Raw genomic sequence first — 55149 nt, 5'->3', positions numbered from 1 at the left:
ATGGCGGAAACCTTGGCTGCAGCCCTTGCAGAGGCTGGCTGGCAAGTGTCTATTCGGCATCGGGAACTGGATCGCCGCAAACGCGAAGAGGCATCAGCTTGATCGGGATAGTGATTGTCGCACATGGCGGGCTCGCTGGTGAGTATCTGCGAGCGATAGAACATGTCGTCGGCAAACAGGCCGGTGTCCGTGCCATCGCAATCGAAGCTGACCATGACCGCAAGGCGAAGGAAGACGAAATCTGCGTGGCTGCAGATGAGGTCGATGCCGGCGATGGTGTGGTTGTTGTAACCGATCTGTTTGGGGGCTCCCCCTCGAATCTCAGCTTACTAGCCTGCAAGCCGCAAAACCGCCGCATCCTTTACGGCGCAAACTTGCCCATGCTGATCAAACTTGCGAAAAGCCGTAAGATGCACGTAACGGATGCCGTGCAGGCCGCCCTGAGTGCCGGCAAGAAGTATATCGACAGCCAGAATATAGGCGCAGATACCTGAAGATGACTCACCGCAAGCTGGAAATTGTGAATATAAAGGGTTTGCACGCTCGCGCGTCTGCTAAACTTGTTGAAGTGGTTGAGGCATTCGACGCCCGCGCAACGGTGACCCAGGATGGCATGTCTGCATCAGGCGATAGCATTATGGGTCTTTTGATGTTGGCAGCGCCAATGGGAAGTTTTATTGACGTTGAAACGTCCGGACCGGATGCTGAGCCGTTGGCGGATGCCGTGAGTGCGCTGATTGCTGACAAGTTCGGAGAAGAGGCCTGAGCCGATGAAGGCTCGAGAGGTCCATACGTCGATAGAAGGTGACGATCGTTTGGTCGATAGCACACATAACATGACGAAGGTCACAAAACCTGACGCCGAGAAGGTTAGCTTCAATACATACGACCGCCGTAGCCTGTCGTATGCTTCGACTTTCGATGATCCGTGGAAAGCCAGCTTCATCCGAGTGATGGAAGCCTTTACTGGCAAGCTGACAATCCTGCGCCTGATCCGAAAGTTCGAACGGCAAGGTGCCCCATCTGGCCAAGCCTTTTGGCGCGCCTGCCTTGATGTGATGGGCATCGATCTTACAACCCCGCAAGACCAGTTGGACCGTATCCCGAAAGAAGGGCCGGTGATTGTTGTCTCCAACCACCCGCACGGGATGGTGGATGGTATGATTTTTGCCGACCTGATCGGACGCGTGCGTCCCGACTATCGCATTCTCACCAGATCCCTGCTGACCGTCATTGATGAAGTTGCGGGCAGCTACATGATACCAGTGCCTTTCCCACATGACCCTGATGCGCAACGCAAGGGGGTTGAGATGCGGGCCAAGGCGATGGCCCATCTGAAGGACGGTGGCGTTGTTGCCCTATTTCCGTCTGGCGTTGTTGCTACATCGGAAACGTGGTGGGGTCCGGCCATCGAAGCGGAATGGAACGTGTTTACCGCACAGCTCATTCGCCGGTCCGGGGCGACAGTGGTTCCAATGCGCTTTCCGGGTGCGAACAGCCGCGCCTACCATATCGCAGATAAAGTATCGCCAATGCTGCGGCAGGGCTTGCTGCTGCACGAGATCGTTCGTTCCTGCAACAAACCGCAGGGTCCGGTTGTTGGGCATCCGCTGGACCCAGAGACTGTTACCGGCTTCAAGGATGACCCGCGTGGGTTCATGGCTTGGCTGCGCGAGCACACGATGGCTCTAAAGGATTGACGTCGCCGGAATTTTGGAAAATGCCGTTTCGTTTTACATGCAAGAAAATGTTACCGCGTCGGAACAGGCGTCTCTCCGCGATAATCATAAAAACCGCGCTGTGACTTGCGACCCAGCCATCCGGCTTCCACGTATTTGGTCAAAAGCGGGCAGGGGCGGTACTTGGTGTCCGCAAGCCCGTCATGCAGGACGTTCATGATGGCCAGACACGTGTCGAGCCCGATAAAATCCGCCAGTTCCAAGGGTCCCATGGGGTGATTTGCCCCCAACTTCATCGACGAGTCGATGGATTTGACGGACCCGACCCCTTCATACAAGGTGTAGACTGCTTCGTTGATCATCGGCATCAGGATGCGATTGACGATAAAGGCGGGGAAATCCTCTGCCGTGGCCGCTGTCTTGCCAAGCTTGTCCACAACGGCGGCACAGGCTTCGAATGTCTCGGCGTCCGTTGCGATTCCCCGGATCAGTTCGACCAACTGCATCACAGGAACAGGGTTCATGAAGTGGAAACCCATGAACTTTTCGGGCCGGTCCGTGCGGCTGGCCAGCCGCGTGATGGAAATGGAAGAGGTGTTCGACGTGAGGATGGTATGCGGTTGCAGATGCGGTACCAAGTCCTCGAAGATGGCCTGTTTGACCGTTTCGCGTTCGGTCGCGGCCTCGATCACCAGGTCGGTCTGACCCAGATCAGTCAGGGTTTGCGTCGTTTGAATGCGGGCTATCGCTGCTAACTTGTGGTCTGCACTGATTTTCTCGCGGCTCACCTGCCGTTCGAGGTTCCGATCGATGGTCGCCATGGCCGCAGCCAATGCGTCGCCCGAAATATCGTTCAGCATGACATTGTACCCGGCGAGAGACATCACATGCGCGATGCCGTTCCCCATCTGCCCCGCGCCAACAATTCCAACCGTCTTGATGTCCATTTATCGACCTCATGCCACGTTCCCGCACCATATGGTCACGCACCTGTTGGGGGCAAGGGGACGCGATGCATCAATGATGACCATCCTCGTTAGGGGTTCTTAAACAAACTGCTGTCACAGTTGCCATGGGTAAATAGTGAGAGTGGGTCTCATGAGTATTGAATCGTTGGGTCCGGGTGGGCTCGATTACTTGCCGTGTAGATACGGCAATTCCAAAGTATTGTTTCGCGGGCCAAGGCGGTCTCTGGATGGGCCATTTATTGCCTTTTTTGGGGGGTCGATCACATACGGTAAATTCGTGCCTACGCCGTTTCCGGATCTGGTCGAACAGTCCATGGGCACGACATGCGTGAATTTTGGATCACTGAACGGTGGGGTCGATGTTTTTGCGACCGATCCCTATCTGCGTAAGGTGTCTGGCTTGGCGCAAACGACAGTGATTCAGATCACCAGTCCACGGAATATGTCGAACCGGTTTTATCGGGTGCATCCCCGTCGCAACGATCGGTTTGTCGAAGCATCCTCGCTGCTGCGTGCGATCTACCGTGAGGTTGATTTCGCTGAGTTCAATTTCACCAACCACATGTTGAACCGATTGTATCTTCTGTCCCCAGAACGTTTCGAGGCGGTGGTGGAAGAGTTGCAGACCGCGTGGGTCGCGCGGATGCGACTGGTACTCAGCCAGATACCGGGCAGGACTGTGTTGCTGTGGGCCGGACGTCAAACGCCCGAGGGGTCTGCAAATGATCTTGATGCAGATCTTGCCTTGGTTTCCCGAGAGATGATTGAAAAAGTGTCCGAACTAGCGACCAAATATGTGGAAACAGTTATTTCGGACGAAGCGGTGCAAGCAGGAACCGAAGGTATGGTGTTCAGTGAAATGGACGCGCCAGCGGCGCGTAGCATGCCAGGGCCAGTGGCACATCATGAAATCGCCCAAGCCCTTGTGCCGGTACTGAAGTGAAAGGAAAAGCCCGCCGCAGGCGTGCGGCGGGCTTTGTTCTTCCTGGAAAAAGCTGCTTAAAGCTTTTCGATCATCTCTGGCACGGCATCGAACAGGTCGGCGACCAGACCGTAATCTGCAACCTGGAAGATTGGGGCTTCTTCGTCCTTGTTGATGGCTACGATGACCTTGGAGTCTTTCATGCCAGCCAAGTGCTGGATCGCACCTGAGATGCCAACGGCAACATAAAGGTCAGGGGCCACGACTTTACCGGTTTGACCGACCTGCCAGTCGTTCGGTGCGTAGCCCGAGTCGACAGCAGCCCGCGATGCGCCAACGGCGGCGCCCAGCTTGTCGGCCAATTTCTCGATCAGTGCGAAATCGTCTTCGGAGCCTACGCCACGGCCACCGGATACAACCACTCCAGCGGATGTCAGCTCGGGACGGTCGCTTGCGGCAACTTTGTCCTCGACCCAGCTCGACAGTGCGGGATCAGCTGCCGCACCGATGTTTTCAACCGAGGCTGAACCACCTGTGCCCGCTGCATCAAAGGTCGATGTACGGAAGGTGATAACTTTCTTACCGCCTCCCGCTTTCACGGTCTGGATCGCGTTGCCTGCGTAGATCGGGCGCTCGAACGTGCTCCCGTCTACCACAGCTGTTGCGTCCGAGATCACCATGGCGTCTAGCAGCGCCGCGACGCGGGGCATGATGTTCTTTGCATCCGTGGTGGCCGGGGCAACGATGTGCTCATAGTCACCGGAAAGCGACACGATCAGGTCCGACACAGGCTCGGCCAGACGTTTGCCGTACAGCGCATCCTCGGCGCAAAGCACCTTGGCCACACCGTCGATGGTCGCCGCGGTGGCAGCAGCGTCGGCACAAGTTGCACCAGTCGCCAGAACAGTCACGTCACCCAATGCCTTGGCGGCGGTCACGGCCTTGGCCGTGGCGTCCATCGCCAGTTCACCATCATTGATCTCTGCGAGAAGAAGAACAGCCATTACACAGCCCCCGCTTCTTTGAGTTTCGCCACAAGCTCTTCTACCGAGCTCACCTTGATGCCTGCAGCGCGCGTTTCGGGCTCTGCCGTCTTCACGATCTCGAGCCGCGGTGCGGTGTCGACGCCATAGTCAGCGGCTGTTTTCTCGTCCAGCGGCTTCTTCTTGGCTTTCATGATGTTGGGCAGCGACGCATAGCGCGGCTCGTTCAGGCGCAGGTCGACCGAGATGACGGTCGGCATGTTCACTTCGATGGTTTGCAGACCACCGTCGACTTCGCGCGTGACCTTGGCCTTGTCGCCTGCAATCTCGACCTCGGATGCGAATGTGGCCTGGCTCCAGCCCATCAGGGCCGACAGCATCTGGCCAGTTGCGTTCATGTCATTGTCGATGGCTTGCTTGCCGCACAACACCAGACCGGGTTGCTCTTCCTCGACCACTTTGGCGAGGATTTTGGCAACCGTCAGCGGCTCGATGTCCGTGTGGACGTCATCAGCTGCAATGACGAGGATTGCGCGATCCGCGCCCATCGCCAGCGCTGTACGCAGTGTTTCCTGAGCTTGCTTGACGCCGATGGAGACGGCAACGACTTCCTCGGCCTGGCCCGCTTCTTTCAGGCGGATGGCCTGTTCGACGGCAATCTCGTCAAACGGGTTCATCGACATTTTCACATTGGCGAGATCCACACCCGATCCGTCCGCTTTCACGCGTACCTTCACGTTGTAGTCGATCACGCGCTTGACGGGCACAAGCACCTTCATGAGCGTTCCTCTCCTTAAAATAACGACTCAGCTTTGACAGCGGAGATAGTCAATCTCGTGTGGTTTACCCAAGACGCCGCCACGGAAACAGGACAAAATCGTCACGTCACGGCAAATGAACGCCGCGTTTTCAGTGTGATGCCGTTGAACGGAAACTTTGATACACTGTGGGAAAGGGGGATTGCCATGGAACGTGTTCAAGGGTTCGGCGGTTTTTTCTTTCGGTCCAAAGACCCGGAAGGACTGGCGACGTGGTATCGTGACATGTTGGGTATTGATTTGGTGCCGACGGCGGCGGATCAAAAACCGTGGGTGGCAGAGGGGGCACGACGGTGTTTGCGCCCTTTGCTGCGGACACGGACTACTTTGCCGCTGACAAGACCTTCATGTTGAATTTTAGGGTCGGCAGTCTGGATGCTATGGTAGCCCAGCTTGAGGATGCAGGCATCCCCGTGAAGATGGTGGGCGATATGCCTGGGATCGGACGTTTTGCGCATCTGTCCGATCCTGAAGGAACACCGATTGAGTTGTGGGAACCCGAGGAAAGCTGATCGCAAGTGGATGGCCCGGCACTCCGCCCGCCCGTGTGCGAAACTCTCTAAGAGAGGTTTGCCACTAGTCGCGGTTCGCCCCCGGAACCCACAACACATCGTCCTTGCCGCCGTTGTTCGCAATACGTGCCGCGACAAAGAACCAGTCACTGAGGCGGTTTAGGTATTTTACGGCGGCAGGGTTCACTGATTCCATCGTTGCCAGTTCCACAGCCAACCGTTCAGCTCGGCGCGCCACGGTGCGGCAGACGTGCAAATGCGCCGACAAGGTCGATCCCCCCGGAAGGATGAAGCTGCGCAACGGCTCAAGGTCTCCGTTCATCGCGTCAATCTCTTCTTCAAGACGTGTCACCTGCGCGTCGGTCATGCGCAAGGGTGGATACTCAGAGTCGGCATCCATTTCCATGTCAGGGCGGCACAGGTCTGCCCCCAGATCGAAAAGATCATTCTGGATGCGGCTCAGGGCTATATCGACGTCGCCGCGCGCTTCCAGTCGGGCGACGCCCAGGAACGCGCTCAATTCGTCGGCTGTGCCATAGGCGGTGACACGCATCGCGTGTTTGGCCACCCGCGCACCATTGCCAAGGGCCGTTTCGCCCGCATCACCCGTTTTTGTGTAAATCTTGTTCAGAACAACCATGCTCAGTTCCCCGTTCCACGCAGTGCCACATAGGCAAGAATCAAAAGGACAGCCACGAATTGCGCGCCGATCCTGTAGCGCATCAGGCGGTTCGAGTTGTTCTTGGCCCAGCCCGATCCCTTGGCAAAGCCGCCAAGGCCAAGCATCAGCACGACAACAACAGCCAGACAAGCCAGCACGATCAAGATAAATAACGGATCGAAGCCCATTTCTTTTGTCCCTTTCCCTTACGCTTGGATCATGTAGGCGACGCAGGCACAAAAGCGAACGCGTCGTTCGGTCACCCGATGGACAAAATCCGATCCAACGCGCGGGTTGGCAGGAAACGGCGGCACGCCGCCATCAGGAAGGTGGGTGTCGTGACCATGTAGACGGCGCGCGGCTTGCGCGCTTCCAGCGCATGCTTGAGTTTTCTGACCACCGCATCAGCAGGCAGTTCAAATGTGTCCAGTCCGCTATCTTTGTACAACCTTTTGCGCAGTTTCTCCTGATACTGCGTAGCACGCGGCGAGTTCTCCCAGTCGATCCACTTTTCGAAATGCGGGATGGAATTGGCGCGGATCTTGCTGGTGATGGGACCCGGTTCGATTAGCACCACGTCGATGGGCGTGTCCCGCATCTCGATCCGCAGCGTGTGAGTTAGCCCCTCAAGTGCAAACTTCGTCGCGTTATAGGCACCGCGCCAGGGCATCGTGACAAACCCGAGCACCGACGAACACTGTATGATCCGCCCATGGCCTTGTTTGCGCATGCTGGGGATCACCTGGCGTGTCAGCTCATGCCAGCCAAAAAAGTTGGTCTCAAAAATGGCGCGCAGCGCATCCGTAGGCAAGTCTTCGACGGCGCCGGGGGTGCCGAACGCGCCGTTGTTGAATACCGCATCAAGGGTGCCGCCAGTAGCCTTCAACACCTCACTCAAACCATTGGCGATGGTAGCCGTGTCGGCATAATCGATCAGCGGGCTTTGGAACCCTTCGTCTTGTAGGCGGGCACAGTCTTCGGGCTTGCGGCAAGATGCAAACACCTGCCAGCCTGCATCACGCATGCCATGTGCGGATGCATAACCGATGCCGGATGAACAGCCGGTAATGAGAATTGATTTCTGTGCCATGTATTGTCCTGCTCAAGCTCGGGCGGGACAATAGAGCGATCTGCTTGGCGCGCAATCAGCCTTCGCTTAAAAGGTAGTCAGCCATCCACCCAATGGTTCCGCCGCTCAATGGGCGTAGCTTGACCCAGCCATTTCCCGGGTCCTGCAGAATCTCGACCTCGTCACCCCGCGTCAGGCGGTTGACGACGGAATAGTCTGTGCTCGGGCCACCGCGCACGTTTACACTACGAGCCGATACAGCGCGCACATCATTCAATGATTCCTCGGCAACGTCGGGCGCGTTGAAATCCACGGGGGTGATGATGGCGTTGTCGACAATCAGGCTCGGGAGAATGATTGTCGGCTCTTCTTCATTCAGGGCGATATCTGTTTCAGTCTCGGCCTCGACAGCGCGGTGACGGGCTGCTGTTGTCCGCACCGTGCGCTGCGGGCGCAGCACATCGCCCACGCTATTCAGGTTCAGGGACACGCGCGTCACGTTCTCGGGAATGATGGGGTCCGTAGGAGCTGCCGCAGCCTGCGTTAGCGTTTCCTCTTCGACCTCTGCAGGCGACTCGATACGCGACAGGCGGGTCTGTTCAGCGTCGAAATTTGCACCTCCGCTAATCTCGTAGAAGGCGAATGCCAGGAACCCGAATGTAATAATAATGAACCGCACCATACTATGCGTCTCCCCCAACGTACTGTGTGTGTCCGATCAGCAGCTTGATGACACACGACAAACATTAACAAACCGAATGATTCCAAACACTGGTAAAAACCGGTCAGTTTTCCCCGCAGCATGCGTTGTGGTGTCCAAGCAACGGAGTGTCCGCGCCAAAGCTTCCCGAACGGAAGATCGTCCATCTGACCGCTTGTTCCCGGCAAGGCGGGCCGCTACACATCATCTATGTCCGATCAGACCGATACCCCCAACATGGACCTGTCCGAACCGCTGCGCCGCGCGCTGGGTGAGCGGTACTTGACCTATGCGCTGTCCACCATCATGCACCGTGCGCTTCCGGATGCGCGCGACGGTCTGAAACCTGTGCATCGTCGGATTCTGTTCGCCATGCGGGAATTGCGGCTGTCATCCTCGGGTGGATTCCGCAAGTCAGCCAAGATTTCGGGCGACGTGATGGGCAACTATCACCCCCACGGGGATGCCGCGATTTACGATGCGATGGCCCGCCTCGCGCAGGATTTCAACGTACGCTACCCGCTCGTGGACGGTCAGGGGAACTTCGGCAACATTGACGGCGACAACCCGGCCGCGTCGCGTTACACCGAGGCGCGCATGACTGCCGTCGCCGAGGCGCTGCTTGAGGGTCTCAACGAAAACGCGGTTGATTTCCGTGAGAATTACGATGGCACCCTGACCGAACCGGTCGTGCTGCCCGCACAATTCCCGAACCTACTGGCCAACGGTTCATCCGGCATTGCGGTGGGCATGGCCACCAATATCCCGCCGCACAACATCGCTGAACTGTGTGACGCCTGCCTGCATCTGATCAAAATACCGGACGCGCGCGACGACACGCTTCTGAACTATGTGCCTGGCCCCGACTTCCCCACCGGCGGCATCATTGTCGAACCGCCCGAAGCCATCGCCCAGGCTTACCGCTCCGGCAAGGGCGGCTTCCGCCTACGTTGTCGGTACGACGTTGAGGATCTGGGCCGTGGCCAGTGGCAGATCGTCGTGACCGAGATTCCGTATCAGGTCCAGAAATCTAAGCTGATTGAGAAACTGGCCGAAGTCATCCAGACCAAGAAAGTCCCAATCCTCGCTGATGTGCGGGACGAAAGCGCAGATGACATCCGCCTGATCCTTGAGCCTCGATCGAAGAATGTCGACCCGGATGTGCTGATGGGCATGGTGTATCGGAATTCGGACCTTGAGGTGCGGTTCAGTCTCAACATGAACGTGTTGATCGACGGGGTTACGCCCAAGGTCTGCTCGATGAAGGAAGTGCTGCGCGCCTTCCTTGATTTCCGGCGCGAGGTGCTGATCCGTCGTAGCCAGCACCGTATGGAAAAGATCGACCATCGGCTCGAGGTGCTCGAGGGGCTGATCGTTGCCTTCCTCAACCTCGACCGTGTGATCGACATCATCCGCTATGATGACGATCCCAAGGCCGCGCTGATGCGCGAGGACTGGGGCAAGGATCATCCTCGCGCCATGACCGAGGCCGACTATGTCTCGCCGCCCGCGGGTGATGGTGAACTGAGCGAAGTTCAGGTCGAAGCGATCCTGAACATGCGGCTGCGCTCCCTGCGCCGTCTCGAAGAGATGGAACTGCTGCGCGAGCAATCCGAACTGATGGAAGAGCGTGCCGGACTCGAAGACCTGCTCGAAAGCGAAGATCTGCAATGGCAGGCCATCTCCGACCAGATGCGCGAGACCAGGAAGAAATTCGGCAAGGACTATGAGGGTGGCGCGCGCCGCACCACGTTCGCAGAAGCAGGTCAGATCGAGGATGTGCCGCTTGAGGCGATGATCGACCGCGAACCGATCACCGTCGTGTGCAGTCAAATGGGCTGGATCCGCGCCATGACGGGCCATATCGATCTGAGCCGCGAGCTGAAATTCAAGGACGGTGATGGTCCGCGCTTTATCTTCCACGCGGAAACCACGGATCGTCTGGTTGTGGTCGGGTCAAACGGGCGTTTCTACACGCTGTCAGCGTCGAACCTGCCGGGCGGGCGTGGCATGGGCGAGCCGTTGCGCCTGATGGTCGACCTGCCGAACGAGGTGCAGATTCATTCGCTGCTGACCCATAAACCGGGCCGTAATCTTTTGGTCGCATCCTCGGCGGGGGACGGCTTTATCGTGCTAGAGGACGAAGTGATCGCACAGACCCGGACGGGCAAACAGGTGCTGAATGTGCGCGGCGACGTCACTTTGGCAGTTTGCAAGCCCGCCGAAGGCGACTGCGTTGCTGTTGTCGGTGAGAACCGCAAGGTTCTGGTCTTTGGACTTGAAGAGCTGCCAGAGATGGCGCGTGGCAAAGGCGTGCGCCTGCAAAAGTACAAGGACGGGGGCCTCAGCGATGCAACCACCTTCACCCTGGCAGACGGGCTCAGCTGGCTCGACCCCGCAGGACGGACAAGAACGGAAACCAACCTTGCCGAGTGGCGCGGAAAACGCGCAGGGGCAGGGCGGATGGCCCCCCGCGGCTTCCCAAGAGACAACAAGTTCACCTGACGGCGCGCTCACGGTCGGCTTTGTCGGTCGTCGTGGTGCGGTCTTTTGGCTCGCTCTGACCACAGGATTCTGGTCCATTCTGACGTTGGGCTTTTACCGTTTCTGGATGAAGACACGGCTGCGTCGTTACTTCTGGGGATCGATCCGGCCCGGTGGTCATCCGATGGAATATGTCGGCGACCCGTGGGAAAAGCTGCTGGGCTTCTTCATCGCGGTCGTGATCCTTACCTTCTATATCGGCGTGGTGAACTTGCTGTTGATGTTCGCCAGCTTCACCCTGTTTGACGGCAATGTCGCGGGTTACTTCCTCAGCTTTCTGGGCGTGATCCCCCTGTGGTTCTACGCTAGGTATCGCGCGCGCCGCTATGTCCTTGGGCGCACGCGCTGGCGCGGCGTGCGCTTCGGGTTGGAGCCCGGTGCGTGGGGTTATGCGTGGCGGGCCTGTGTTCACTGGCTTGTCACGATTTGTACGCTCGGCATCCTCTGGCCGCGCATGACGTTCTATCTCGAGAAATACCGCACCGACCGCACCTTTTTCGGCTCATCCAAGCTGACCCAAGGTGGGCGCTGGACGATGCTTTACCAGGCAGCCTTACCGTTGATCGGGGCGATTGTTGCATGGGTTCTATGGGTGGTCTGGATTACCTTCATCGACCCGATCGGAGAGATTTGGGCAGCCTTCCTCGATGAGCTGTTGATCGAACTATTAGGGTATGAGGCGTTCTTGTCCAAAGGGACAGCCAAGCCAAAGAACGTATGGCGGTTATGGCTTTTGATCCCGCTAGCTGTCGCTCTCTACACGGGTGTTGTGCACTACATGTTCGGTGCGCGGCGCATCATGGCCAACCACAAGTCGGCACCGGGCATTGCGGTCCGGTCAAACCTGCGCACAGGGCGGATCGCGTGGATTTATGCCGGTGGTACCTTTTTGGCTTATCTGGTGCTGACCCTTGGGATCATACTGTTATCGCTGATTGTTCTGCCGATCTTCGGGTTCGAGGTTCTTGCGCAGATCACAGGCACCGACGCCGACCTTACTTTCGATGCGCCGCGCTGGGTTGCCATCACGGCATCGGTCATCGTCTATTTCGGCATCTTTCTTCTTTGGTCCGTGGTCTACAATACTTTCGTGACATTCCCGCTGATGCGGCACATGGCAACAACCACCGTGTTGCCAGAACATCATGGTTTGCAATCCGTCAGCCAGGCCGCGCGCGATGAATTCGCCGAAGCCGAAGGCTTTGCCGAGGCTCTTGATTTGGGGGCCGCGATATGACCCACGCCTCTTACTTCAATGGCGACACGCCAAATCCGGTTCCGGTCTATGTCACGCCCAGTGACGACGGCGCGCACATAATTCTTTCACGCCCGAATGCCGACGACGTGATATGGCCCGCATCTGATATTCGAACGGTATCGGACCTGCCCACTGGGATTGATGCGGTCTTGCGGTTGATCAGCGACCCGGTTGCGCGGCTTTACGTTCCCGACGCCGGAACGCTGCCAAGATTGCCTCACCTCAATCGGCGCGCACCGCCCAAAGGCCGCGGACGCCTTGCTATGTGGGCCGCGGGTGCGGTGGCTGCGGTCGCCTTACAGATCGGCATCCTGATCCCGCTCATGGCTGACCAGTTGGCCAACTTCATTCCGCCCCGCGCTGAACGCGCGCTGGGCGAGGCAACGTTCGAACAGATTCGAGGTGCGCTGGGCAGCGACACACTGGGTCCACTTCGGGTTTGCGAAAACCCGGAGGGACGCGCTGCACTCAACGAAATGGCGGCAACCTTTGCCCCGTCGATGCCTGACAACGGCGAAGTATCTGTGTTCGTTTTGAACCACCCGATGATCAACGCCTTTGCCTTGCCGGGTGGATACGTCGTGTTCTTCCGCGGCTTGATCGACGCAGCCGAAACGCCCGAGGAAGTGGCTGCCGTCTTCGCCCATGAACTCGGCCACGTCGTTAGCCGCGACCCCACGCGGCACGCCCTGCGGTCAGCTGGCAGCATCGGCGTTCTGGGTCTGCTCTTTGGTGACTTTGCAGGCGGTGCTGTTGTGCTGTTCCTGACGGAACGGCTCATTGATGCAAACTACACCCAAGCCGCCGAAGAGGCTGCGGACACCTTTGCGCACATGGTGCTTGAGGACGCCGAGATTTCTCCCGCTGCCCTCGGGGACATGTTCGAACGGTTGCGTAAGAAGCATGGAGACAGTGATGGTACTCTTTCGCATTTCCTGTCCCACCCGACCTTGTCCGATCGCATCGAAAAAGCGCGTGATGCGGCCCCGGAAGATGGAGACTGGTCCCCGATCCTGACCGAACAGCAATGGGCAGACCTTCAGGGAATTTGTGGCTAGGCCAGCTCGGCGGTTAGCCACACACCGCCATGTGGTCGCAGGGTCAGGATCATAACAGGGTCGGGGTTCTTGCCCGCAACAGGTACAAATTTGAAACGGCTCAGCACCGTTGCCAGGATGATCACAGCTTCTTGCAGGGCGAAGGAAGCGCCAATGCAGATGCGAGGGCCGTCTCCAAAGGGCAGGTAGGCATAGCGATCCACCAACTTGCGGTCGGCAAACCGCTCCGGTTGGAACGCATCCGGGTTGTCCCACAAAAGCTTGGACCGGTGCACGGCATAAATCGGAATGATGCAGGTGTCGCCTTTCCGGATTTCGCGCCCGCACAGAACGTCATTTGCCATGGCCGTGCGCGACACCATCCCTGCAGGCGGGTACAGACGTAGTGCCTCATCGATGATCTGGCGGATAAAGGGTAGATGCTGGATGTCGTTGCCGCGAGCGGGGCGCCCTTGCAGGACCGATTGCGCTTCGGCCCGCGCGCGATCCTGCACGGCAGGGTCGAACGCAACAAGGTACATGGACCACGCCAGGGTCAGAGCCGTGGTTTCGTGTCCTGCGACAATGAAAGTCAGCAGGTTGTCCCGCAACTCCGCCGTGGTCATCTTGCGCCCGGACTCCGGATCTTCGCCGGCCATCAACAGGTCCAACAGATCCGGCACGCCATTATGGGGCCGCGCGGCTCGGGCTTCGATTGCCCGGTCGGCAATGGCTTTGGTGTCGCGCATTGCTGTGCCCTGCACCATGCGCCCGGGGCGAGGCACCCAATCCGGTGCGCCCATGATATCGAAGAGTGAAATTTTGCCGGCATTCGAGATGTAGTCCTCGATCGCGCGGTGGATGGATGATCGGTCGAATGTCCCATCGCCCGAAAAGGTGACGTCAGCAATAACGTCAAATGTTGTGGTCACCATTTCGTCCAGCAGGTTCACGGCTCTGGGCCCGGCTGCTGCAATCCGGTCTGCGCAACGTTCGGCGGCGGCGGTCATGATCGGGGCAAGGTTCATCATGTTGCGGTGGGTGAACACTGGGGCTGCCGTGCGACGTTGCCACCGCCAGTTCGCGCCTTCCGCGATGAACAAGGACTCGCCGATGGCGGGCTGCAACAGGTTCTTGGTGACGACGGACTTGGGGTATGTGTCCAAGCGGTCCAGCAGCATCTGGCGAATACCGCCGGGGTCCATGACCATATGCCAACGCTTGCCGGTCTTGCCGGACACGATGGGCAGGCGCGTCGTGACTTCGGGGATGATGCCCAGCACGTTCTTGCGCGCCATCTGAAGGCTTTTCCAGATGCCGGTCTCCTCTCTCACCAGCGGCACGCGCACTGGCAGCGCATGAGGCAGAGCTGTGTCGGACATGTCACCCTCCGTTGATACGTAACGATATATGTGGCTCGCGGCACCGGACAATTGCGCCAACGTCGCCGCTACGCTATCCGATACGCAATAAAAACGGGGAGAATACAGGAATGATGCGTTGGGTTTTGGGCCTTTTGATGCTGGTGACGGTTTCGGCATGCGCCAGCAATCGCGACCTTGGAGACGCGCCGGTCCCACTGGGTGACTTCCGGCTCGAACATAACATCGTCATCGCGGAAAATGCGCAGCGCGGACCTCTGAGCCGCCTGGCCAGCGAGGAACAGCTAACGGCCGCGGTCAAGGACGCGATGGCCGAACGGTTTGGGCGCTACTCGGGCGCCAGCCGCTACCACTTCGGTATTTCCGTCGAAGGTTACGTTCTGGCCCAACCTGGGATCCCGCTTGTGCTTGCGCCCAAATCGGCCCTGATCCTGAACGTCACGGTCTGGGATGACGCCGCAGGGGGTAAACTAAATAACGAACCCGAGCAGATTACGGTTCTGGAAACATTTGGAACCGCACCAATCATCGGGACAGGCTACACGATGACAGCCGAGGAACAGCTCAAGGAGTTGAGCCAGAATGCTGCCAAGGCAGTTGAGCGTTTTCTTGTGAAGCAAAGGAACGAGCAGGGTTGGTTCACGCCGGATTCAGCAGCGTCAGACGCTTCTGAGGCACAGCCATCGTCATTGGAGACCGAGGCGGCAGCAGCAGGGTGAAACCCTGTACACAGGAGTAAGGCAGCTGCCGCGTCACGGGCCGCTGTCCTATCCGCCTGCAGCACGACAATAAATCGGTCCGCATACCACTGCGAACCTGACTTGATTTTCCCGCCCAATCACAATAAATGCCGCGCGGAGTGAACAACGGGGTTCCGACCCACAACTGAACAAAGGGCGTCTGACAAGATGGCAAAGGAAAAGTTTGAACGTACGAAGCCGCACGTTAACATTGGCACGATTGGCCACGTTGACCATGGCAAGACGACGCTGACGGCGGCGATCACGAAGTATTTTGGTGACTTCCAGGCGTACGACCAGATTGACGGCGCGCCGGAAGAGAAAGCGCGCGGGATCACGATCTCGACCGCGCACGTGGAATACGAGACCGACGCGCGCCACTACGCCCACGTCGACTGCCCCGGCCACGCCGACTACGTCAAGAACATGATCACCGGTGCGGCGCAAATGGATGGCGCGATCCTGGTTGTGAACGCGGCTGACGGCCCGATGCCCCAGACCCGCGAGCACATTCTGCTGGGCCGCCAGGTTGGCATCCCGAAGATCGTCGTGTTCATGAACAAAGTGGACCAGGTCGACGACGAAGAGCTGCTGGAACTGGTTGAAATGGAAGTCCGCGAACTGCTGGACACCTATGAATACCCCGGCGACGACACGCCCATCATCGCGGGTTCCGCGCTGGCGGCGATGGAAGGCCGTGACGCCAACATCGGCGAAGACAAGATCCGTGAGCTGATGGCGGCTGTGGATGAATACATCCCGACGCCTGAACGTGCGATTGACCAGCCCTTCCTGATGCCGGTTGAAGACGTGTTCTCGATCTCTGGCCGTGGTACGGTTGTGACCGGTCGTGTTGAGCGTGGCGTGATCAATGTTGGCGACGAGATCGAAATCGTCGGCATCAAGGACACCCAGAAAACGACCTGCACAGGCGTGGAAATGTTCCGCAAGCTGCTGGACCGTGGTGAAGCGGGCGACAACATTGGTGCGCTGCTGCGCGGGATCGACCGTGAAGCGGTTGAGCGCGGCCAGGTGCTGTGTAAGCCCGGTTCGGTGAACCCGCACACGAAGTTCGAGGCCGAAGCCTACATCCTGACCAAGGAAGAGGGTGGCCGTCACACGCCGTTCTTCGCCAACTACCGTCCGCAGTTCTACTTCCGTACAACGGACGTGACGGGCACGGTTCAGCTGGCTGAGGGCACCGAGATGGTGATGCCTGGCGACAACGTATCGTTTGGTGTTGAGCTGATCGCGCCAATCGCGATGGAGCAGGGCCTGCGCTTCGCGATCCGCGAAGGCGGCCGCACCGTCGGCGCCGGCGTCGTGTCCAAAATCACTGACTAATCGTGCGGTAGGGCGAATACTGCATTCGCCACGCTGTTCGAGACATGGAAAGGCCGCGCATTCAGCGCGGCCTTTTTCGTTGTCTGGATTGTTTAGTTTGCTACCGTATTCGAAACCGGAGCTTTTTGTATGAGATTAATGATTTTGGCCGTTTTCGCGTGCCTGTATTTGCCAGGCGCGGTCGCGGCGCGGCCCATCTTGAAAGATAGTCAGAAAAGCTACGCTTTGGTCTGCCTTGAGGATACGGAAACCCCGCAACGTCTCGTTGGAATCTGCGAAACCGCTCTTGCCGAGTTAACGCAGCTCAATCGTGACTACAGAAACATGCAAGTTGTGCTCGCTGGCGCCTATGCCGATCTTGGGCAGTCTGATGTGGCGATCAATATCCTGGAAAAGGTGCTATCGGATGATAAAACGCACAACGGCGCATTGAACACGCTTGGTTGGGTGTATTGGGACACTTCTGATTACGATGCGTCGATTGACGCCTTTCAAAGTGCGCTCGACGTAGGCGCGTTGGCCGAGTCCTTTGCCGGTCTTGCCTCATCAAGTCGCTACAAGGGCGAGATCGAGGAAAAAGATTATCTGACATTGATCGATACAGCCATTGCCATGTCGCCAGAATACGTGTGGGCCTATCGCGACAAAGCGTGGTACTTCATTGAAACGGGGCGCCCTAAAAGAGCAGAAAAAATTCTAAAAGCCGCGTTGCAACACGACAAAGAGGACCCTTGGACCCTCTATGCACTTGGTGTGGCCTTCTACGATCAAAACGCGTCCGCCGCTGCAGCTGCCCGGCTGAACAAGGCTATTGAGACGCAGCAGGCGCCGACCAACGCCTATCTCTATCGAGCCAAGGCGAACTTCGATCTTGAGAATTATCGCCGTGCCCTGCTTGACGCCGAACATGTCGTGCAGGATTGGCCGACCTCGCCCGAAGGATATGTCTGGAAAGCGCGTTCACTATCTGCATTGGGCATGCGCCCCGCCGGGCAAACTGTTTTGCGTGACTATCTTGAAGAATCCTATGACAGCTACGCAGTCTACTGGCTCGCCGAACTCCTCTATTATGGAGGAGAAGAGATCGAAGCGATCCGCGTTCTGCAGTCGAACTTTGACCAAGGCGATGCCGATTACTACGACCATGAATTCATGGCCATGATGATGCTTGAAGTGCAGGATTTCGATGTGGCCAGAACACATATTGATGCTGCACTAAAGCTAGACGCGGGTGCGCAGTTCCCACGCTTCTATACATCTCTGATCCATGTCGCCGAGGGCAGGTTTGACGAAGCCGAGGCTCTTTTTCTTGATGCGTTGAGGGGGGTTACCACGCCATAGAATTGGGTACTTCATCGGCGCGCTGACGGAAGAAGGCGAGCTACAAAGAGCCGTCGAGTTTCGTACAAAAACCAATTTAGTGTCTGCCGAAGCCGACTGAGCCATCACTTAACACGGGCTTGGGGATGAAAGGCGGTCAGCATGTCCGTTGCTCTTTGGACTGAGGCGATTGACCATGGCTTCAAGTCGAAGAATCGTTCCGGGTTTATTGACACTGACGGGCGTATCTCGGCCACCCACAGGCGTGACACAGGCGTGACACAGGCGTGACATAGGCGGACATAAAGTTTCAATTTTCCCGCCTGGGGAGAAATTTTTTGAATGCCGCCTTTGAGTTTCTGCGCCAGCAAAATGGGCTGCAAACTCATTGAAATTGCTCACTCCTCCGAATGCTGCACATGCAAAGGCCGTGCCGCGGTATACGACAGTATTCCGCTAAGTTATTAAAATATATTGATTTTTTTCCGGGACCTCCTCACCATAAGGAGGCGGGAACGGAGGGCATCATGGATCAGGTGAACGTAGAGGCGTGGATCGGACGAAGCCTGTCGGACGTCGGTGAGATCGACCTGACGATGGCGGCAAAACTGCATGCGACACTTGGTCGAGCAGAAGCGTCGCCACCTCGCACAGGTGATCTGCTTCCTCCGCTCTGGCATTGGAGTGCGTTTGTTCCAATGGCGCATACCGAGCATCTTGGTCCAGACGGCCATCCGGGACCGGGCGCGTTATTGCCCCCGCTTGGCCTGCCTCGCAGGATGTGGGCCGGTGGTGCTCTGCGCTTCCACGCGCCGATCCGCGTCGGAGACATTTTGCATCGTCACACGGCTGTCCGGTCGATCGACACAAAGACAACGGCGTCCGGCCCCATGGCGCTTGTGACCTTAGATCACAGGATTGTCGGTCCCAGGGGCCTCGCCATCGAAGAGCGCCAGGACATCGTGTATCTGCCGATGCCAGACAGCTTCACACCGCCCAAAAAACGGTCAATGCCCGCGGAACCGGTCGAGCGTCTGGATATGTCGCCGACCTTGCTGTTCCGGTTCTCTGCCGTCACCTTCAACGCGCATCGCATCCACTACGATCAGGACTATGCACAGTCCGTCGAAAAGTACCCTGGCCTTGTCGTGCACGGGCCCTTGCAAGCTGCACTCTTGATGCGTCACGCTGTCGAAACGCGACAGCGCCCGCCCAGTTACTTCGACTTCCGGGCCGTGCATCCCCTGTTTGCGGGCACAGCCCTCGACATTTGTGCGACAGAAGAGGACCGTGTTCTGTCACTCTTTACAGGCCAGAACGGACATCAGGGCATGCGGGCCTCAGCGATGTGGGAGGATACGCAATGACCATCTTGTCCGGAATGCGCGTTGTCGAACACTCCGCCTTTGTGGCGATGCCACTCGCAGGTATGACGTTGGCTCAAATGGGGGCCGAGGTAATCCGCGTAGACAGGATCGGGGGCGGGCTCGATGCGGGCCGCTGGCCGCTTGCGCCTTCAGGACAAAGCCTTTTTTGGGCTGGTTTGAACAAGGGTAAGAAATCTGTCGCGGTCGATACCCGGCATCCTAGCGGCCGCGAGTTGGTTCAGCACCTCGCGACTGCACCGGGCGATGATGCAGGTCTGTTTCTAACCAATCTGCCGGCACGCGGTTGGCTGGACCATGACACGTTGCGCGCGCTGCGGGGCGATATCATAACGGTCACCTTGGCGGGGGATAGGCATGGCAAACCTCAGGTTGACTACACGGTGAACCCTGCGCTTGGCATACCACACATGACTGGACCGGAAGGATCACAAGACCCCGTAGCGCATGCCTTGCCCGCGTGGGACTTGATTGCCGGCAACATGTGTGTGTCGTCCCTGCTGGCCGCGGAACGGCGCCGCTTGCGCGGCGGGGGCGGACAGGAGGTGAAGCTTGCGCTCAAAGACGTGGCTGCGGCGACTATCGGCCACCTCGGCATGATCGCTGACGCCGCACTGAACCCATGCGACCGGGCCAAGGCGGGCAATGCCCTCTACGGGGCCTACGGTCAGGACTTTCTCTGTGCAGATGGTCGGCGGATCATGGTCATTGGGTTGACGGACCGGCAATGGTCAGGTTTGATCAAGGCCACCGGCACGCAATACGCCATGTCTGCTATGGAACTGCGCTATGGCGTTTCTCTGCAGGACGAGGGCGAGCGCTGGCGCCGTCGGACCGAGATCACGGATATCCTGCGACCATGGTTTGCCGCGCGCCGAGTGTCTGACTTCCGCGCTGACTTTGACCGTGCGGGGCTGACATGGTCCGAGTTCCGTACGGTGCGGGAAGCTCTTGCACATGATCCCGACCTCGGGCCGGATAATCCGATGTTCGACATGCTGACTCAACCGGGCCTGGGCCGCTTTCCCGTGCCCAAACATCCCGCCAGCTTTGGAACGGCGGAACGACCTACGGCAGGGCAGGCACCTGCGCTGGGCGCACATACCGAGGAAGTGCTGGGGGATGTCGCTGGCCTCTCCGATACTGAAATTGCCGATCTCTTCGATACGGGCATTGTTCAATCCAGCACCTATCACACTTCACGTACGGCGGCCTGAATTCATCCTTGCAAACCGGGGACGCGCCGCGTAATTCAGTCCGGCGCGAAGGGGTATAGCTCAGCTGGTAGAGCGACGGTCTCCAAAACCGTAGGTCGCGGGTTCGAACCCTGCTGCCCCTGCCAAAACCAAACTGACATGAACATGCTGATGTTTGCCGCGCAGGAGATGCCAGCTTGAGTATTATTGTTGCACAACACTGCCCTTGGCATGTGCGTCGATTTTTTGAGTCGGGATGATCCACAGCCGCTTTCGAAAAGTTTCTGCCGCCGCACGTGCTGAACGTGAAGCTTATCCATCGGCTCCATGGGCGCACTAAGCGTTCGCTACAACCGAGCCTGTGATACGCTGACCGCAATAGCCAGCCAGACGCATGAAAGTACGGGCGTCTTGATGCTCAAGAGGATTTGAACGTCTTGAGATAGTCTTGCTTCTTTTTCTCGCCCTGCCGTTCGAGATAGCCGACAACGGGTTTGAGCAGTTTGGGGAACATCATCATCAACGAAGCCATGAAGCCATCGGATTTCGGCAGCCAGGTTTCGAGCTTGCCCTTGTTCATTGCCTTGACCACGTGGTCTGCAATCTGATCCGGCGTCAGTGGCTTGACGTTGCCGATGAAATTCAGCGGCGATCCATCCGGGCTTGCCATCTCGGCTGCGAGCATCGGGGTGTCGATGGAACTGGGGAACAGGCCGCCAACCCCGACTCCATGGGGCTCGAGTTCAAGCGCTAGCGCAGCCTTGAAGCCGCGCAAACCGAATTTCGATCCACAATAGGATGCGCTGTTCTTCATCGGCCCGATGGCGGCCAGCGACATGATGGAGAAGATATATCCTTTCTTCCGTGCGATCATTGCCCGTGCGGCAGCAGCACACAGTACCATTGGCGCCGTCAGGTTGATGTCGACATGCGCCCGCATCAGGTCATTGGGCAGTGATCCGACTGGCCCTGGTACAATGATTCCGGCGTTGTTGATCAGCAGATCAATCGGCGACTTGGGGTTTTCGAGACGGTCACAAAGTTGCTTGAGACCCACTTCGCTGCGCAGGTCTGCGACAAGAAGCTCGGCTGGCTGGGGCAGGGCGTCTGACACCTTTTCAAGGGCGTCCCCATCACGGTCGGTCAGCACCAGGGTGTAGCCTTCGCGCGACAGCCGTTTCGCCAGCGCCTCGCCCACACCGCCCGCGGCACCGGTGATCAATGCGCGTCCCATCATGCGGCCTCCAGCGTCATTCGCGTGTCGGATGATTGCTTGGCCTTGTTAAAGTAACCCGCTTCAGGTTCATGCCAGCCCATGTGTTTGCGCAGGTTCCTGAACTCCCGCTTCAATGCATCGATGTTTGCATATGTGGCATGGCGATCGCTTTCGACGTAGCGGATACCGCCGCTCAGATCCGGGACGTGGGACTGCATCCGCGCGCGCAGCTTGGCCCATGTAACCGCATCGTCCCGCTGCGCTAAAATCGTGCGCCCGATCAGATCTGCCATCCCGTCAAAGAGCTTGTAGATGCCGCCATTCGTTTCCGTGAATCCAAGCCCAAAAAGCTGGCTGTTGGCGCGTGAGAACATGTGCAGGTAATTGTCGGGCCGGTTGCCTTTCCAGCTGAACAGGCTGGGATCGACATAAGGCACTTTCCATTCGTAGCCGGTGGCACAGATGACCACGTCGACCTCTTCTGGGGATCCGTCCTTGAACACCACATGCTTGCCCTCAAGCCGCTCGACATCGCTCTTGGCAAGAATGTCCCCGTGCCCAAGATAGTGGAGCAGTTGCGAGTTCACGATGGGATGGCTTTCAAGCACGCGGTGGTCGGGCTTGGGTAGCCCAAGCCGAGTGAGATCCCCGTTCAGGACTTTCAGGATGCCGCTGAAGATGCGCTGGGACAGCCAAAGTGGCAGGTTTGGTCCTGAATCGGCAAAAACATCCGCCGGCTTGCCCATGATGTGTTTCGGCACAAAGTGGTATCCACGTCGGACAGAGATGAACGTCTTGTTGCCGCTCACGGCTGCATCGCAGGCGATGTCGCAGCCCGAATTGCCTGCCCCCACGATCAGCACGTTCTTGTCGCGAAATTCGTCCATGTGGCGGAAGGAATTGGCGTGGCGGACTTCCCCGTCGAATTGCCCGACCTCGAGTGCCCAGTCCGGGAGCTGGGGATGCCAGGTCGTGCCTGAGACACAGATCAGCCAACGATACGTGCGGCTTTCTCCGGTGGACAGGGTCACGGTCCAGGCATCGTCATCGAACGACGTCTCGGTCACTTCGGTGTTGAAGCTGATGTGAGGGTAGAGATCATACTCACGCGCAAACGACTTCATGTAGTCAAAGATCTGACGGTTCGACGGATAGTCCGGGTAGTGATCCGGCATCGGGAAATCCGAGAAGTACGAGTGCGTCTTGGACGAGATGAAATGCGCAGAATCGTACATCGGCGTGCCCGGGTTCTCCAGATCCCAGACGCCGCCGACCTCACTGTGTCGTTCAAATACGTCAAACGCGATACCCAGATTTTTGAAAGCCCGCGCCAGCGCAAGGCCCCCTGGGCCAGCTCCGACAATGCATGCACGGTTGACAGTGTCTGTCATGATCTTTCCTCCTAAATATGAGTATCTGTCATATTTGTAATATGTGAGACTTTCTCATATTAGTCAATCATTGGGATTTTTGGCAGGATGCTCATCGTCATGGAAACGTCGATCAAAATACGGAAAACGCCCGTGCAGGCCCGCAGCAAAGCGCGGGTCGAACAGATCCTCAAAGCAGCCGAAGAGATGATCTCGGATCACGGAAGCGATGGTTTGAAAATGAGTGCCGTAGCGAAGCGCGCGGATGTACCAATCGGAACCGTCTACCAGTTTTTTCCGAACAAAAGCGCGCTGATACAGACTTTGGCGACTTCGGTCATGTCTGACATCAGGGACAATATCGATGCCGAATTTACCGGTGTTTCAAGCCTTGCGGATGCGGCGGACCGGATCGAAAAAACCTTGCGTGGTTACCAACAGTTTCTCAAATCCAATCCAACTGTGCGGGACATACTTTGTTCGACGCAGGGGGACAAAAAACTGCAGCAGCTTGATCTGGATGACAGCCGGAAAAACGGTGAAAAGCTGCTTCGTCACCTCAAACCCTTGGTCGACGATTCTGCAGCACGACCGGCTTGCAACGATGTGTTTCATGAATATGCATTTGACCGGTGCACTGGTTCGGATGACGGTCGAATTGGACGATGGCGAGGCTGAAAGCCTGATGAATATGTTTATCACCAACTTGCGGACCGAGATCACAAATTTCACAAGCCGCGCCGGGCCATGAACACGTGCACGTCGTCACCTAGATCGAACCGTATCGAACGTGCGGCTACTCAACCATCGATCAGAGATGGTTCTAGTTTCGTCGACGCGTCGTCCAACAGATAACACGCTGCTTCATGTCCTTTACGCTGCACCATTGGCGGCCGTGCCTTTATGCACTTCGCCATGGCATGCGGGCAGCGCGAAGCGAACAGGCAGCCGGGTGGCAAATCCATCGGGCTGGGCAAGTCACCTTCCAGCATCTGTGGTGCAATGCGGATATTTGGATCGGGCACCGGCACCGCCGACAGCAAGGCCTTGGCATAGGGGTGCTGTGGTGCACGGACGAGGTCAGCGGCAGGGGCGCGCTCCATCTGGGCACCCATGTACATGACCAGCACCTCGTCCGAGATGTGGCGGACGACGCCAAGGTCATGGGCTACGAACACAAGGGCCAGCCCCATCTCGCGCTGCAATTCCTTGAGCAGGTTCACCACCTGCGCCTGGATGGATACGTCCAGCGCTGACACCGGCTCATCACACAACAACACCTTGGGCTCGGCCACCAGCGCGCGCGCGATCCCGATCCGCTGGCATTGTCCACCCGAGAATTCGTGCGGAAAGCGGTTCGCCTGTGCGGGCGGAATGCCCACCCGTTCAAGCATCGCCAGCGCGGCGGTCTTGCGGTCTGCGGCACCCATCTCGGGCCGGAAGAAAGTCAGCGGTTCAGTGACAATCTCGCGGATCGTCATGCGCGGGTTCAACGAGGCGATGGGATCCTGAAAGATCATCTGCATCGTTGCGCGCAATCGCTGCATCGAAGCGCGATTGCCATACTCCACCTGTTCGCCATCAAGGGTCACAGTGCCGGACACCAAGGGTGCAAGCCCCGCAACAGACCGGATCAGCGTGGATTTCCCACAGCCTGACTCACCGACGACCCCAATCGTCCTGCCCGCCTCCAGTTCAAAGGAAACACCGTTGACCGCGTGGACGATGCCCGCAGGCGACCAGGGCCATTTCTTGGTTTGGGCAACGCGGAATTCGACATATGCGTTCTGGACCGAGAGCATCAGGTCAGCTCCTCGATGGGGCGCAGGCAGGCACGGCCGTCGCGCAGTTGGGGCAAGGTTTCGCGGCACGTGTCCACGACATCCGCGCAGCGGGGTGCGAAGGGGCACGCCACTGGAAAGCGGTGTTGGTTCGGTGGACTGCCGGGGATGGCCGTCAATGCATCCGACGGATCCTCGATATTCGGTACGGCGCGCAACAGGCCGCGGGTGTAGGGGTGACCGGGCTGATCGAACAGCGCCATGGTCTTGGCCGTCTCCATGACGCGCCCGCCATACAGGACAAGCACGTCTTCGCAGAACCCCGCAACCACGCCGAGGTCGTGAGTGATCAACACAACCGATGTCCCAAGGTCGCTCTGCACGTCCTGCAACAACTGCATGATCTGGGCTTGCACGGTGACGTCGAGCGCGGTTGTGGGTTCGTCGGCCAGGATCAGTTTGGGCTGGCACATCAGCGCCATGGCAATGACGATCCGCTGGCGCATCCCGCCCGAAAACTCGTGCGGATAGGCGCGCAGGCGGGCCTTGGCATCCGGAATGCGGACGGCGTCCATCACCTCAAGCGCGCGGGCACGGGCCGCACGGCGCGACATCCCCTCGTGATGCTCGACGATCTCGGTCAATTGCCGCTCGATCGTCATGTAGGGGTTCAGCGATGACATCGGGTCCTGAAAGATGATCCCGATCTCGCGCGCGCGGATGCGGTTCATCTCGCGGTTGGAGGTGGCCAGCAGGTCCTGACCGTCCCACATGATGCGCCCCTCGACCTCGGCATTCTTGGCGAGCAGGCCCATGATGGCGAGCGCAATCTGCGACTTGCCGGACCCGCTTTCGCCCACGACAGCCAGACGGCTGCCCGCATCAACGGAAAAGGAAACATCATTAACCGCGTGGACCAGCCCGTCGCCGGTGCGGAAGCGGATGTGCAGGTTCTCGACACTCAGCATGGTCTGCCTCGGGTTTTTGTGGTGTTCAATTGGCTCATCTCAACGCTCCTTCGGGTCGAGCGCGTCTCGTAGGCCGTCGCCGATATAGAACAGCGAGACCTGGGCCAGCACGAAGATCGCCGCCGGGAAGCCCAACTGCCACAGGGTGCCAAAGGTCATGGTGCTGGCCCCTTCAGACAGAAGGGCCCCCAGCGACGTATTGGGTTCCTGAATACCAACGCCAAGGAAGGACACGAGGCTTTCCATCATGATGACCTCGGGGATGACCAGCGAGGTGTAGATCACCACCACCCACAGCACGTTGGGGGCCAAGTGGCGGAAGATGATGGCAAGGTCCGACATGCCCAGCATCCGTGCGGCGTCAACAAACTCGCGGTTCTTCAGCATCATCACCTGTCCCCGCACGATCAGCAGGCCAGCCGTCCAGTTCACAAGGATGATGACCAGGATCATTTGGCTCATTGAACGGCCAAAGAAGGCCTGCCAGACCACAAAGAAGATGATGTAGGGGATCGCCAGCCAGATCGTGTAAGCGCTCAGCACCGTGCGGTCGAAACGCCCACCGTAGTAGCCAGACAGTGCCCCCAACGTGGCGCCCAGGATCACAGAGACCGGGCCCGCGATGAAGCCCACCAGCAGCGACGTGCGTGTGCCCTGCACAACGCGGGCATATAGGTCGCGGCCCAGCTCATCCACGCCGAACCAGTGACCGTTTTCCAGAGACGGGCCACCGTCTTGCTTGATGCGGCCCAGCACGTTCCAGTCGATCTCTTCAAAGGACCAGCGTGAGAACAGGTTGCCGAAGATGGCGAACAGAACCAGTACGCTGAGCATCCCCACCGAAAACACGGCCATACGATTGCGCAGGAACCGCCGTCCCGCATCCGCCCAGAACGAACGAGAGGCGACCATCTCTCCGGCGCGGTCATCAGCGAAGGCGGCGGAATTCAAGCGACGTTTGACAGCCCCGATCATGACAGGCCCGCCCGCACCTTGGGGTCGATCCACGCATAAAGCAGGTCAACCGCCAGTGTCAGCGCAAAGGTCAGAACAGCGTACAGGATCGCAAGACCCAGCAGGATCGAATAGTCGCGGCTATAGGCCCCGTCGATAAAGTCTTGCCCGATGCCACCGGTGGAAAAGAACACGTCAACGAAGACCGATCCGGTGATCATGTAGACAAAGACCGGGCCCATATAGGTCAGCGTTGGCAGCAGCGCCGGTTTCAGCGCATGGCGCAGGATGATTGTCCGCTCGGGCAGGCCCTTGGCGCGGGCCGTGCGAATATAGGGTGAGCCAAGGACTTCCAGCATCGATCCCCGTGTCAGGCGCGCGACAGACGCCATGTAGGACGTACCAAGCGCGATAGCGGGCATGATAATGTACTGCCATTGCCCCCCGTTCCAGCCGCCGCCCGGCAAAAGGCCCCACGAGAGTGTAAAGAGCAGCACCAGCAGCGGCGCCAAAACGAAGTTCGGGAAAATCTGGGAGAAGATGGCCAATCCGGTCATCGTGTAGTCCCAGAACCCGTTGTGCCGAAGCGCCGCGATGATCCCCAGCGGCACACCCAGCGCCAGCACGAAGACAGCCGACCAGAACCCGTAGGTCAGTGTCACGGGAAAGCCCTGCGCGATGACGTCGTTCACCGTCCGGTCCTTTTGCGCAAAGGAGGGGCCGAAATCAAAGCAGCAGATGATGTTCTTGATGTAGGTCCACAGCTGGACATAGAGCGGCTCGTCCATGCCATAGCGTTCAAGAACGTTGGCCATAACGGCGGGCGGCAAGGGGCGTTCCGAGGTGAAAGGTCCACCCGGCGCAAGGCGCATCAGGTAGAACGCGAAGATCACGAGGATCAACAGCGTCGGGATCACCATCAATAGACGGCGAAGGGTGTAATTGAGCATTGTGGGCTCCGAGGTTCCGGTGGGGGATATGCCCCACTGTTACGCCCCGGCGCGGAACCGGGGCGTAAGGGTTACGGTCGCGTCAGTCGGCGACGCGGTAGAGGTCCTTGGCGTACCAGTTCTGCTCTACGTTGTTGATCGGCCACCCTTGGATACTGTCGGACAGCATGATGTTGGTTGAGTAGTGGTAGATCGGTATGACCGGCATCTCGGCGGCCACAATCTGCTCTACCTCGGTATAGAGCGGCTGCGGATCCTTAGACGATTTGGCCTCGGCCATCAGTTCGTCCACGCGGGCGTTGGAGAACTTGGCATCGTTGTAACCTGACCTCGGTGGTCAGAAGGTCAAGGAAGGTCGACGCCTCGTTGTAGTCACCACACCATGCACCCCGCGCCATGTCGTAGTTCTGGGCACCGCGCGTTTCGAGGAAGACCTTCCATTCCTGGTTCTCCAGTGTCACATCCACGCCCAGCTTCTGTTTCCACATCTGCGTGGCGACGATGGCGACCTGCTGGTGTGCTTCGGAGGTGTTGTAGAGGTATGTGAAGCTCAGTTCTTCACCGCCTTCGCCATATCCCGCCTCGGTCATCAATTCCTTGGCTTTTTCGTCACGCTCGGCCTGCGTCATGCCTGCCATGTCTACGTCCGGTGTCTCGAACCCGGCCGTCGCAGCTGGGGTGAACGAGAAGGCTGGGAACTGACCACCCTGCAACACGCGGTCTACAATCACCTCACGGTCTACAGCCATTGCCAACGCCTGACGGACGCGGACGTCCTTAAAGGCTTCGGGACCGGAGGTGAGGTTGAAGTTAAAGTAGTAGTTGCACAGGCGCGGAAGAGCAAAAGCTTCGTCCGGGAACTCCTCGGCCAATGCGGGATACTGGCCTGCGGGAATGTCGGTCATATCCACTTCGCCAGCACGCCATCGGGTCAAACCCTGCGCCTCGTCGCCTATGACAAACGTCGTGACTGTATCCAAAACCGTGTTTTCATTGTCCCAGTACATCTCGTTTCGCGACCGGACCGAACGTTCTTTTGGCACGTGCGCTGTCAGGACATAAGCGCCGTTGCTTACCATGTTCTCGGGGCGGGTCCATTGTGCCCCGTGTTCCTCGATCGCCCATTTGGGGGCGGGGAATGTGGTGGCATGCGTGACCATCTTGGTGAAATAGGGCAGCGGCTGCGACAGTTGCACGACCAGAGTTGTGTCGTCAGGGGCCGAGACACCAAGCGCGGTTGGTTCCATGTCGCCTGCAATGATGGACGCGCCATTCTCAATGGACATCAATTCCATGTACCAAGCGTACGGCGAGGCCAGTTCAGGATCGACCGCGCGCTGCCAAGCATAAACAAAGTCGTTCGCTGTAACAGGTGTGCCGTCGGACCATTTGGCGTTGTCACGCAGGGTGAACGTATAGGTCAGGTTGTCGTCTGATGCCTCGTGATTTAGCGCGACGCCAGGGACGAGGTTGCCATCTGCATCCTGATTATAAAGCCCTTCGAACAGATCACGTACGACGTTGGAGCCATCCACATCCTCTACAACCTGCGGATCAAAGGACGAAAACTCGTCAAGCGTGCGATAGGTAAAGGTCTGCTTCTCTGCCAAGGTCACACCATCGGGGATGTCAGCAGCAATAGCAGGGGTTGTAAGACAAGTTGTTGCAAGGGCGGCGGCAAGAAACGGACGACGTTTCATAGGGGGGCTCCTCCATTGGTTTTTAATTTATGCTGTCCTGGTACTGTGGCTTAGGTGCGACAAAGACCAAAGCCGTGTCGAGTGGAATTAACGCCACGGCACTTGATGGTCGGCGAACTTTCGCCATTGACCAAAGTTTGCTCGTAAAACAATCGCTTACGCCTCACCCAAGGCAGAAGGTGATGCACACTGGATCATCTGGGATGATGCCAGACAATGATACAAGAAATTCGGCTGACCGTCGATATGTGACCGCCTCAGTCTTCTTATTTCCCGTTCTCGACCTGGCCGACACATCTGTCACTCAAGCTCTTTGCGTTCGCCTTTGACGGGAAATTGCGTTGTTGCGCTGGACGGAGAATTCTCGCCCAACCAAAACGTTGTACACAGCGTCTCACGTTATTTGGGTGTCGCCATGTCTGGTTGCAAATCATTGGTGCCCACATCGAATTTAGGTTCCGAACTGGGTACAGCTCTTTCCCGTAGCGCAGGCTTGATATGCTCTATTCGGGCAAGCTGCAGGCTCCTCAACCAGAACGCCCGGAACTAATCAGGGCGAGGTAAGCGAAGGCGCCAGTACTTACTACTAATAACCTGGTCATCAAAAAATACGCCTTCGCCCACTGCCGCAGCGGGGACATCAGCGGTGACACCAGCGTAGTAGGTGAAGGTTCGAGCTTCGCTTACTAGGCGGTTTTCCATTCGCTATGTCTTCCCTTTCGCAACTTACATGGGGCGCCTCACGAAACGCTTCCATGCACAAACTAATTATGCCCAGAGGCGACATTTAGTTCCTGAAATCTTTCCGAAATTAATCCGAAACGTGGTTTGCGCGGTTACGGTCAACTGTTTCTTGTTGAAATACGACGCGTGGCGCACGCGTGCTCTGTGTTTGCGCGACCGCCGTTCCATTCGGCCCGCGCGCGTACACATCCAAATCGAACCGTATTGGTGGATGCCCTGGGTTTCTGAAATGCAGCGGAAGCATTTCAGATCGTGAGCATCAGCTTTTTGCAATGATTTCATAAGGGTTTCAGGCAGAAAACTACTTCTACGGGAATTTGGTTTCCGTGGAGCAACCCCCACACACACTCTCAAACTTCAGCGGATCATGCGCTGAAAATACTGACCACAAGGAGACTTGAAATGGCCACCGTAAACGTTCTGATCGCCGTAGACGTCGAGGGCGCCCTGAGCAGCGGCAACCTCGGTTCGAACACCTACATGGTTGATACCAACAAATACATGGGGTCCGGGAGGGAAGGCACAGATGAGCTGCAGACCAAGCTTGCCATCGGCGATACAATCGTCTGGAGCGTCGCACCCATCGACCCTGGCACCTCGGTCGAAATCAACAGCTTTTCAGGCACCGCCGTCAGCGACAAATACATCAGTCCGGTGCAAGACCCGCTGACGCCAACGTCGTGGGAATCAAAGTTCCAACCTCCCGGCGGCACACCTTCCGGTACGTCCTACCAATACACGATGACCCTATCGTTTGAGGGCAAGAATATGACGTTCGATCCGTTCTTGATCGTTGCATGACCAACGACAACTCGTTCGACCGGTCCACACGCGGTCGAGCAAAATCAACAATCGCACACCACAGGAGAAAACACATGTCCACAGTAGACGTACTTATGATGGTTGACATCGAAGGCGCCCTTGCCAGCGGCAACCTCAGCCAAAACATTTATCTCGCCGATACGAACGGATACCTCGGTTCGTACAACGAAGGGCAGGACGAACTCAGCACCAAGCTTCACAATGGAGACACCATTGTCTGGTCTGTTGCGCCTATCGATCCCGGCACCAACGCTACTATTGCAAGCTTCTCGGGCACTGCCGTGGCCGACAAGTACATCAATCCGGTGCCAGACCCGCTGTCTGCAGGTGTTTGGGAGTCAAAATTCCAACCACCGGGCGGATCGGCGGGTAAGTCGTTTCAGTACAACGCAACGCTCAAGTTCAATGACTCCAAAGGACTGACGTTCGATCCGTTCCTGATCTCAGTCAACTAAATGACGTTGGTGTAAGCTCGGATGAAAGCCGGGGCTTACATCCGTCCGTGATGATTGGCGTGTCAGTTGCTGCGGTTGAAGATCACCCGTTCAATTCCCACTACTCGTCAACATGGCCACGCAATGCCCAGTACAACGTTTTCAGCTTTGGGGGGCTTGTCCCTTTGGGAAGCTATCCTCAAACGCCTCATTAAGGATTGAGGGTTGAAAGAATACCTGCCGGTTCAGTATCTCGAAGAATGTCGCAATGAACCGGGTCTTTTCGGGTGACGTCCGATATGTGTTTCCAAGGAGGACATATCGCTCCTCCGAGAACATGCGGTCGGAAATAGCGTAGTCACATATTGGGTCGGTCTTGCGATACGCTTGCAGCGTCAGGGCTACAATTTCGTAGTCACCGACATAGTACTTGATCTCACTCGAGCAAAACGCTTTGGCAAGCTCCAGATGGCCATCATATTGCCGGATCGGGGCAGCTGGCGGGTCATCGCAATCGGCGTACGCCTCTTGCCAGCTGTCATCCTTCACTCGGAATCTCTCAAGAATGATACCGTCGTCGCGGAAGCTGCCCGACTGTGCGATTGTCGCGATCAGCGCCAACCCGGACGTCGATCCGCCAAGCGACCCCACCAAGGCCGAACATGTGGCAGCTTCGCCCACTGGTTTTCGTTGCGCATAGGTGACGCCGGACAAGAAAACCGGCGGCGAGGAAATGTAATTCGACAGACGTTTTTTCGTGGCCGTCGTCGGGCTGCATATAATGTCAATCTCGCCACTCCGCAGCGCGGGAAACACCTCGGCCGCCAGAAGTGGAACAACTTCAATGCTCAATTCCGCGCCAAAAACTGTCTGCATTTCAACAAGAGCACTGTCGCAGATGAAGGCGACATAGCCTTCAAAACCGTCTTCTTCCAGCGGGCCGGAAAACACCAAAAACGTTATATCGACAAGCGCTTCTGATGTGTGGGCCATGCCGGTTGCGTTTGATCGTACACCAACCATCAGAGCCTCTTGCGCATGCAACGCCGGTGCCATCGTGCAGAACAGGGCCGCGCTTAACGCAACTGCCTTCACGCCTGCTCCTCCAACTTTGCGAGCGAGCACAATAATACTGCCGCGAGGCCGGGAAATAGCGCATGGATAAAAAAGTGCAGGAAAGGAATGTGGTTCAGCGGCCACCTCTGCCAGCGTCCATATTCCAGCGACGCCTCGCGACTTAAAAGTGCTGTGCCCGCGCACAAGCCGAACATCAACAGGCTTTGGATGAGCGACACCAGAGTTTCGTTGCGGACGAAATCAACAAGGTCCTGAGGTAGGCCATCTGTTGCGCCCACAACCTGCCACCACGACGCCAAGTAAACGAGCGGGTAAACAACCAATACAGATATAGCCATGATGAAAACCACTCCGGCCAAGGCGTTTTGCGTTGGTTCCCGGTCATTCTGCGAATGCTCGATCAACCGGACGGTGTTGGGCTGGGCCTAGTAGTGTCCTCAATCTTGTCATTCCGGATGAACAACAAGGCAAACAGGGCTTGAATATTGTTCCTCAGACGCCCTGCTTTCATGTGAACGGCTTCAATGTTTCCTTCGTTCAACCCGTCACCGACCAAAGCGCTGCGGACTTGTTCGTATTCGCCCTCCATCTTTTCGATAAGCGTCTCGATAGGGCGGTGCTTATGCACCGCAAAAATCTGGCCTCGGCTGCTTCCAACGACGGATGCAGTGGAGCACGTCGACCGTCTTCAGGCTCTCCCGGATTTCACGAAGAATGCCCGCGTTTGGTTCAGGAGCCTGTTCCTCTGCCAGGCTTTCGTTCAAAGCCATTTCCAGAGGTCCCTTGGTGCGGGGTCTGATCGCTGCATAGTTTGTGCGTTTCAGGTTTCCGATGACGCGATACACACCACGCGGTATCGCGGCGATCCAATGCGCATAGAACCGCATGACCCTTTCGATCGGGGAAAAGAGGCCGATAGATAGCGCGGAAACGATGGTGGCCGACACAAGAATTGGCTTGCTCAGATCGAAGCCTGATGTCTGCCCGGCAAGATCGGCGTCGTCACCGGTGCCTTCCCGCGCGCCGACGATCGTGAGTGTTGAAGAGTCGGAAGAGCTCGCCGCTTCCGACGCGGCGACGATAGAATAGAGTTCCGTCGACGTGAGGATCGCGGCATATGCGCAAAGATAAGTGCGGCATACATCAGGAAGCCGCGCAGCAGCTCCCCCTTGGTGCACAGCGCATCCAGATCAACCTTTCTAAGGATCGGATGCCGATCATGAGGTTCGACGTCGAGTGGCGTTTAAAACTAGCGATACGCCTCAATGACTAGCGTGACAGCCCCCACAGCTCCCACCGCCCAATATGCTACAAACATTGGACTGGATCAGTAGCAGGTCTGGATTTGGGGATTACACGGTCCAGTCGCCTTGACCGTTGTCGGAGCGAGCGAACCCGCCGCTGCAACGGTTATGGCGAATGCTGTGAACTTAAAATAAAGCACCTCAAAATTCTCCCGGTTAAATGGCAAACAATCAATCAATGCGCGAATATTGGCTCAAATTTGACCAAAACTCAAATTCTTGGACAACCAAGCGCGTGGCGACCTCTCCCTTGCGGTGTGTGATTTGCGGTCCGGTGAAGGAAAATCCCTGAGAATAATCATTCCTTGTCAGAGATTTAGAATCCGCGCTGATCTGTCCTGTCTCAGAACCGAAATCCGCTTTCCGTAGCCATCGAATACAATGCGACTGGGCGGATCACTGTATACTGCTTGGTGCCGGAAAAAGCGCGTAGGCCCGCATCAGTTACGGCTGTCATAAAACATTCACAAACCTGATGGGCCGTCGTTCATCGCCCTGTAAGTCCCGGCGATGGCTTTTGTCGTTACCCCTTTGATCAGCAACCCGCGAAAGCGCTGATCGACGAAAGGGACAGACGATGACGATGACTGCGGACCATGGCACGTTTGGCAAGGCAAACCCGGTTCTGGCCGAAGGGCTGAAAACGGTTTTGCTTCCAGCGGTGTCGGCTACAGTTCTCGGCGCGGTGATCTGGTTCAAAGCCACCACTCTCCTCCCGGATGCCCGGATCGTTCTTATCGTCATCGTCTGTGCGTTGATCGGTTGGGTTGCCACCCGGTTGCCGGACAGTCTGGTTGCCTTGATCGCGGCGCTGACCCTTGTGATCATGGGCGCCCAACCGCCCGAGGCTTTGACCGACACGCTCGGGTCACAGATTGTCTGGCTCTTGCTAGCGGCCTTTGTCATCGCCGCTGTGGTCAAGGAGGCTGGCCTTGTGGAGCGCCTCGTCGCGCCATTGACGCGAAGCGCCCCGCGAGTGCTGCCGTTTTTCCTCGTGACTGGTCTGGCCATTTCAGCCACCGCCTTCCTCCTGCCCAGCACGTCGGGGCGTGCCGCGCTCCTGCTGCCGGTCTTTCTTGGGTTGCTGGCTGCTTTGCCGGATCGCAGGCTTATCAAACCCTTGGCCCTGCTGTTTCCAACGGCCATTCTGCTGTCTGCTGGCGGGTCGCTTATCGGAGCAGGAGCGCATGTGGTCGCCGTCGAGGCAATTAACGCGACCGGCGGACCACGGATCGGCTATCTGGATTGGTTGCGCATTGGTGCACCACTTGCCGGCGCTTCGGTCGTTTTGGCCACCGTTTTGATCTTTGCAATCTTCGTCCCTCGGGATTTGCAGCACGCCCGCATCGTGCCGTCGGCCACAGGCGGTTCACTTTCGTCAGTACAACGCCGCATCCTTTTTGTGTTGGCAGGTCTGGTCGCCCTTTGGATCGCCAAGCCAATGCACGGTCTGGATGAATCCATGGTCGCGCTGGGCGGTGCGGTCTTGCTTCTGTTGCCACCGTTCAGCGCGCGCAAGCCTAAGGAGGTTTTTCGTTCGGTCGACATGGAGCTGGTGCTGTACATGGCGGCGACCTTGATGTTGTCGGTCGCTGTGGTGGACACGGGTGCCGACCGATGGTTGGCCGCAGGCGCCATGAGCCTTCTGCCAACAAAACTGGCAACCCATACCGGCGCTGTCGTGATTTTCATGTCCATCGTTGCCGTGATCTCGCATCTGGCCATCACCTCGCGCTCGGCCCGCGCTGCAATCCTGGTGCCCGCGCTGGCGTTGCCGGTGGCTGGTCTGGGGCATGACGCAACGCTGACCATTCTGATTGCGGTCATGGGTACAGGCTTTTGCCAAACTCTGATGGCAAGTGCGAAGCCGGTGGCCATCTTCGGGATGCACGAGTCCGCCGGGTTCAGTCAAAGAGACCTGTTCAAACTCGCTGTCCCACTTGCCCCGGTCAAGATCACGCTGCTTGTTGCGTTTGCACTGTGGGTCTGGCCGGACCAGCTGGCCAAACTCGGCCCTGTGCATCAGCAACAGTCATTTCTTTCTGCAACCTACCAAACCCCGCCCCGCCATCAGGCTTCCACGGCAATTGAAGAGCCCACTGGCCCGTCGACCAGTCAGCGTCCTGTGCTGCGCCCGGAACGTACAACGGCCGTTGGTCCGGGCACACTAAGTGTCACGCGCACAGCGTCCAGTAGGGGCGACCAAAAACCGCCGATCATCGCACAGGCCCGCAGCGATCTGCGCTTCGCGGGCAGGCAGATCAAAAGCGATCTTTCCCGTCTGTTCCGATGACGCGCATCAGACAAGCATTTCCGACCCTCCCTTCCATCTCGCAGACAAAAGGAACCTGCCCCATGACCATGACTGTTCTTGTTGCCCCGTCCGGCTTTAAAGAGTCTCTCTCTGTCAACGCCGTTACCAAATCCATTTCCAAGGGGATCCTGCGCGCCATGCCGGATGCCCGCATTCTCCAGGCCCCCATGGTCGATGGTGGCGAAGGCACAACCGAAGCGCTGGCACGTGCCACGGGCGGCGCGATTATCCCGGCTTGCGTCACGGGGCCGGTCGGTGAACCGGTAGATAGCTTTTATGGCATTCTTGGCGGACCCGGGCCACGCACCGCAGTGATCGAGATGGCCGCTGCTGCGGGCCTGTCGCTGGTGCCGCAGGATTGCCGCAACCCGATGCTGACCACGTCCTATGGTGTCGGCGAACTGATCCTGCACGCACTTGATACCGGGGTGGAGAAAATCTTGATCGGCTGTGGTGACAGTGGGATCAACGATGGCGGTGCGGGCCTCGCCCAAGCCCTCGGTGCGCGACTTCTCGACGAAGAAGGTGCCGAGATCGGTCGCGGCGGCGCCGAGCTGATGTGGCTTCACCGGATCGATATGTCGGGTCTGGACCGACGCCTCAGGTCGGTGCGTATCGACGTCGCGGTGAACTGGCACAACATGTTGCTGGGGCCGAAAGGCGTCGCGCGGGTCTTTGGCCCGCAAAAGGGCGCGACGCCGACTCAGGTGGATTACCTGGATTCCGCGTTGCAACGCTGGGCAACCGTTATCCGGGCCGAAACAGGTCTGGATGTCGGGACCGCTCAGGGGGCAGGGGCATCTGGTGGTCTGGGCGCAGGTCTGATGGCGTTTGCAGGTGCCACGTTGCACCCACGCTTTGACATCATGATGCAGTATCTCGATTTTGACCGCCTGCTGGATCAGGCCGATCTGGTTATTACAGCCGAAGGCAGCCTCGACGGTCAAAGCCCTTACGGAAAAGTACCTTGCGAAGTGGCAAGACGCGCCGCCGACCGGGACATTCAGACCGTGGCCCTCGCCGGTACCATCGGTAAGGGTGTCGACCAGACATTCTCCCACGGGATTTCGGCCTTTGCGTCCATTCTGAAACGACCCTGCACCCTCGAAGAAGCGATCCGCGATGGTGATCAACTTCTGCGCCGCGCGGCAGAAGATGCGATGCGCATGATGTGCGTTGGGTTGCGCATGTCGCAGAAAAAACAGGTCGCATATGCATGAACGTGATGCTGGCGGGTTTCTGGCTCGCCAGCTCTGTCACTCCCATCAGGCGCGCGCAATTCTGTTTGATGGCGTCAGGCGGATAGAAATCAGGCACAAATAAGGCATAATTTTAGACTGAGTTTTTCTGACTGTGGCCGATCCGCACTAGGCAAATCAGAACCCGCTGGGCTAACCGTTGTCGGGCCTGGGGGGGCACGCTTGTCGAGGCATCTTAATGCTCAAAATTTTGACCGCCGCACTCTGTGCGACGCTCTGTTTCTCCGGTTTGGCAGAAGCACAAGACAGGAAACGGCTGGGTTACGGTCGCCTGATCACCAATGACTTCTTTGGCGATGGAGAGGATCGCTGGCGTACCGGTGGCTTCCAGTCCTCGCGTGTTTGGGGACCTACGTGGGACGGCGCGGCGTCGACCGGGTTCGGCCAGTTGCTGGAACTCAGACTATCTGCCGAAATCCTCGCGCCTGATGACATCCGCACACCTGATCCAGGGGATCGTCCCTATGCCGGTGCGCTGTCAGCGGGTCTACACACGCATTTCTCGCGGGGACCAATGGAGTATTCCGTCGGTGGGGACATCGTCTTTCTTGGCCCGCAGACCCGCCTCGACGAACTTCAGGACGCATTCCATGACACGTTCAACATTTCCACACCGTCGGATGCGGTGCGGGATGCGCAGGTCGGCAACGATGTTTTGCTAAATGTGGTGGCTGAAGCCGGGCGCAGCTTTGCTATAGGACAATCCACGTCCCTTCGCCCCTTTGTTGAGGCGCGGGCTGGTGTTGAGACGCTTGTTCGGGTTGGTGTAGATTTTACGTATGGCGCCTTTGGACAAGGCGAGCTTCTGGTGCGCGATGGTGTCAGCGGACAGCGCTACGACGTTGTTCAGTCGGACTGGACCGGGTTTAGCTTCGTGATGGGTGCGGACATTGCGCGGGTGGCGGACAGTGAGTTCTTGCCTGCCAGCAGTGGTGTCAGTCCGGAGGACACGCGAGAACGGCTGCGCGCCGGTGTGATGTGGCGCAGCGAAACGGGGGTGTCCGGGTTCTACGGCGTGACCTATCTGGGCGAAGAGTTCGAGGGTCAGGACGAGGGCCAGATCGTCGGTGCAATCCGTTGGCGCGTGCCTTTCTAGCATGCGTTGAGATAGCGTGCTGAAGGCCAGTCAGTGACCCCACGTTATCTTCCGCGTGCAACACTCTGGAATCTTGTGGAAATCCATACTTCACAGAAGCGAATCACTTTGCTAACGTGCCCGCAATAAAAAAAGTAAGGCAGGCATACAGGCAATGGAAACGGGCTTTCGTGGCACGTTTGTCATCTCCTGGTCGCAAACGGAAGTGGACGGTCTCGAGGCCGCGCCTTTGCCATCTTTGGCGGTGGGCGCAGCATGGGCATGGCGTGGGGACGCCGTGCGTGTGGATGGTCCGCAGGATGTATTGCGTCTGGACAGGGCGAACGGAGAAGACGTAATCCGCCGCAGGGCGGCGCGGATGGTGCATCGACTTGTTGGGGCAGCCATCGAAAATACCCCTCTGACACCCGAACCGGACGAGTCGGAGCCGCTGATGACAGACAGCAGCTTTGTCGTTACGGACGGTGCCAAGAGTTACACTGTGACAGTGATCGAAGTGGGGCGCGGTGCGCCGCCATTGCTCATGTTCCTGGACGATATTCCACCGCGAAAAACCGACCTGTGGGTTGTGCATCACACGATCAACACCGCCTACGGTGATCCAACCCCGGATGGAGCGGGTGGCGTTATTTGCTTTACGCCCGGGACATGGATCGACACACCCGATGGACCGCGCCTGATCGAAGATCTGCGCGAAGGGGACAAGGTTCAGACACAAGACAATGGTCCTCAGGAGATCTTGTGGACCGGAAGCCGTCATATGACCGGCGCACGGCTCTTTGCCATTCCACGGTTGCGTCCGATCCGGATTGCGGCTGGCGCTCTGGGGGTGGAGCGCCCCGATCAGGAACTGCTGGTGTCACCGGAACATCGGATGCTGATCAAGGGAGACGTGGCCAAGGATCTGTTCAATACACCCGAGGTGCTGGTTGCGGCCAAAGATCTTGTCAATGGGTCCACCATCACCGTCGATCTCAAGGCACGCAAAGTGACCTATGTTCATCTGCTTCTTCCCAAACACGAGGTGTTGCGTGCCAACGGTGTGGAGACCGAAAGCTTCCATCCGGCCAATACTGCGCTGTCGATGCTGAACGAAGATGATCGCGCGCGGTTGGTGGGAGGCATGCCGAACCTGGAACGTGACCCGCATACCTATGGTAGCTACGCGCGTCGCAACCTGAGCGCCAGCGAAGCTGCAATCCTAAACCACGTCGCTTGATCTGTCGGACGCTGCGCGATGACATGATTTTGAGGCCTTGCCCTCGCCTTGCGGGCGGCCCCATCGTGTTTCCGGTCAAGATAAACGGTTTAGTTGAACCCTGGCGTGCCCTTGTCCTGAGGCGCGCGTGCCAGATGCTTGGCCTTGATCTTTGCTGAAGTATCGCGGGAGCCATCGTGGCTCCATCCCGGTGGGGCAACTGCGTAGAGCAGGCGATCTTTGAGCGTCAGCCCACGTTGGGTGACATCCTTCCAGATGCCGACCCATTCGTGAAACGCGACCCGGATCGGGTTGAAGGTGCCGATGTTCTGGACCAGCCCGTAGTCCGGCTTTTCACTGTCCAGCTCTGGAACAAAGGTGCCGAACATCTTGTCCCAGATGATGAAGACACCAGCGTAATTGGCATCGAGATACCTAGCGTTGCGTCCGTGATGGACGCGGTGGTGACTGGGTGTGTTCATCACGGCCTCGACCCAGCGGGGCAGTTTTCTGATGGCTTCGGTATGAATCCAGAATTGGTAGATCAGGTTGAGGCCGCCGACGAATAGCACCATGGCCGGGTGAAAGCCGAGCAGGATCAAGGGTGCACGGACAACCATCATGAAGGTGAAGGTGCCGGTCCACGTCTGCCGCAGGGCTGTTGTCAGGTTGTAGTGTTGGCTGGAGTGGTGGTTGACGTGGCTGGCCCAGACCCAGCGGATGCGGTGCCCGAAACGGTGCACCCAGTAGTACCGCAGGTCATCCAGTACGAAGCAGATCAGCACAACCCAGATGCCGGTTCCGAGATCAAATGGGGTGATCGCCCAGAGCCACATGAAAAACCCCCAGGCGATGAAGCCCAAGATGATGCCCGACGCGACACTGCCAGCCCCCATGATCAGCGATGTGACGGCGTCACGTGTTTCGTAGCGCCCGCCGCGATGTTTGATGACGATCCATGCCAGTTCGATGGCAATCGCGACGATGAAGAAGGGGACAGCAAGTTGTACGACGTCGGGGTAGGTCAGGTCGCTCATCATTTTTGGGTGATCCACGTTTGCCAGTCGGTGTATTCGTCGGGGGTGAGATGCAGCCGCACTTTCGGAGCGGCATAGTCATCAAGGTAAAGCGTTGTCGATTTTGCGTTGATGCGGAGCGTTTCGTTACCTGTCAGCAGTCGGGCGCATGTGTCTGCCCCCATCTGCCACAGGATACCAGGACCGCGCTCTGTCGTGATCCGTGCGGCACGTCCATCGGCGGTAATCATTGTCTTTTCGATCACATCATCCGGGTGCGTGCGCATCCATGCGGCACGGGCGGTTTCAGGCGTGAAAGGCAGGACCTTGGACAAACCAAGCCAATGCAACACGAGCGCAATGCCCGCGATGCCACCGACCACTAAAATGAGCAGGATGTGCAATGGCACGGCCTGATCCTCCCTGTTACCACTTCAGCGGAGCAGGCGCGCAATCGTCAAGCTTGGCGTCGCGTCAGGTTTGCTTGTGGGACGCAAGTTCGGTTGCCAATGATTAACCTCAAGACACTGTTAATAAAAATTAAAAGTGAGTATCGTGTGCGAGCTGCGGCTGATCGCATCAAAGGCCAGTGGGGCTTGAAGGCGATAGTACGTTATCCGCGTGACATGTATCGCGTTTTGTTTCTCTGCGGAAAAACCCGGATGCTTAGCCCCATGGCCGCTGATGTTGTCGCGGCCTGGCCAGAGTTCGAAGCAGACTTTGCCGGGTTGAGCAGAGATGCCGACGAACAGGTGTCTAAGGAACACCTTAATGGGCCGACATGGTGATCGTCATGCAACAGCGGCAGAAGCGGTTTTTGCAACAGAGGTTTGGTGCCAATTTACGCGATGTGCCTGTGCGTCTCTTGAATGTCCCCGACCGCTTTGGGTTTATGGACCCGGAGCTGGTCGAACTCATCACACCCCGGTTACGCCGCATTCAGCCAATGAATGGCAGTTAGCTGTCTTCGCGCTCGATCAATGTTGCGATGATTGCCTTGGCGCTGTCCGATGACCAGTCGGCATCGCCGCGCAGGCGGGCGATCTCGCGCCCTTCGGGGTCGATCAGAACGGTGATTGGCAGGCCAAAGATGCCCATTTGCGCGGCCAGCTTCTGTTTCGGGTCTTGATGACGGGGCAGGTTGGTTGCGTTGATTTCTTCAAGGAACTTCACGATGGCAGCCGGGTTGTTGCGGCCTGTCGCGATGGTCACGACCTCGAAGTCGTCGCCACCGAATTCGGCTTGCAATTCTGATAGCATGGGCATTTCGTGCCGACAGGGCGCGCACCATGTGGCCCAGAAGTTCACCAGGATGTGCTTGCCTTCATAGTCGGCGAGCGAACCCTCACCTTCGCCATCGGCCAGATCGAAGGATTGCATCGAAACCGCTTCGGGTGTGCCGTGGAAGATCAGTTTTTTCATGTCGCCGTCCCGCAGGGCTGCGGCGGCATCCGTGTCGGCGAGCGCGGGAATTGCACCAAGGCTCAGGGCCATGTAGAGGGCTGCGACAACAGTTTTTTTCATGTCTCTTCCTTAGGTGGGCGACCAGATGACCGACAAATCCGCGAATGCAATGTGGGGAGGCCGTTTTGCGGCAGGGCCAGATGCGATCATGGAGGCAATCAATGCCTCGATCGGATTTGACCAGCGCATGGCGTCCCAGGACATCGCGGGTTCGCGCGCCCATGCCGCCATGTTGGGCGTCACCGGCATCCTGAGTGATAAGGATGTGGAGGCGATCCGGGAAGGGCTGCTCACGGTCTTGTCAGAAATTGACGCAGGCACGTTTCAGTTTTCGACAGCTCTGGAAGACATTCACATGAATGTTGAGGCGCGGCTGAAAGAGGTGATCGGCGAGCCTGCGGGGCGTTTGCACACGGGGCGCAGCCGGAATGATCAGGTTGCCACCGATTTCAAATTGTGGGTGCGGGAACAGTTTGACGCGGCGGAGGGTGCGTTGTTGTCGCTGATCGCTGCCCTTCTGGATCAGGCAGAGGCGGGCGCCGACTGGGTTATGCCCGGTTTCACCCATTTGCAAACAGCGCAGCCGGTCACATGGGGCCATCACATGATGGCCTATGTCGAGATGTTTGGCCGTGACCTGTCCCGCGTGCGCGATGCGCGCGACCGGATGAACGAAAGCCCCTTGGGGGCGGCGGCGCTTGCGGGGACGTCTTTCCCGATTGATCGACAGATGACGGCGGAGGCGCTGGGTTTTGACCGGCCTGCCGCAAACTCTTTGGATGCCGTGAGTGATCGTGATTTTGCGCTGGAGTTCCTAGGTGCGGCCAGCATCTGTGCCGTACACCTGTCCCGTTTTGCGGAAGAATTGGTGATCTGGTCTTCGGCTCAATTCCGGTTTGTCACCTTGTCCGACAGATTTTCGACCGGATCGTCGATCATGCCGCAGAAGAAGAACCCCGATGCTGCCGAACTGATCCGGGCCAAGGTGGGCCGTATCTATGGCGCGCACACAGCGCTGATGATGGTGATGAAGGGCCTGCCGCTGACTTATTCCAAAGATATGCAAGAGGACAAGGAGCAGGTGTTTGACGCGGCCGACAACTGGATGTTGGCGCTGGCCGCTATGGACGGGATGGTGCGTGACATGACCGCAGATCGCGACAGTCTGGCTGCTGCGGCGGGTTCCGGTTTCTCGACCGCGACCGACCTGGCCGACTGGCTGGTGCGCGTTCTGGGTCTGCCTTTCCGCGATGCGCATCACATCACCGGCAGCCTTGTGGCGCTGGCCGAGGCCGAGGGGTGTGACCTGCCTGATCTGACCCTGAAGCAGATGAAAACCGCGCATGAAAGCATCACTGACGATGTTTTCACTGTTTTGACCGTGGAAAACTCCGTTGCTTCGCGTACAAGTTACGGAGGCACTGCGCCCACTCAAGTCCGTGCGCAGGTCGCCCGATGGAGAGAGGTGATTGCATGATCCGCGTTCTTTGTGTCCTGTCCCTGCTGGCCCTTGCAGCCTGCGGTGCTGATGGTGAGCCGGTGCAACCGCATGCGGGCGTAAACATCGGTGTGGGATCCGGCGGCGTGCACGCAGGTGGCACTGTGGGCGTCAGCAGAGGACCCCTGTCCGTCGGCGTGAGTCTTTTCTGATCCATGGCCCCCATTCGCATGATCTACCTTGGCCTTGCCATTTGGGGGGCCATCCATCCGATGTACTATTTCGTTAGCTGGTTTCAGGCTAACAGCTGGGATTTGATGGCGATGGTCGATGCGTGGCATGTGAACGCTGCCACCAGCGGTCTGGTCTGGGACCTGACCATTGCGGCTCTTGCCCTAACCATTTGGATCATCTCGGAAGTGGCGGTGCGCCGGAACTGGATCGCGCTCGTCGCCATTCCTGCAACATTTTGCATCGGTGTCAGTTGTGGCCTGCCTTTGTACCTGTTTTTGCGGTCCCGCCCCGTCACCTGATTGATCCCGGCCAGCTTGCCCGATAAAGGCGCGTGTCATGGATCATTTTCTGTATCGCGATGGCGTGTTGCACGCTGAAGATGTCCCGGTGGCCGACATAGCCGCCTCCGTGGGCACGCCGTTCTATGTCTACTCTACGGCCACCTTGCTGCGTCACTTCAAACTTTTTGATGATGCGCTGGAGGGGATGGACCATCTTGTCTGCTATGCAATGAAGGCGGCCAGCAATCAGGCGATCCTCAAGACCCTTGCGCAGGCGGGTGCTGGCATGGACGTGGTGTCGGGCGGTGAATATGCACGGGCCAGGGCCGCAGGTGTGCCGGGCGACAAGATCGTGTTTTCTGGCGTGGGAAAGACGGCCGACGAGATTCGCATGGCCCTGATCGGCGGCATTCGCCAGTTCAACGTGGAGTCTGAACCCGAGATGGAGGTGCTGAACCGCGTCGCGGGTGAGGTCGGTGTCATCGCCCCCATCACCATCCGGGTGAACCCGGACGTCGATGCCAAGACCCACGCCAAGATCGCAACGGGCAAGTCCGAGAACAAGTTCGGCATCCCAATTGCCCGCGCACGCGAGGTTTATGCCATGGCGGGCGCGATGGACCACCTCGACGTTATAGGTATCGACGTGCATATCGGCAGTCAGCTGACTGATCTGACTCCGTTCGAGCTGGCCTATCAGAAGGTGGCCGAGTTGACTGTGCAGCTGCGCGAGGATGGGCATGACATTCGCCGCCTCGATCTGGGTGGCGGTCTGGGCATTCCCTACGCCCGTTCGAACGAAGCACCGCCGCTGCCCACCGATTATGGCGCGCTGATCAAGCGAACTGTTGGGCATCTGGGCTGCGAGGTCGAGATCGAACCCGGGCGCCTGATCGCGGGCAACGCGGGGTTGATGGTATCCGAAGTCATCTATGTCAAATCGGGCGAGGGGCGGGACTTCTTGATCCTGGATGGAGCAATGAACGACCTGATCCGTCCGGCGATGTACGAGGCCCATCACGACATCGTTCCCGTGATCGAGCCTGCTCCGGGTACTGAACAGGCCCCCTATGACATCGTGGGGCCGGTTTGCGAATCCGGGGATACGTTCGCCAAACAGCGTATGATGCCGCCCCTTGCGGCCGGAGACCTTGTCGCTTTTCGGTCGGCCGGCGCCTATGGCGCGGTTATGAGCAGTGAATACAATACGCGACCGCTGATCCCCGAAGTTTTGGTCAATGGTGATCAATACGCGGTGATCCGCGCACGCCCGACCTTTGACGAAATGATAAATCGCGATACCATCCCTGAGTGGCTCTGACGTGTTCAGGGCCTCTTGAGGCTTTGGGCGCTATGGTGCGCCGCGACACCGGCAAGGGACGCGATGAATGGCGAGTTTTTCCAGGCATGACGTTCGGCATGGGCTGAAGGCGTTGCGCTGGCCGCTTGCGCTAACGCGGGCGGGTATGTTTGCCGAGGCGTTCTGGCAAGCCACGTGGCCGCTGGCAACCGTGGTGCTGGGGTGCTTGGCGATGCTTATGCTGGGCCTCCACGACACTGTCATGGTCGAACTGGTCTGGTTCCTTGGTGTCGTCGCGGCGTTGGCAAGCATCGGTGCATTGATCTACGCCCTGCGCCGGTTCCGTATCCCGACGCGCGAGGCGGCACTGGTCAGATTGGACGAAACGCTGCCAGGCCGCCCCATTCAGGCGCTGATGGATGAACAGGCCATTGGGGACGACGATGCCGCGTCGACGGCCGTGTGGCGCGCGCACCAGGCACGCATGGCCGAGCGTGCTGCCGCTGCGCAACCCGTCCCTGCCGATCTGCGCATCGCCCGCCGCGATCCCTATGCCCTGCGCTATGTTGCGGTGCTAATCTTTGCCGTGGCGCTGATCTTTGGCTCTATCTGGCGGGTTGGATCGGTGACCGACATGACACCGGGCGCAGGCAACGGGTTGGCAACGGGCCCGGTGTGGGAAGGTTGGGCTGAAAGCCCGCGCTACACCGGACGCCCCACCATCTATCTGAATGACATTGCAGAGGGGCCGCTTGAAGTCCCTGCGGGGTCGCTGATCACCTTGCGCCTGTACGGCGAGGTCGGCGCGCTGACCATTGCGGAAACCGTGTCCGGCCGCATTGGCGAAGTGCCTCCGGCATCGGACCCCGAACAGGACTTTACTGTTGTCCAGTCGGGCGAGATTGCGATCAACGGACCAGGTGGGCGGACGTGGGGGGTGACCGTTTTGCCGGATATCCCTCCTGCTATCGCTGTTTTGGAAGCCCCAGAAGCGACTGCGCTGGGTGAGATGACACTCCCCTTTGGCGCATCTGACGACTATGGGGTCGAGGCAGGCGAGGCCCGTTTTTTCCTGGATCTGGATGAGGTGGATCGCCGCCACGGCCTGAGCATCGCGCCCGAACAGCGTCCTGAGATTACAGCTTCATTGCCAATGCCGTTCACGGGCGAGCGGACCGAGTTTGAGGAAGCGTTGGTCGAGGATTTCTCGGAACATCCATGGGCGAACCTGCCTGTGACGGTCGTTATGACTGCACTTGATGCCGCGGAACAGCAGTCGGAAACCGAACCGTTCCAGATGATCCTGCCTGGACGGCGGTTCTTTGACCCGATGGCTGCCTCCATCATTGAGCAACGCCGCGATCTGATGTGGTCGAAAGACAATAGCGCCCGTGTTGCGCAGATTTTGCGCGCTGTGGCCCACCGTCCGGACGACGTTTTCCGCCGCGAAGTGGATCAGTTGCGCCTGCGCCGTGTCATCACACGGCTTGAAACGCTGGCCAGCTATGGCCTGACGGATGAGCAACAGGAAGATGTTGCGCGCGATATGTGGGACCTTGCCCTCGGGATTGAGGAAGGGGACCTGTCCGACGCGTTGGAGCGTTTGCGTCGTGCTCGCGAACGGTTGGAGCAAGCAATGCGCGATGGTGCCAGCCAAGCCGAGATCGAGGAGTTGATGCAGGAGCTGCGTCGGGCGACCGATGATTACATGCAGCAACTGTCCCGTCAGGCAGAACTTGATCGCCAAGAGAATGACGAGAACCCGCGCAACCAGCCCCAGAACCAGATGCAGATGACGCAGGACGATATCCAGCGCATGATGGATCGCATTCAGGAGCTGATGGAGCAAGGCCGCATGGCCGAGGCCGAACAGGCCCTGCGCGAGTTGCAGGAGATGCTTGAGAATATGCAGGTCACCCAAGGGCAAGGCGGCGAAGGCCAGAGCCCTGGAGAACAGGCCATGGAAGGGTTGGCCGAGACCTTGCGTGAACAGCAAGGCCTGAGCGATCAGGCATTCCGCGATCTGCAAGAGCAGTTCAATCCCAATGCGCAAACTGGTGAAAGTCAGGGCAACGAAGGCCGTGATGGCGGTCAGGGTCGGGGTAACCAGCACAGTCAGGGCGGCGAAGGCCAGGGCGAGCAGGGCACCGATGAGGGCGGCGGCGAAGGCAATGAGCAGGCCGAGGGGCAATCCGAGGGATCTCTTGCCGACCGCCAGCAGGCGTTGCGGGACGAGTTGCGCCGCCAACAGGGTAGCCTGCCAGGCGCGGGCACGCCCGAGGGCGATGATGCGCGCGATGCGTTGGATCGCGCAGGCCGCGCCATGGACGGTGCGGAAGAGGCCTTGCGCCAACGGGATTTCGCAGAGGCCATCGACAATCAGTCGCAGGCCATGGAGGCGCTGCGCGAAGGTATGCGCGCGTTGGGCGAAGCGATGCAGCAGGAACAACAGAACGCGCAGCAGGGTCAGGGCACTAGCGAAAGTGATCGCCGGGCCGAAGCGCGTGATCCCCTTGGCCGTGATCCGGGGGCAAATGGTTCTGTAGGTACCGAGGAAGGGCTGCTTCAGGGCGAAGACGTGTACCGCCGCGCCCGCGATCTGCTGGACGAAATTCGCCGCCGCTCGGGCGATGGCGAACGTCCTGACGTGGAACTTGACTACCTCAAGCGTCTATTGGATCGGTTTTAAGGCTTAGCCTTCCTCTGCCGGTGCGGACAGGTTGTCGAGCCATGTCAAACCCGCTTCAACTTGCCCATCCAGCCAAACCCGTGCGCTGTCGACCTGTGCTACATAAGCACTGAGAAACGGATCGGCTTGGGGAACCGCCCGCGCGATATCCGGCGCAAAGACATAGATCGCGCCAAGGATCACCGCGAGCAGGATCATTAGCGTAAAACCACGACGGAAACTGGACTTGCGCGGCGCCACTTCTGCCGGATCGGTTGCGGTATCTGCCGAAGGCGCAGTCTGGCGGTCACCGGTCGATCGAAGAGTCGAGTTGATTTCCTCTATATCCGGCAACAGGTCACGGCGGGACCCGATAGCGGCCGCTGTCACCGCCGCTTCCGAAACCTGTTCCGGTGCAGCCTCCTCGCCACGCATCCGTGCCATTCGCTCGCGCGCTTCTCGGGCACGGCGATCTGAATCCGTCTCAGCGCTGTCGAGACCAAGGTCAGGTTGACTTTCAAGGCCCTCGGCATCGGTGGCCCGGGCTTGTGCTTCGATCTCTGCTTCCTGGCGTAGAATGTCGGCAACCGAAGAATCCAGTTCGCGCCGCTGGGGCTCGGGCGCGTCAGCGCGTTCTTCGTCCTCGACAGGTTCATCATCCGGCGGGCTCAGATCCGCAGGTGCCTCCGCCTCCTCCGGCTCCTCAGGGGCGTGGTCGGGATGATGCTGAAACCAGGTCTGGCCGCAGTTCGAACACTGCACATCGCGCCCCTCGGAGGGGATCACGTCATCGACAACCTCGTATTGGGCATCGCAATTGGGACATATCAGCCGCATTTTGGGTCCTGCCTCAGTTTTACGTGTTACCATATGTTGTAGGAATTGTTCAGAAAAGACATAAGTGCGACCACCACTGTCGGAGCATTCAGATTGAATCCGGCATGGTGCTGAGGCACAACAGGTGCCAAAGGGGCGAGGGCACGCGTGATCGAGCTGGAAAATGTAGCCTACAGCTATGGTGGGGGTGAATTGCTGTCCGATATTTCGGTCAAGCTGGCCCCTGGCTCCTTTCATTTTTTGACGGGCCCCTCTGGCGCAGGCAAGACCACCCTTCTCAAGCTGTGTTACGGGGCGTTGCTACCCACAGCAGGACATATTCGCCTGTTTGAGCGTGATGTGCGCAGTCTTGAGCGCGACGATGTGGCGATGATCCGGCGCAAGGTTGGGGTGGTGCATCAGGATGTGCAGTTTCTGGATCATTTGAACGTGTCCGACAACGTCGCCCTGCCTTTGACAGTGTCGGGGCGACAAGCTGAAGCGGCAAACGGTGATCTGACCGAGCTTATGGCTTGGGTTGGATTGACCCACCGGGCTGACGCGATGCCGCCAGAGCTGTCAGGGGGCGAACGCCAACGTGCGGCACTGGCCCGTGCTGTCATCATGTCGCCCGACGTTGTGCTGGCGGACGAACCCACCGGCAACGTCGATTGGGAGATGTCACAGCGCTTGCTGACCCTACTGGTCGAGTTGAACAGGATGGGCAAAACAGTCTTGCTGGCCACTCATGACCTCTCCCTGATCCGCGCCGCCAAGGCACAGGTACAGGCGCGTGTCTTGCGCATCTCGAACCGCCGGGTGCAGCTTGCGGGGGCCGACCTGTGACTTTTGGCCGGAACAACTTGCGCGCTCTTCTGGTGGGTGATCGACATGCGGACCGGGTTGTTCCGCCCACGGGCTTTACAGCGCAACTGACCCTGTTCGTATCAGGTGCGATGGCCTTTCTGGCGGTTTTTGCGCTTGCCTTGTCACTGGCGTCGGGCCGGTTGGCCGACCGATGGGGGGAAGAACTGGCGCGCACGGCGACCATTCGTATCGTGGCACCGGAAGATCAACGGGCGATCCAGACCGCTGCCGCTTTGCAGGTGCTGTCTACAACACCGGGCATCGCAGGCGCGCGTGCCCTGACGGACGAAGAACAACAGGCCTTGCTGGCCCCGTGGTTTGGGCAGGAGCTGCCTTTGGATACACTGCCCGTCCCCCGGCTGATCGAGATTGAAGCGGCAGATCAGGGGTTCGACGCCACGGGCCTGCGCTTGCGTCTGGCGGCGGAGGTTCCCGGGGCCGTGCTGGATGATCATGGCCGCTGGCGCGAACCACTTGTGTCCGCAGCACAGCGGATGCGCCTGCTGGGGTGGACTGTTGCTTTGCTCATTGTTGGGACTGTCGCTGCTATGGTGACATTGGCTGCAAACGCTGCACTGGCTGCCAATGCGCAGGTCATTGCCGTGCTCCGGCTCGTGGGGGCGACAGACAGCTATATCGCAAATGCCTTTGTCAGGCGCTTTACGCTGCGGGCCCTCGTTGGCTCTGCCGTGGGGGCCATCATCGGTGTGATCGCCGTATGGCTCATGCCGTCGGGCGGAGATAGCCCCGGCTTTCTGACAGGGCTTGGTTTTACCGGCGCGGGATGGTTGGTGCCCGTCTTTTTGCCCCTCGTTTGCGCGGCAGTGGCATTGTTCGCCACGGCCTATGCGGCCAGCCGCGCCCTAAGGACCCTCACGTAATGCAGATGATCCGTTCCGCCCTGTTCGTGGGCCAGATTTACGTCGCCATGCTCGTTCTTGGCATCGTGTTCGCCCCCTATGCCATCTTCAGTCGCAATGGGGCCTATACGGCCTGCAAGACCTATTGCAAGTGGGTGTTCTGGACCATGGGCTGGATGGTGGGCATCAAGGGTGAAGTGCGCGGCGAGGTCCCACAGGGCGAGGTGCTTATCGCAGCCAAGCACCAGTCCTTTCTGGACATCATGCTGATCTTTCACGCCTTACCCGCAGCCAAGTTCATAATGAAGCGCGAGCTGCTCTATGCGCCGATCATTGGCATTTATGCAAAACGGCTGGGGTGCGTTCCAGTGGCCCGCGGGAAACGGGGAGCGGCCATCGCCAAGATGGTGCGGGACGTGGAAGCCGGACGTGCCAATCCTGGGCAATTGATCATCTATTCGCAGGGCACGCGCGTGGCACCAGGGGTGAAGGCCGCCTACAAGGTTGGAACCGCCGTTCTGTATGAGCAGCTTGGACAGCCATGTGTACCCGTTGCGACAAATGTTGGGGTGTTCTGGCCGCGCAAGGGTATCTTGCGCAAGCCCGGCACCGCGATCGTGGAGTTTCTGCCTGTGTTGCCGGAAGGTATGACGCGCGATGCGTTTATGACTGAGCTGGAGGAAACGGTCGAGGCACGGTCAGACGCGCTGATGCGCGAAGGAGGGTTTGAGCCCAATGGAGTTCATTGAAGACATTCCTGCGTTGGAAGCCCTGTACGGCACGCCGGGGCAACCGTCATTGCGTAAGGTGGCCGACCATCTGACCCCGCTTTACGCCGAGTGGATCGCCGCATCACGCTTTGTGGTGCTGACGACTGTTGGTCCGGATGGAACTGACGGCAGCCCGCGCGGTGATGATGGACCCGTCGTGCTGCAGCTTGACCCAAAAACACTGGCGCTGCCGGATTGGCGTGGGAACCAGCGGCTCGACAGCTTGCGCAACATCGTCGAGGACGGGCGTGTGTCACTGATGTTCATGGTGCCGGGGTCGAACACCGTCGTGCGGGTAAATGGTAAGGCTCGGCTAACAGCGGATGAGGGGCTGAGACAGCAGTTCGAGCAGAAGGGGAGGCATCCGGCAACGGTGATCGTGATCTCGCGTGGGAGAGGTCTACACCCAATGCGCGCGGGCATTGATCCGGTCAGGTCTGTGGTCGCGCGACGATGCTGAGAGACTTCCGACACCAGGCGAAATCCTGGCCGAAGTGTCCGAGGGCGATGAAGGTGGCGCATCCTATGATGCGGCATGGCCCGAGCGTGCAGCCCGGACCATGTGGTAGCCGTTTTCTGGTATAGAAAACGGGCCGGAAACTGGGTTAGTTTCCGGCTCTGCTCGGAACTGTGTTACGGCAGCAACACTGCGTCGATGGCGTGGATTACGCCATTCGACGCAAAGATGTCCGGCTGAATAACATTGGCATCATTCACTTTCACGCCTGACCCGAACTTCCCGACGATCCCGTTCACATCGAGTGTACCGCCCTGAACTGTTGTCACATTCTGGCGCGTGCCCAGCACGTCACCTGCCGTGATCTGGCCCGGTACAACATGGTACGTCAGGATATTGACCAGTTGGTCTTTGTTTTCAGGCAAGAGCAAATTGTCGACGGTGCCAGCCGGCAGCGCGGCGAATGCGTCATTTGTTGGAGCGAAGACGGTGAAGGGACCGGGCCCCTTGAGCGTATCGACCAGTCCGGCTGCCTGAATTGCGGCGACGAGGGTTGAGAAGTTCGGATCGCCAGCCGCGATGTCGACGATGTCCGGGTCTTGCGGTTGCGCGCATGCGGCCAGTGTCAACAGGGCAGCGCCGCCCCCGATTAGTTTCAAAGTGCTGCGACGATCCATGATGATGTCCTCTTGTCGTTTGGCATTTAATCAATCAACCCCGACGGGCTGGCCTATCAAAGAGCGTGGTTTGCCAAAAAGGAAATGACGGGCATCCCTATAAATAGGCGTGAACGCGCCATGCGGCGGATTTGCTCCGAGGGCGAAACCGTTCGGTGGCGGATGGTCGCCAGTTTGAGGCCAGTTCACGTTATCTATGGACAGGTGTAGCTGTGCTCTGGCCCGGCTCGCCTCCAAGAAGCAAAAAAGGCCGGCTCTTTTGGAACCGACCTTCTCGTTAGCATTGTGCGGTGTGACTAGCTATGAATCGCCCCAAGGCCGCAGGCCAGTGCCGCCTCGCGCACCGCCTCGGAGTAGGTGGGGTGCGCGTGGCAGGTCAGCGCCAAGTCTTCTGCCGAGGCGCCGAATTCCATCGCCACGCAGACCTCGTGGATCAGGTCGCCTGCGCTCGGGCCGATGATGTGCGCCCCAAGGATGCGGTCGGTTTCGGCGTCGGCGAGGATCTTGACGAACCCGTCTGCGGCAAAGTTTGCTTTGGCCCGACCGTTGCCCATGAAGCTGAACTTGCCCGCCTTGTACTTGTGTCCTTCGGCTTTCAGCATTTCTTCGGTCGCACCGACGTTGGCCACCTCGGGGTGCGTGTAGATCACACCGGGGATCACGCCGTAGTTCACGTGCCCATGCTTGCCTGCCACCTGATCGGCGGCGGCCATGCCTTCATCCTCGGCCTTGTGAGCGAGCATTGGTCCCTCGATCACGTCGCCGATGGCGTAGATGCCGGGGATGTTGGTCTGCCAATGGGCGTCGACCGCGATCTGCCCGCGGTCGGTCATCTTAACCCCCAGCGCATCCAGACCCAGACCGTCGGTGTAGGGCTTGCGGCCTGTAGCGACCAGAACGACGTCTGCGTCGACTTCGTGTTCGCTGTCATCCTTGCGCAGCTTGTAGTGGACCTTGGCCTTGTTCTTGGCAACATCGACCTTTTGCACGGCAGCACCCATGGTAAAGCTGAGGCCCTGCTTGGTCATGATTTTCTGGAACTGGCGCTGCACCTCGGAATCCATGCCGGGTGTGACGGCGTCGAGGAATTCGATAACTTGTACTTCGGACCCCAGGCGCTTGTAGACCGAGCCAAGCTCCAGCCCGATTACGCCAGCGCCGATCACCACCATCTTCTTCGGGATCTTGCCCAGTTCCAACGCCCCGGTGGAGCTGACGACAACCTTTTCGTCAATCTCGACCCCCGGAAGGGTGGCGACGTCAGACCCGGTGGCGATGATGATGTTCTTGGCCTCGTGAACTTCGTCCCCGACCTTGACCTTGCCCGCCGCGGGGATGCTGCCCCAGCCCTTGAGCCAGTCAACCTTGTTCTTTTTGAACAGGAATTCGACGCCCTTGGTGTTCTGGCCGATTGTGTCGGTCTTGTATTGCAGCATCTGCTTCCAATCGACGGATGGCGATTTACCCTTGAGGCCCATGGCGCCGAAATTGTGCTCAGCCTCGTGCAGCATGTGGCTGGCGTGCAGCAGCGCTTTCGACGGGATACAGCCGACGTTCAGGCAAGTGCCGCCCAAAGTCTCTCGTCCCTCGACACAGGCCGTTTTCAGGCCCAGCTGTGCGCAGCGGATCGCGCAGACATAGCCGCCGGGGCCGGAGCCGATGATGATTACGTCGTAAGAAGCCATGGGTTTGGTCCTTTTGTTTTGGCGTCGGACCGGTGGCGCTGCCCCCGGACCCCCGTGGTATTTTCAGTCAGAAGAAGATCATGTGAGCGCCGCGATCAACATGCAGGGTGCGGCGAGGAAGCCCACGAACCAGATTAGCGACCGCCATGGGGTCAGGCCAAAATAGTAGGCGGGGATATAGAGGATGCGGGCGGCCAGGTAGGTCCAGGCGCAAGCGGCAGTAAAGCCCGTATTGGCGTCTGCGAGCGACACAACCATCACGGCTATGGTGAAAAGCGCGAGGCTTTCGAAGTGGTTTTCCCAAGCCCGGATCAGGCGGGCCGTTCTGTCGGACACCTGATCCTGAATGTCGCCGCCCAAACGATTGCGGTCCCGCGGGGACAGTGTCTTGCCTTGCGGCAATTCGATGTTCGTGGGCACGGCCATGAGTGCGAATTGCAGCACTTGCAGAAGGGCCGCGAGGGCAAGGGCGGTGAGTTCGGATGTCATCACGCGTGTCCGATCAGGCCCCCAGAAGTGGCAACAGCATTAGCACCAGCCCACCAAGCGAGGCGAACCACGCGATAGAGCGGACCATGGGGATACCAGAGGCATAGGCGGGGATGTAGGCAACGCGGGCCCAGAACCATAGCGCCGCCCCGGTGGCCGTGGTTGCCGTGCCGAGGTCGGTGACCTTGAGCATCAGCGCGAGCGCGATGAAAGCGGGTAGGGTTTCGAGGTAGTTCTTGAGGGCACGTTGGATGCGGCCCGCGATCTGGTTTTGGTCGCGCTGTTCGTCTTGCGGGCCAAGCGCCCAGCCGAGGCCTTTGGACAGGTCGGAGAATGTGGCCTGAACGATTGCGTGGGCGATCAGGAGGATCACGGCGTAGGTGAGGTAGGTGAGTTCTGGGGTCATCTAGTGTATTTCCGTT

Annotated in this window: 60 protein-coding genes, 1 tRNA gene and 1 pseudogene (2 of these 62 only partly in view); 33 read left to right on the top strand and 29 right to left on the bottom strand. The window is 58.6% G+C overall.

Annotation, left to right across the window (positions count from 1 at the left end):
• From rapZ to ACZ1HN_RS21010, 4 genes are all read left to right on the top strand, one after another.
• Positions 1 to 102, top strand: partial view of an RNase adapter RapZ gene (gene rapZ / locus ACZ1HN_RS21025; protein ID WP_472728909.1) — the 3' portion only. Its footprint begins 792 nt before the window's first position; 102 of the gene's 894 nt are visible here — the last part of the coding sequence; its start codon lies off the left edge, out of view; it ends in the stop codon at positions 100 to 102.
• Positions 99 to 494 carry a PTS sugar transporter subunit IIA gene (locus ACZ1HN_RS21020; protein WP_299208269.1) on the top strand — a complete coding sequence of 132 codons (396 nt, stop codon included), beginning with the start codon at positions 99 to 101 and terminating at the stop codon, positions 492 to 494. Before rapZ ends, ACZ1HN_RS21020 begins: the two co-directional genes overlap by 4 nt.
• Positions 495 to 496: 2 nt before the next feature.
• Positions 497 to 766: an HPr family phosphocarrier protein gene (locus ACZ1HN_RS21015; protein ID WP_299208270.1), complete on the top strand. Its 270-nt coding sequence runs from the start codon at positions 497 to 499 to the stop codon at positions 764 to 766.
• 70 nt (positions 767 to 836) lie between these two features.
• Positions 837 to 1700: a lysophospholipid acyltransferase family protein gene (locus tag ACZ1HN_RS21010; protein WP_472728908.1), complete on the top strand. Its 864-nt coding sequence runs from the start codon at positions 837 to 839 to the stop codon at positions 1698 to 1700.
• A gap of 50 nt (positions 1701 to 1750) precedes the next feature.
• Here the strand turns inward: ACZ1HN_RS21010 and ACZ1HN_RS21005 are convergent, their stop codons facing one another.
• On the bottom strand, positions 1751 to 2626 hold the full coding sequence (locus ACZ1HN_RS21005) for a 3-hydroxybutyryl-CoA dehydrogenase (RefSeq protein WP_299601046.1): 876 nt from the start codon (positions 2624 to 2626) through the stop codon (positions 1751 to 1753).
• 151 nt (positions 2627 to 2777) lie between these two features.
• Between ACZ1HN_RS21005 and ACZ1HN_RS21000 the strand changes: the two genes are divergently transcribed.
• The gene (locus tag ACZ1HN_RS21000) at positions 2778 to 3590 is read left to right on the top strand and encodes a DUF6473 family protein (protein ID WP_472728907.1); all 813 of its coding nucleotides are present in this window, start codon (positions 2778 to 2780) and stop codon (positions 3588 to 3590) included.
• A gap of 56 nt (positions 3591 to 3646) precedes the next feature.
• Here ACZ1HN_RS21000 and ACZ1HN_RS20995 read toward each other — a convergent pair whose 3' ends face one another.
• Together ACZ1HN_RS20995 and ACZ1HN_RS20990 are read right to left on the bottom strand one after the other, a co-directional pair.
• A complete protein-coding gene (locus tag ACZ1HN_RS20995; protein ID WP_472728906.1) occupies positions 3647 to 4573 on the bottom strand; it encodes an electron transfer flavoprotein subunit alpha/FixB family protein in 927 nt (308 codons plus the stop codon).
• Complete coding sequence (locus ACZ1HN_RS20990) at positions 4573 to 5331, bottom strand: electron transfer flavoprotein subunit beta/FixA family protein (RefSeq protein WP_472728905.1); 759 nt, start codon at positions 5329 to 5331, stop codon at positions 4573 to 4575. Before ACZ1HN_RS20990 ends, ACZ1HN_RS20995 begins: the two co-directional genes overlap by 1 nt.
• Positions 5332 to 5663: 332 nt before the next feature.
• On the opposite strand from ACZ1HN_RS20990, the gene ACZ1HN_RS20985 reads away from it, so the two are divergent.
• Positions 5664 to 5882, top strand: coding sequence for a VOC family protein (locus ACZ1HN_RS20985; protein ID WP_472728904.1), 219 nt, complete (start codon positions 5664 to 5666; stop codon positions 5880 to 5882).
• A 64-nt stretch (positions 5883 to 5946) separates the two neighbouring features.
• Here ACZ1HN_RS20985 and ACZ1HN_RS20980 read toward each other — a convergent pair whose 3' ends face one another.
• The 4 genes from ACZ1HN_RS20980 to ACZ1HN_RS20965 all read right to left on the bottom strand — a co-directional run bounded on the left by ACZ1HN_RS20980 (position 5947) and on the right by ACZ1HN_RS20965 (position 8294).
• Positions 5947 to 6522 carry a cob(I)yrinic acid a,c-diamide adenosyltransferase gene (locus tag ACZ1HN_RS20980; RefSeq protein ID WP_472728903.1) on the bottom strand — a complete coding sequence of 192 codons (576 nt, stop codon included), beginning with the start codon at positions 6520 to 6522 and terminating at the stop codon, positions 5947 to 5949.
• Between the two features lie 2 nt (positions 6523 to 6524).
• A complete protein-coding gene (locus ACZ1HN_RS20975) occupies positions 6525 to 6731 on the bottom strand; it encodes a twin transmembrane helix small protein (protein ID WP_472728902.1) in 207 nt (68 codons plus the stop codon).
• Positions 6732 to 6802: 71 nt separating this feature from the next.
• Positions 6803 to 7633, bottom strand: a complete 831-nt coding sequence (locus tag ACZ1HN_RS20970) for an SDR family oxidoreductase (RefSeq protein WP_472728901.1) — start codon at positions 7631 to 7633, stop codon at positions 6803 to 6805.
• A 55-nt stretch (positions 7634 to 7688) separates the two neighbouring features.
• Entirely contained in the window at positions 7689 to 8294 is a 606-nt protein-coding gene (locus ACZ1HN_RS20965; RefSeq protein WP_472728900.1) for an SH3 domain-containing protein, read from the bottom strand.
• A gap of 228 nt (positions 8295 to 8522) precedes the next feature.
• On the opposite strand from ACZ1HN_RS20965, the gene ACZ1HN_RS20960 reads away from it, so the two are divergent.
• Genes ACZ1HN_RS20960 through ACZ1HN_RS20950 form a run of 3 tightly spaced genes read left to right on the top strand, consistent with a single transcriptional unit; the run spans position 8523 to position 13172 of the window.
• The gene (locus ACZ1HN_RS20960; protein ID WP_472728899.1) at positions 8523 to 10817 is read left to right on the top strand and encodes a DNA topoisomerase IV subunit A; all 2295 of its coding nucleotides are present in this window, start codon (positions 8523 to 8525) and stop codon (positions 10815 to 10817) included.
• A complete protein-coding gene (locus tag ACZ1HN_RS20955) occupies positions 10738 to 12093 on the top strand; it encodes a DUF898 family protein (RefSeq protein ID WP_472728898.1) in 1356 nt (451 codons plus the stop codon). Before ACZ1HN_RS20960 ends, ACZ1HN_RS20955 begins: the two co-directional genes overlap by 80 nt.
• Positions 12090 to 13172, top strand: coding sequence for a M48 family metallopeptidase (locus tag ACZ1HN_RS20950; RefSeq protein WP_472728897.1), 1083 nt, complete (start codon positions 12090 to 12092; stop codon positions 13170 to 13172). Before ACZ1HN_RS20955 ends, ACZ1HN_RS20950 begins: the two co-directional genes overlap by 4 nt.
• On the opposite strand, the gene ACZ1HN_RS20945 is transcribed toward ACZ1HN_RS20950, so the two are convergent.
• Positions 13169 to 14533, bottom strand: coding sequence for a cytochrome P450 (locus tag ACZ1HN_RS20945; protein ID WP_472728896.1), 1365 nt, complete (start codon positions 14531 to 14533; stop codon positions 13169 to 13171). The two genes, ACZ1HN_RS20950 and ACZ1HN_RS20945, sit on opposite strands and share 4 nt — an antisense overlap.
• A gap of 110 nt (positions 14534 to 14643) precedes the next feature.
• On the opposite strand from ACZ1HN_RS20945, the gene ACZ1HN_RS20940 reads away from it, so the two are divergent.
• The 7 genes from ACZ1HN_RS20940 (at position 14644) to ACZ1HN_RS20910 (ending at position 20664) form a co-directional block, all read left to right on the top strand.
• Positions 14644 to 15252, top strand: a complete 609-nt coding sequence (locus ACZ1HN_RS20940) for a hypothetical protein (protein ID WP_472728895.1) — start codon at positions 14644 to 14646, stop codon at positions 15250 to 15252.
• 189 nt (positions 15253 to 15441) lie between these two features.
• Positions 15442 to 16617, top strand: a complete 1176-nt coding sequence (gene tuf, locus ACZ1HN_RS20935; protein WP_299212396.1) for an elongation factor Tu — start codon at positions 15442 to 15444, stop codon at positions 16615 to 16617.
• A 198-nt stretch (positions 16618 to 16815) separates the two neighbouring features.
• Positions 16816 to 17958, top strand: coding sequence for a tetratricopeptide repeat protein (locus tag ACZ1HN_RS20930; protein ID WP_472728894.1), 1143 nt, complete (start codon positions 16816 to 16818; stop codon positions 17956 to 17958).
• Positions 17959 to 18099: 141 nt separating this feature from the next.
• The gene (locus tag ACZ1HN_RS20925; RefSeq protein ID WP_472728893.1) at positions 18100 to 18228 is read left to right on the top strand and encodes a hypothetical protein; all 129 of its coding nucleotides are present in this window, start codon (positions 18100 to 18102) and stop codon (positions 18226 to 18228) included.
• A 236-nt stretch (positions 18229 to 18464) separates the two neighbouring features.
• Positions 18465 to 19304, top strand: coding sequence for an HTD2 family dehydratase (locus ACZ1HN_RS20920; RefSeq protein ID WP_472728892.1), 840 nt, complete (start codon positions 18465 to 18467; stop codon positions 19302 to 19304).
• Positions 19301 to 20539 (top strand): CoA transferase, encoded by a 1239-nt coding sequence (locus tag ACZ1HN_RS20915; protein ID WP_472728891.1) that lies wholly within the window; start codon positions 19301 to 19303, stop codon positions 20537 to 20539. Before ACZ1HN_RS20920 ends, ACZ1HN_RS20915 begins: the two co-directional genes overlap by 4 nt.
• Before the next feature lie 49 nt (positions 20540 to 20588).
• Positions 20589 to 20664 (top strand) — tRNA-Trp (locus ACZ1HN_RS20910).
• 272 nt (positions 20665 to 20936) lie between these two features.
• Here ACZ1HN_RS20910 and ACZ1HN_RS20905 read toward each other — a convergent pair.
• Both ACZ1HN_RS20905 and ACZ1HN_RS20900 read right to left on the bottom strand, forming a co-directional pair.
• Complete coding sequence (locus ACZ1HN_RS20905; RefSeq protein WP_472728890.1) at positions 20937 to 21755, bottom strand: SDR family NAD(P)-dependent oxidoreductase; 819 nt, start codon at positions 21753 to 21755, stop codon at positions 20937 to 20939.
• Positions 21752 to 23125, bottom strand: coding sequence for a flavin-containing monooxygenase (locus ACZ1HN_RS20900; protein WP_472728889.1), 1374 nt, complete (start codon positions 23123 to 23125; stop codon positions 21752 to 21754). Before ACZ1HN_RS20900 ends, ACZ1HN_RS20905 begins: the two co-directional genes overlap by 4 nt.
• Positions 23126 to 23224: 99 nt before the next feature.
• Here ACZ1HN_RS20900 and ACZ1HN_RS20895 point away from each other — a divergent pair, with 99 nt between their 5' ends.
• Complete coding sequence (locus ACZ1HN_RS20895) at positions 23225 to 23782, top strand: TetR/AcrR family transcriptional regulator (protein WP_472728888.1); 558 nt, start codon at positions 23225 to 23227, stop codon at positions 23780 to 23782.
• A gap of 122 nt (positions 23783 to 23904) precedes the next feature.
• Here ACZ1HN_RS20895 and ACZ1HN_RS20890 read toward each other — a convergent pair whose 3' ends face one another.
• From ACZ1HN_RS20890 to ACZ1HN_RS20865, 6 genes are all read right to left on the bottom strand, one after another.
• Positions 23905 to 24906 (bottom strand): ABC transporter ATP-binding protein, encoded by a 1002-nt coding sequence (locus ACZ1HN_RS20890; protein WP_472728887.1) that lies wholly within the window; start codon positions 24904 to 24906, stop codon positions 23905 to 23907.
• Positions 24906 to 25853, bottom strand: a complete 948-nt coding sequence (locus tag ACZ1HN_RS20885) for an ABC transporter ATP-binding protein (protein ID WP_299599598.1) — start codon at positions 25851 to 25853, stop codon at positions 24906 to 24908. The genes ACZ1HN_RS20890 and ACZ1HN_RS20885 overlap by 1 nt, the downstream gene beginning before the upstream one ends.
• Before the next feature lie 39 nt (positions 25854 to 25892).
• Positions 25893 to 26861, bottom strand: a complete 969-nt coding sequence (locus tag ACZ1HN_RS20880) for an ABC transporter permease (protein WP_472728886.1) — start codon at positions 26859 to 26861, stop codon at positions 25893 to 25895.
• Complete coding sequence (locus ACZ1HN_RS20875) at positions 26825 to 27757, bottom strand: ABC transporter permease subunit (protein WP_472728885.1); 933 nt, start codon at positions 27755 to 27757, stop codon at positions 26825 to 26827. The genes ACZ1HN_RS20880 and ACZ1HN_RS20875 overlap by 37 nt, the downstream gene beginning before the upstream one ends.
• An 82-nt stretch (positions 27758 to 27839) precedes the next feature.
• Positions 27840 to 28037, bottom strand: coding sequence for a hypothetical protein (locus ACZ1HN_RS20870; protein ID WP_472728884.1), 198 nt, complete (start codon positions 28035 to 28037; stop codon positions 27840 to 27842).
• Positions 28015 to 29457, bottom strand: coding sequence for a peptide ABC transporter substrate-binding protein (locus ACZ1HN_RS20865; protein ID WP_472728883.1), 1443 nt, complete (start codon positions 29455 to 29457; stop codon positions 28015 to 28017). Before ACZ1HN_RS20865 ends, ACZ1HN_RS20870 begins: the two co-directional genes overlap by 23 nt.
• A 1146-nt stretch (positions 29458 to 30603) precedes the next feature.
• Here ACZ1HN_RS20865 and makC (ACZ1HN_RS20860) point away from each other — a divergent pair.
• Together makC (ACZ1HN_RS20860) and makC (ACZ1HN_RS20855) are read left to right on the top strand one after the other, a co-directional pair.
• Entirely contained in the window at positions 30604 to 31002 is a 399-nt protein-coding gene (gene makC, locus ACZ1HN_RS20860; protein ID WP_472728882.1) for an alpha-pore-forming tripartite toxin MakABE regulator, read from the top strand.
• Between the two features lie 74 nt (positions 31003 to 31076).
• Positions 31077 to 31478, top strand: a complete 402-nt coding sequence (makC, locus tag ACZ1HN_RS20855) for an alpha-pore-forming tripartite toxin MakABE regulator (RefSeq protein ID WP_472728881.1) — start codon at positions 31077 to 31079, stop codon at positions 31476 to 31478.
• 141 nt (positions 31479 to 31619) lie between these two features.
• On the opposite strand, the gene ACZ1HN_RS20850 is transcribed toward makC (ACZ1HN_RS20855), so the two are convergent.
• From ACZ1HN_RS20850 to ACZ1HN_RS20835, 4 genes are read right to left on the bottom strand one after another with little or no spacing between them, the layout of a single operon-like run.
• The gene (locus ACZ1HN_RS20850; RefSeq protein WP_472728880.1) at positions 31620 to 32552 is read right to left on the bottom strand and encodes a substrate-binding periplasmic protein; all 933 of its coding nucleotides are present in this window, start codon (positions 32550 to 32552) and stop codon (positions 31620 to 31622) included.
• A complete protein-coding gene (locus ACZ1HN_RS20845; protein WP_472728879.1) occupies positions 32549 to 32938 on the bottom strand; it encodes a hypothetical protein in 390 nt (129 codons plus the stop codon). Before ACZ1HN_RS20845 ends, ACZ1HN_RS20850 begins: the two co-directional genes overlap by 4 nt.
• Entirely contained in the window at positions 32935 to 33162 is a 228-nt protein-coding gene (locus ACZ1HN_RS20840) for a hypothetical protein (protein ID WP_472728878.1), read from the bottom strand. The genes ACZ1HN_RS20845 and ACZ1HN_RS20840 overlap by 4 nt, the downstream gene beginning before the upstream one ends.
• Positions 33155 to 33712 carry a hypothetical protein gene (locus tag ACZ1HN_RS20835; protein WP_472728877.1) on the bottom strand — a complete coding sequence of 186 codons (558 nt, stop codon included), beginning with the start codon at positions 33710 to 33712 and terminating at the stop codon, positions 33155 to 33157. The genes ACZ1HN_RS20840 and ACZ1HN_RS20835 overlap by 8 nt, the downstream gene beginning before the upstream one ends.
• A gap of 703 nt (positions 33713 to 34415) precedes the next feature.
• On the opposite strand from ACZ1HN_RS20835, the gene ACZ1HN_RS20830 reads away from it, so the two are divergent.
• The 4 genes from ACZ1HN_RS20830 to ACZ1HN_RS20815 all read left to right on the top strand — a co-directional run bounded on the left by ACZ1HN_RS20830 (position 34416) and on the right by ACZ1HN_RS20815 (position 39726).
• Complete coding sequence (locus tag ACZ1HN_RS20830) at positions 34416 to 36131, top strand: SLC13 family permease (protein ID WP_472728876.1); 1716 nt, start codon at positions 34416 to 34418, stop codon at positions 36129 to 36131.
• Positions 36132 to 36193: 62 nt separating this feature from the next.
• Complete coding sequence (locus ACZ1HN_RS20825; RefSeq protein WP_472728875.1) at positions 36194 to 37372, top strand: glycerate kinase family protein; 1179 nt, start codon at positions 36194 to 36196, stop codon at positions 37370 to 37372.
• Between the two features lie 217 nt (positions 37373 to 37589).
• Entirely contained in the window at positions 37590 to 38507 is a 918-nt protein-coding gene (locus tag ACZ1HN_RS20820; RefSeq protein ID WP_472728874.1) for a lipid A-modifier LpxR family protein, read from the top strand.
• Positions 38508 to 38661: 154 nt separating this feature from the next.
• Entirely contained in the window at positions 38662 to 39726 is a 1065-nt protein-coding gene (locus tag ACZ1HN_RS20815) for a Hint domain-containing protein (protein WP_299201226.1), read from the top strand.
• An 89-nt stretch (positions 39727 to 39815) separates the two neighbouring features.
• Here ACZ1HN_RS20815 and ACZ1HN_RS20810 read toward each other — a convergent pair whose 3' ends face one another.
• Together ACZ1HN_RS20810 and ACZ1HN_RS20805 are read right to left on the bottom strand one after the other, a co-directional pair.
• Positions 39816 to 40745, bottom strand: coding sequence for a sterol desaturase family protein (locus tag ACZ1HN_RS20810; protein WP_472728873.1), 930 nt, complete (start codon positions 40743 to 40745; stop codon positions 39816 to 39818).
• Positions 40742 to 41131, bottom strand: coding sequence for a hypothetical protein (locus tag ACZ1HN_RS20805; RefSeq protein ID WP_472728872.1), 390 nt, complete (start codon positions 41129 to 41131; stop codon positions 40742 to 40744). Before ACZ1HN_RS20805 ends, ACZ1HN_RS20810 begins: the two co-directional genes overlap by 4 nt.
• Before the next feature lie 371 nt (positions 41132 to 41502).
• On the opposite strand from ACZ1HN_RS20805, the gene ACZ1HN_RS20800 reads away from it, so the two are divergent.
• A complete protein-coding gene (locus tag ACZ1HN_RS20800; protein WP_472728871.1) occupies positions 41503 to 41682 on the top strand; it encodes a hypothetical protein in 180 nt (59 codons plus the stop codon).
• Here ACZ1HN_RS20800 and ACZ1HN_RS20795 read toward each other — a convergent pair.
• Positions 41679 to 42245: a TlpA disulfide reductase family protein gene (locus ACZ1HN_RS20795; RefSeq protein ID WP_299770185.1), complete on the bottom strand. Its 567-nt coding sequence runs from the start codon at positions 42243 to 42245 to the stop codon at positions 41679 to 41681. The two genes, ACZ1HN_RS20800 and ACZ1HN_RS20795, sit on opposite strands and share 4 nt — an antisense overlap.
• 25 nt (positions 42246 to 42270) lie before the next feature.
• Between ACZ1HN_RS20795 and argH the strand changes: the two genes are divergently transcribed.
• The 5 genes from argH (at position 42271) to ACZ1HN_RS20770 (ending at position 48127) form a co-directional block, all read left to right on the top strand.
• The gene (gene argH, locus ACZ1HN_RS20790; RefSeq protein ID WP_472728870.1) at positions 42271 to 43662 is read left to right on the top strand and encodes an argininosuccinate lyase; all 1392 of its coding nucleotides are present in this window, start codon (positions 42271 to 42273) and stop codon (positions 43660 to 43662) included.
• The gene (locus ACZ1HN_RS20785) at positions 43659 to 43835 is read left to right on the top strand and encodes a hypothetical protein (protein ID WP_299201241.1); all 177 of its coding nucleotides are present in this window, start codon (positions 43659 to 43661) and stop codon (positions 43833 to 43835) included. Before argH ends, ACZ1HN_RS20785 begins: the two co-directional genes overlap by 4 nt.
• A gap of 3 nt (positions 43836 to 43838) precedes the next feature.
• Complete coding sequence (locus ACZ1HN_RS20780) at positions 43839 to 44156, top strand: DUF2834 domain-containing protein (protein ID WP_299599570.1); 318 nt, start codon at positions 43839 to 43841, stop codon at positions 44154 to 44156.
• Positions 44157 to 44193: 37 nt separating this feature from the next.
• A complete protein-coding gene (lysA, locus tag ACZ1HN_RS20775; RefSeq protein ID WP_472728869.1) occupies positions 44194 to 45459 on the top strand; it encodes a diaminopimelate decarboxylase in 1266 nt (421 codons plus the stop codon).
• Positions 45460 to 45526: 67 nt separating this feature from the next.
• Positions 45527 to 48127 (top strand): TIGR02302 family protein, encoded by a 2601-nt coding sequence (locus tag ACZ1HN_RS20770; protein ID WP_472728868.1) that lies wholly within the window; start codon positions 45527 to 45529, stop codon positions 48125 to 48127.
• A 3-nt stretch (positions 48128 to 48130) separates the two neighbouring features.
• On the opposite strand, the gene ACZ1HN_RS20765 is transcribed toward ACZ1HN_RS20770, so the two are convergent.
• Positions 48131 to 48943: a zinc-ribbon domain-containing protein gene (locus ACZ1HN_RS20765; protein WP_472728867.1), complete on the bottom strand. Its 813-nt coding sequence runs from the start codon at positions 48941 to 48943 to the stop codon at positions 48131 to 48133.
• A 147-nt stretch (positions 48944 to 49090) separates the two neighbouring features.
• Between ACZ1HN_RS20765 and ACZ1HN_RS20760 the strand changes: the two genes are divergently transcribed.
• The 4 genes and pseudogenes from ACZ1HN_RS20760 (at position 49091) to ACZ1HN_RS20745 (ending at position 51988) form a co-directional block, all read left to right on the top strand.
• Positions 49091 to 49768: a cell division ATP-binding protein FtsE gene (locus tag ACZ1HN_RS20760; RefSeq protein ID WP_299201258.1), complete on the top strand. Its 678-nt coding sequence runs from the start codon at positions 49091 to 49093 to the stop codon at positions 49766 to 49768.
• A gap of 17 nt (positions 49769 to 49785) precedes the next feature.
• Entirely contained in the window at positions 49786 to 50670 is an 885-nt protein-coding gene (locus ACZ1HN_RS20755; RefSeq protein WP_472728866.1) for a cell division protein FtsX, read from the top strand.
• Positions 50670 to 51398 carry a lysophospholipid acyltransferase family protein gene (locus tag ACZ1HN_RS20750; RefSeq protein ID WP_299599559.1) on the top strand — a complete coding sequence of 243 codons (729 nt, stop codon included), beginning with the start codon at positions 50670 to 50672 and terminating at the stop codon, positions 51396 to 51398. The genes ACZ1HN_RS20755 and ACZ1HN_RS20750 overlap by 1 nt, the downstream gene beginning before the upstream one ends.
• Positions 51385 to 51988 (top strand): annotated as a pseudogene (locus ACZ1HN_RS20745) (pyridoxamine 5'-phosphate oxidase family protein). The gene ACZ1HN_RS20750 and the pseudogene ACZ1HN_RS20745 overlap by 14 nt, the downstream one beginning before the upstream one ends.
• Before the next feature lie 64 nt (positions 51989 to 52052).
• Here the strand turns inward: ACZ1HN_RS20745 and ACZ1HN_RS20740 are convergent.
• From ACZ1HN_RS20740 to ACZ1HN_RS20720, 5 genes are all read right to left on the bottom strand, one after another.
• Entirely contained in the window at positions 52053 to 52553 is a 501-nt protein-coding gene (locus tag ACZ1HN_RS20740; RefSeq protein WP_299201269.1) for a fasciclin domain-containing protein, read from the bottom strand.
• A gap of 296 nt (positions 52554 to 52849) precedes the next feature.
• Positions 52850 to 54238 carry a dihydrolipoyl dehydrogenase gene (lpdA, locus tag ACZ1HN_RS20735; protein ID WP_472728865.1) on the bottom strand — a complete coding sequence of 463 codons (1389 nt, stop codon included), beginning with the start codon at positions 54236 to 54238 and terminating at the stop codon, positions 52850 to 52852.
• A 78-nt stretch (positions 54239 to 54316) separates the two neighbouring features.
• Positions 54317 to 54727, bottom strand: a complete 411-nt coding sequence (locus ACZ1HN_RS20730) for an MAPEG family protein (protein WP_472728864.1) — start codon at positions 54725 to 54727, stop codon at positions 54317 to 54319.
• 13 nt (positions 54728 to 54740) lie between these two features.
• Positions 54741 to 55133: an MAPEG family protein gene (locus ACZ1HN_RS20725; RefSeq protein WP_472728863.1), complete on the bottom strand. Its 393-nt coding sequence runs from the start codon at positions 55131 to 55133 to the stop codon at positions 54741 to 54743.
• On the bottom strand, positions 55130 to 55149 hold the end of the coding sequence (locus tag ACZ1HN_RS20720) for a hypothetical protein (protein ID WP_472728862.1). 355 nt of this gene lie beyond the right edge of the window; the window shows 20 of its 375 coding nt (coding positions 356-375); its start codon lies off the right edge, out of view — the gene reads right to left on this strand; it ends in the stop codon at positions 55130 to 55132. The genes ACZ1HN_RS20725 and ACZ1HN_RS20720 overlap by 4 nt, the downstream gene beginning before the upstream one ends.

The sequence above is a fragment of the Tateyamaria sp. GN1-10 genome (genome assembly GCF_055693845.1).
The sequence above is the reverse complement of the archived record's forward strand: the minus strand, read 5'-3'. Positions and strand labels throughout refer to the sequence as shown.

Coding starts and splice junctions, on each gene's coding strand:
- ACZ1HN_RS20875 (WP_472728885.1), bottom strand. CDS start 27,757: ATGCTCAATTACACCCTTCGCCGTCTATTGATGGTGATCCCGACGCTG.
- ACZ1HN_RS20795 (WP_299770185.1), bottom strand. CDS start 42,245: ATGAAAAAAACTGTTGTCGCAGCCCTCTACATGGCCCTGAGCCTTGGT.
- ACZ1HN_RS20915 (WP_472728891.1), top strand. CDS start 19,301: ATGACCATCTTGTCCGGAATGCGCGTTGTCGAACACTCCGCCTTTGTG.
- makC (WP_472728881.1), top strand. CDS start 31,077: ATGTCCACAGTAGACGTACTTATGATGGTTGACATCGAAGGCGCCCTT.
- ACZ1HN_RS21010 (WP_472728908.1), top strand. CDS start 837: ATGACGAAGGTCACAAAACCTGACGCCGAGAAGGTTAGCTTCAATACA.
- ACZ1HN_RS20905 (WP_472728890.1), bottom strand. CDS start 21,755: ATGATGGGACGCGCATTGATCACCGGTGCCGCGGGCGGTGTGGGCGAG.
- ACZ1HN_RS20725 (WP_472728863.1), bottom strand. CDS start 55,133: ATGACCCCAGAACTCACCTACCTCACCTACGCCGTGATCCTCCTGATC.
- ACZ1HN_RS20965 (WP_472728900.1), bottom strand. CDS start 8,294: ATGGTGCGGTTCATTATTATTACATTCGGGTTCCTGGCATTCGCCTTC.
- ACZ1HN_RS20895 (WP_472728888.1), top strand. CDS start 23,225: ATGGAAACGTCGATCAAAATACGGAAAACGCCCGTGCAGGCCCGCAGC.
- tuf (WP_299212396.1), top strand. CDS start 15,442: ATGGCAAAGGAAAAGTTTGAACGTACGAAGCCGCACGTTAACATTGGC.
- ACZ1HN_RS20730 (WP_472728864.1), bottom strand. CDS start 54,727: ATGACATCCGAACTCACCGCCCTTGCCCTCGCGGCCCTTCTGCAAGTG.
- ACZ1HN_RS20765 (WP_472728867.1), bottom strand. CDS start 48,943: ATGCGGCTGATATGTCCCAATTGCGATGCCCAATACGAGGTTGTCGAT.
- ACZ1HN_RS20740 (WP_299201269.1), bottom strand. CDS start 52,553: ATGGATCGTCGCAGCACTTTGAAACTAATCGGGGGCGGCGCTGCCCTG.
- lpdA (WP_472728865.1), bottom strand. CDS start 54,238: ATGGCTTCTTACGACGTAATCATCATCGGCTCCGGCCCCGGCGGCTAT.
- argH (WP_472728870.1), top strand. CDS start 42,271: ATGACCGACAAATCCGCGAATGCAATGTGGGGAGGCCGTTTTGCGGCA.
- ACZ1HN_RS20825 (WP_472728875.1), top strand. CDS start 36,194: ATGACCATGACTGTTCTTGTTGCCCCGTCCGGCTTTAAAGAGTCTCTC.
- ACZ1HN_RS20890 (WP_472728887.1), bottom strand. CDS start 24,906: ATGCTCTCGGTCCAGAACGCATATGTCGAATTCCGCGTTGCCCAAACC.
- ACZ1HN_RS20980 (WP_472728903.1), bottom strand. CDS start 6,522: ATGGTTGTTCTGAACAAGATTTACACAAAAACGGGTGATGCGGGCGAA.
- makC (WP_472728882.1), top strand. CDS start 30,604: ATGGCCACCGTAAACGTTCTGATCGCCGTAGACGTCGAGGGCGCCCTG.
- ACZ1HN_RS20945 (WP_472728896.1), bottom strand. CDS start 14,533: ATGTCCGACACAGCTCTGCCTCATGCGCTGCCAGTGCGCGTGCCGCTG.
- ACZ1HN_RS20885 (WP_299599598.1), bottom strand. CDS start 25,853: ATGCTGAGTGTCGAGAACCTGCACATCCGCTTCCGCACCGGCGACGGG.
- ACZ1HN_RS20995 (WP_472728906.1), bottom strand. CDS start 4,573: ATGGCTGTTCTTCTTCTCGCAGAGATCAATGATGGTGAACTGGCGATG.
- ACZ1HN_RS20815 (WP_299201226.1), top strand. CDS start 38,662: ATGGAAACGGGCTTTCGTGGCACGTTTGTCATCTCCTGGTCGCAAACG.
- ACZ1HN_RS20750 (WP_299599559.1), top strand. CDS start 50,670: ATGCAGATGATCCGTTCCGCCCTGTTCGTGGGCCAGATTTACGTCGCC.
- ACZ1HN_RS20970 (WP_472728901.1), bottom strand. CDS start 7,633: ATGGCACAGAAATCAATTCTCATTACCGGCTGTTCATCCGGCATCGGT.
- ACZ1HN_RS20820 (WP_472728874.1), top strand. CDS start 37,590: ATGCTCAAAATTTTGACCGCCGCACTCTGTGCGACGCTCTGTTTCTCC.
- ACZ1HN_RS20975 (WP_472728902.1), bottom strand. CDS start 6,731: ATGGGCTTCGATCCGTTATTTATCTTGATCGTGCTGGCTTGTCTGGCT.
- ACZ1HN_RS20940 (WP_472728895.1), top strand. CDS start 14,644: ATGATGCGTTGGGTTTTGGGCCTTTTGATGCTGGTGACGGTTTCGGCA.
- lysA (WP_472728869.1), top strand. CDS start 44,194: ATGGATCATTTTCTGTATCGCGATGGCGTGTTGCACGCTGAAGATGTC.
- ACZ1HN_RS20800 (WP_472728871.1), top strand. CDS start 41,503: ATGGTGATCGTCATGCAACAGCGGCAGAAGCGGTTTTTGCAACAGAGG.
- ACZ1HN_RS20990 (WP_472728905.1), bottom strand. CDS start 5,331: ATGAAGGTGCTTGTGCCCGTCAAGCGCGTGATCGACTACAACGTGAAG.
- ACZ1HN_RS20865 (WP_472728883.1), bottom strand. CDS start 29,457: ATGAAACGTCGTCCGTTTCTTGCCGCCGCCCTTGCAACAACTTGTCTT.
- ACZ1HN_RS20770 (WP_472728868.1), top strand. CDS start 45,527: ATGGCGAGTTTTTCCAGGCATGACGTTCGGCATGGGCTGAAGGCGTTG.
- ACZ1HN_RS20870 (WP_472728884.1), bottom strand. CDS start 28,037: ATGGCCGAGGCCAAATCGTCTAAGGATCCGCAGCCGCTCTATACCGAG.
- ACZ1HN_RS20920 (WP_472728892.1), top strand. CDS start 18,465: ATGGATCAGGTGAACGTAGAGGCGTGGATCGGACGAAGCCTGTCGGAC.
- ACZ1HN_RS21005 (WP_299601046.1), bottom strand. CDS start 2,626: ATGGACATCAAGACGGTTGGAATTGTTGGCGCGGGGCAGATGGGGAAC.
- ACZ1HN_RS21000 (WP_472728907.1), top strand. CDS start 2,778: ATGAGTATTGAATCGTTGGGTCCGGGTGGGCTCGATTACTTGCCGTGT.
- ACZ1HN_RS20780 (WP_299599570.1), top strand. CDS start 43,839: ATGGCCCCCATTCGCATGATCTACCTTGGCCTTGCCATTTGGGGGGCC.
- ACZ1HN_RS20830 (WP_472728876.1), top strand. CDS start 34,416: ATGACGATGACTGCGGACCATGGCACGTTTGGCAAGGCAAACCCGGTT.
- ACZ1HN_RS20925 (WP_472728893.1), top strand. CDS start 18,100: ATGTCCGTTGCTCTTTGGACTGAGGCGATTGACCATGGCTTCAAGTCG.
- ACZ1HN_RS20950 (WP_472728897.1), top strand. CDS start 12,090: ATGACCCACGCCTCTTACTTCAATGGCGACACGCCAAATCCGGTTCCG.
- ACZ1HN_RS20785 (WP_299201241.1), top strand. CDS start 43,659: ATGATCCGCGTTCTTTGTGTCCTGTCCCTGCTGGCCCTTGCAGCCTGC.
- ACZ1HN_RS20900 (WP_472728889.1), bottom strand. CDS start 23,125: ATGACAGACACTGTCAACCGTGCATGCATTGTCGGAGCTGGCCCAGGG.
- ACZ1HN_RS21015 (WP_299208270.1), top strand. CDS start 497: ATGACTCACCGCAAGCTGGAAATTGTGAATATAAAGGGTTTGCACGCT.
- ACZ1HN_RS20810 (WP_472728873.1), bottom strand. CDS start 40,745: ATGATGAGCGACCTGACCTACCCCGACGTCGTACAACTTGCTGTCCCC.
- ACZ1HN_RS20960 (WP_472728899.1), top strand. CDS start 8,523: ATGTCCGATCAGACCGATACCCCCAACATGGACCTGTCCGAACCGCTG.